The 42,770-nt window shown below is 64.9% G+C and carries 39 protein-coding genes and 1 tRNA gene; 16 read left to right on the forward strand and 24 right to left on the reverse strand.

Annotated features, from left to right (window positions below; genetic code table 11):
• Nucleotides 1–168: 168 nt before the first annotated feature.
• Nucleotides 169–774, reverse strand: coding sequence for a TetR/AcrR family transcriptional regulator (locus tag FM113_RS09155; protein WP_087013895.1), 606 nt, complete (start codon nt 772–774; stop codon nt 169–171).
• Nucleotides 775–908: 134 nt separating this feature from the next.
• On the opposite strand from FM113_RS09155, the gene FM113_RS09160 reads away from it, so the two are divergent.
• Nucleotides 909–2,621 (forward strand): amidohydrolase, encoded by a 1,713-nt coding sequence (locus FM113_RS09160; RefSeq protein ID WP_087013898.1) that lies wholly within the window; start codon nt 909–911, stop codon nt 2,619–2,621.
• A 33-nt stretch (nt 2,622–2,654) separates the two neighbouring features.
• Entirely contained in the window at nt 2,655–4,112 is a 1,458-nt protein-coding gene (locus tag FM113_RS09165) for an APC family permease (protein ID WP_087013901.1), read from the forward strand.
• Between the two features lie 3 nt (nt 4,113–4,115).
• Here FM113_RS09165 and FM113_RS09170 read toward each other — a convergent pair whose 3' ends face one another.
• From FM113_RS09170 to FM113_RS09195, 6 genes are read right to left on the reverse strand one after another with little or no spacing between them, the layout of a single operon-like run.
• The gene (locus tag FM113_RS09170) at nt 4,116–5,657 is read right to left on the reverse strand and encodes an aminotransferase class I/II-fold pyridoxal phosphate-dependent enzyme (RefSeq protein ID WP_087013904.1); all 1,542 of its coding nucleotides are present in this window, start codon (nt 5,655–5,657) and stop codon (nt 4,116–4,118) included.
• Nucleotides 5,654–6,931 (reverse strand): FAD-binding oxidoreductase, encoded by a 1,278-nt coding sequence (locus FM113_RS09175; protein ID WP_087013908.1) that lies wholly within the window; start codon nt 6,929–6,931, stop codon nt 5,654–5,656. The genes FM113_RS09170 and FM113_RS09175 overlap by 4 nt, the downstream gene beginning before the upstream one ends.
• Before the next feature lie 49 nt (nt 6,932–6,980).
• Entirely contained in the window at nt 6,981–8,132 is a 1,152-nt protein-coding gene (locus tag FM113_RS09180) for an ABC transporter ATP-binding protein (RefSeq protein WP_087013909.1), read from the reverse strand.
• 53 nt (nt 8,133–8,185) lie between these two features.
• Nucleotides 8,186–8,977 carry an ABC transporter permease gene (locus FM113_RS09185; protein WP_087013911.1) on the reverse strand — a complete coding sequence of 264 codons (792 nt, stop codon included), beginning with the start codon at nt 8,975–8,977 and terminating at the stop codon, nt 8,186–8,188.
• Nucleotides 8,974–9,837 (reverse strand): ABC transporter permease, encoded by an 864-nt coding sequence (locus FM113_RS09190; protein WP_087013914.1) that lies wholly within the window; start codon nt 9,835–9,837, stop codon nt 8,974–8,976. The genes FM113_RS09185 and FM113_RS09190 overlap by 4 nt, the downstream gene beginning before the upstream one ends.
• Before the next feature lie 27 nt (nt 9,838–9,864).
• Nucleotides 9,865–10,968 carry an extracellular solute-binding protein gene (locus FM113_RS09195; protein WP_087013917.1) on the reverse strand — a complete coding sequence of 368 codons (1,104 nt, stop codon included), beginning with the start codon at nt 10,966–10,968 and terminating at the stop codon, nt 9,865–9,867.
• 323 nt (nt 10,969–11,291) lie between these two features.
• Between FM113_RS09195 and FM113_RS09200 the strand changes: the two genes are divergently transcribed.
• Both FM113_RS09200 and FM113_RS09205 read left to right on the forward strand, forming a co-directional pair.
• Nucleotides 11,292–11,921 carry a helix-turn-helix domain-containing protein gene (locus FM113_RS09200; protein ID WP_087013919.1) on the forward strand — a complete coding sequence of 210 codons (630 nt, stop codon included), beginning with the start codon at nt 11,292–11,294 and terminating at the stop codon, nt 11,919–11,921.
• A 134-nt stretch (nt 11,922–12,055) separates the two neighbouring features.
• Complete coding sequence (locus FM113_RS09205) at nt 12,056–13,420, forward strand: aldehyde dehydrogenase family protein (protein WP_087013921.1); 1,365 nt, start codon at nt 12,056–12,058, stop codon at nt 13,418–13,420.
• Nucleotides 13,421–13,494: 74 nt separating this feature from the next.
• Here FM113_RS09205 and greA read toward each other — a convergent pair whose 3' ends face one another.
• The gene (gene greA, locus FM113_RS09210; protein ID WP_087013923.1) at nt 13,495–13,980 is read right to left on the reverse strand and encodes a transcription elongation factor GreA; all 486 of its coding nucleotides are present in this window, start codon (nt 13,978–13,980) and stop codon (nt 13,495–13,497) included.
• A gap of 135 nt (nt 13,981–14,115) precedes the next feature.
• On the reverse strand, nt 14,116–14,553 hold the full coding sequence (locus FM113_RS09215; RefSeq protein ID WP_254908942.1) for a DUF4307 domain-containing protein: 438 nt from the start codon (nt 14,551–14,553) through the stop codon (nt 14,116–14,118).
• A gap of 85 nt (nt 14,554–14,638) precedes the next feature.
• Here FM113_RS09215 and mca point away from each other — a divergent pair, with 85 nt between their 5' ends.
• From mca to recQ, 3 genes are read left to right on the forward strand one after another with little or no spacing between them, the layout of a single operon-like run.
• Nucleotides 14,639–15,508, forward strand: a complete 870-nt coding sequence (gene mca / locus FM113_RS09220) for a mycothiol conjugate amidase Mca (RefSeq protein ID WP_087013927.1) — start codon at nt 14,639–14,641, stop codon at nt 15,506–15,508.
• Entirely contained in the window at nt 15,505–15,741 is a 237-nt protein-coding gene (locus FM113_RS09225; RefSeq protein ID WP_087013929.1) for a hypothetical protein, read from the forward strand. The genes mca and FM113_RS09225 overlap by 4 nt, the downstream gene beginning before the upstream one ends.
• Nucleotides 15,741–17,762 carry a DNA helicase RecQ gene (gene recQ / locus FM113_RS09230; protein ID WP_087013931.1) on the forward strand — a complete coding sequence of 674 codons (2,022 nt, stop codon included), beginning with the start codon at nt 15,741–15,743 and terminating at the stop codon, nt 17,760–17,762. Before FM113_RS09225 ends, recQ begins: the two co-directional genes overlap by 1 nt.
• 27 nt (nt 17,763–17,789) lie before the next feature.
• Here recQ and FM113_RS09235 read toward each other — a convergent pair whose 3' ends face one another.
• Nucleotides 17,790–18,614 carry a hemolysin III family protein gene (locus tag FM113_RS09235; RefSeq protein ID WP_254908943.1) on the reverse strand — a complete coding sequence of 275 codons (825 nt, stop codon included), beginning with the start codon at nt 18,612–18,614 and terminating at the stop codon, nt 17,790–17,792.
• Between the two features lie 248 nt (nt 18,615–18,862).
• On the opposite strand from FM113_RS09235, the gene FM113_RS09240 reads away from it, so the two are divergent.
• On the forward strand, nt 18,863–19,648 hold the full coding sequence (locus tag FM113_RS09240; RefSeq protein WP_254908944.1) for an isoprenyl transferase: 786 nt from the start codon (nt 18,863–18,865) through the stop codon (nt 19,646–19,648).
• Between the two features lie 90 nt (nt 19,649–19,738).
• Complete coding sequence (locus tag FM113_RS09245) at nt 19,739–21,070, forward strand: amidohydrolase (protein WP_087013935.1); 1,332 nt, start codon at nt 19,739–19,741, stop codon at nt 21,068–21,070.
• On the opposite strand, the gene FM113_RS09250 is transcribed toward FM113_RS09245, so the two are convergent.
• The gene (locus FM113_RS09250; protein WP_087013937.1) at nt 21,056–21,547 is read right to left on the reverse strand and encodes an S-ribosylhomocysteine lyase; all 492 of its coding nucleotides are present in this window, start codon (nt 21,545–21,547) and stop codon (nt 21,056–21,058) included. The two genes, FM113_RS09245 and FM113_RS09250, sit on opposite strands and share 15 nt — an antisense overlap.
• A 182-nt stretch (nt 21,548–21,729) precedes the next feature.
• A complete protein-coding gene (locus tag FM113_RS09255; RefSeq protein ID WP_087013939.1) occupies nt 21,730–22,029 on the reverse strand; it encodes a hypothetical protein in 300 nt (99 codons plus the stop codon).
• 348 nt (nt 22,030–22,377) lie between these two features.
• Between FM113_RS09255 and FM113_RS09265 the strand changes: the two genes are divergently transcribed.
• The gene (locus FM113_RS09265) at nt 22,378–22,935 is read left to right on the forward strand and encodes a purine-nucleoside phosphorylase (RefSeq protein ID WP_087013943.1); all 558 of its coding nucleotides are present in this window, start codon (nt 22,378–22,380) and stop codon (nt 22,933–22,935) included.
• A gap of 153 nt (nt 22,936–23,088) precedes the next feature.
• Here FM113_RS09265 and FM113_RS09270 read toward each other — a convergent pair whose 3' ends face one another.
• The 9 genes from FM113_RS09270 to FM113_RS09305 all read right to left on the reverse strand — a co-directional run bounded on the left by FM113_RS09270 (nt 23,089) and on the right by FM113_RS09305 (nt 30,881).
• Entirely contained in the window at nt 23,089–24,909 is a 1,821-nt protein-coding gene (locus tag FM113_RS09270; RefSeq protein ID WP_176387142.1) for an Ig domain-containing protein, read from the reverse strand.
• 383 nt (nt 24,910–25,292) lie between these two features.
• Nucleotides 25,293–25,859, reverse strand: a complete 567-nt coding sequence (locus FM113_RS09275) for a hypothetical protein (protein WP_087013947.1) — start codon at nt 25,857–25,859, stop codon at nt 25,293–25,295.
• Nucleotides 25,860–26,099: 240 nt separating this feature from the next.
• A complete protein-coding gene (locus FM113_RS09280; RefSeq protein WP_087013950.1) occupies nt 26,100–26,540 on the reverse strand; it encodes a hypothetical protein in 441 nt (146 codons plus the stop codon).
• Between the two features lie 208 nt (nt 26,541–26,748).
• Nucleotides 26,749–27,312: an HK97 family phage prohead protease gene (locus FM113_RS09285; protein WP_087013953.1), complete on the reverse strand. Its 564-nt coding sequence runs from the start codon at nt 27,310–27,312 to the stop codon at nt 26,749–26,751.
• Between the two features lie 2 nt (nt 27,313–27,314).
• Nucleotides 27,315–28,526 (reverse strand): phage major capsid protein, encoded by a 1,212-nt coding sequence (locus FM113_RS09290; RefSeq protein WP_176387143.1) that lies wholly within the window; start codon nt 28,524–28,526, stop codon nt 27,315–27,317.
• Nucleotides 28,527–28,536: 10 nt separating this feature from the next.
• The gene (locus FM113_RS18135) at nt 28,537–28,851 is read right to left on the reverse strand and encodes a hypothetical protein (protein WP_176387144.1); all 315 of its coding nucleotides are present in this window, start codon (nt 28,849–28,851) and stop codon (nt 28,537–28,539) included.
• Nucleotides 28,852–29,186: 335 nt separating this feature from the next.
• Nucleotides 29,187–29,444, reverse strand: coding sequence for a hypothetical protein (locus tag FM113_RS09295; protein ID WP_087013957.1), 258 nt, complete (start codon nt 29,442–29,444; stop codon nt 29,187–29,189).
• A gap of 337 nt (nt 29,445–29,781) precedes the next feature.
• The gene (locus FM113_RS09300) at nt 29,782–30,306 is read right to left on the reverse strand and encodes a hypothetical protein (protein ID WP_140393328.1); all 525 of its coding nucleotides are present in this window, start codon (nt 30,304–30,306) and stop codon (nt 29,782–29,784) included.
• Between the two features lie 188 nt (nt 30,307–30,494).
• Entirely contained in the window at nt 30,495–30,881 is a 387-nt protein-coding gene (locus tag FM113_RS09305; RefSeq protein WP_087013961.1) for a hypothetical protein, read from the reverse strand.
• Nucleotides 30,882–31,254: 373 nt separating this feature from the next.
• Here FM113_RS09305 and FM113_RS09315 point away from each other — a divergent pair, with 373 nt between their 5' ends.
• Both FM113_RS09315 and FM113_RS09320 read left to right on the forward strand, forming a co-directional pair.
• A complete protein-coding gene (locus FM113_RS09315) occupies nt 31,255–31,779 on the forward strand; it encodes a hypothetical protein (RefSeq protein WP_087013965.1) in 525 nt (174 codons plus the stop codon).
• Nucleotides 31,772–32,899, forward strand: coding sequence for a site-specific integrase (locus FM113_RS09320; protein WP_087013967.1), 1,128 nt, complete (start codon nt 31,772–31,774; stop codon nt 32,897–32,899). Before FM113_RS09315 ends, FM113_RS09320 begins: the two co-directional genes overlap by 8 nt.
• Nucleotides 32,900–32,949: 50 nt before the next feature.
• Here FM113_RS09320 and FM113_RS09325 read toward each other — a convergent pair.
• A tRNA-Ser gene (locus tag FM113_RS09325) sits at nt 32,950–33,040 on the reverse strand.
• A 230-nt stretch (nt 33,041–33,270) separates the two neighbouring features.
• Here FM113_RS09325 and FM113_RS09330 point away from each other — a divergent pair.
• Nucleotides 33,271–34,620: an MFS transporter gene (locus FM113_RS09330; RefSeq protein ID WP_087013970.1), complete on the forward strand. Its 1,350-nt coding sequence runs from the start codon at nt 33,271–33,273 to the stop codon at nt 34,618–34,620.
• A gap of 108 nt (nt 34,621–34,728) precedes the next feature.
• Here FM113_RS09330 and FM113_RS09335 read toward each other — a convergent pair whose 3' ends face one another.
• Both FM113_RS09335 and FM113_RS09340 read right to left on the reverse strand, forming a co-directional pair.
• Nucleotides 34,729–35,664, reverse strand: coding sequence for a LysR substrate-binding domain-containing protein (locus FM113_RS09335; RefSeq protein WP_087013972.1), 936 nt, complete (start codon nt 35,662–35,664; stop codon nt 34,729–34,731).
• Nucleotides 35,664–36,188 (reverse strand): HtaA domain-containing protein, encoded by a 525-nt coding sequence (locus FM113_RS09340; RefSeq protein WP_176387145.1) that lies wholly within the window; start codon nt 36,186–36,188, stop codon nt 35,664–35,666. Before FM113_RS09340 ends, FM113_RS09335 begins: the two co-directional genes overlap by 1 nt.
• Before the next feature lie 125 nt (nt 36,189–36,313).
• Here FM113_RS09340 and FM113_RS09345 point away from each other — a divergent pair, with 125 nt between their 5' ends.
• From FM113_RS09345 to mqo, 3 genes are all read left to right on the forward strand, one after another.
• On the forward strand, nt 36,314–39,394 hold the full coding sequence (locus FM113_RS09345; protein ID WP_087013976.1) for a cytochrome P450: 3,081 nt from the start codon (nt 36,314–36,316) through the stop codon (nt 39,392–39,394).
• Nucleotides 39,395–39,488: 94 nt separating this feature from the next.
• Nucleotides 39,489–40,811, forward strand: a complete 1,323-nt coding sequence (gene radA, locus FM113_RS09350; RefSeq protein ID WP_087013980.1) for a DNA repair protein RadA — start codon at nt 39,489–39,491, stop codon at nt 40,809–40,811.
• A gap of 30 nt (nt 40,812–40,841) precedes the next feature.
• Complete coding sequence (gene mqo, locus FM113_RS09355) at nt 40,842–42,371, forward strand: malate dehydrogenase (quinone) (RefSeq protein ID WP_087013982.1); 1,530 nt, start codon at nt 40,842–40,844, stop codon at nt 42,369–42,371.
• The last annotated feature ends 399 nt before the right edge of the window (nt 42,372–42,770 follow it).

Below are 42,770 nucleotides of genomic sequence, written 5' to 3' on the forward strand. Positions count from 1 at the left end.
TCAGTGGTGAGGGCTTCCTGCTAGAGATAGGGCAGGTGTTGCACTCACCACCTGAGACCGCCCCCAAATTTGGCGAAATTTGGGTCGGTGTAGATAAATTCGCTCGTGTTGGGCGGCAGGGGTGGGGCCGATCGGGGTGGATTCGCTGGGCGCTCAGCCCGGCCCGGGTTACGCCGCGTCGGGGAGCGCGGCGCCGGCTTGCTGCGCGTACACGGTGATCGCGCGCCGGGCCTCGGCGACAGTGATGCTGCCACCCGCCACGATGTGGAGCCCGTAGGCGTCTTCAAGCGCAACGAAGTTCTTCGCGGTGTCCTCGAGCGGCCCGGTGAGTGAGAAATCCCCGGTCAGCACTCCCTCCGCGAGGATCTCAGTGTAGAGATCTAGCTGCTCTCGGTAGAGGCGCTGCACAAGTTCGTCGTGGAGCGGCGACTTGCCGGCGAGCACGTCAAACTCGTAGAGCAATCGCATGAGCGCATCGTCGGGCCCGTCGGGGAGGCCCGCATCGATTGCGGCCGCCAACTTGGCGGCTGGACTTGTGTGCCGGGCGACGAGAGCGGCGCGCTCCGTGCCGACTCGGGCCATGCCGGCGGCGTGCGCCTCGACAAGGATCGCGTCGAGGTCGTCATAGTAATAGAGCAGCGCACCACGGGTGACGCCTGCCTGGTTCGCGACGTCCGTGAGGGACAGATTGCGGAGCCCATGCTCGGCGGCCGCGGCAAGCGCCGCGTCGACGACCTCGATGCGGCGCTGCTTCTGGGTACTCGGGCGGGCCATGTCCTCAAGTATGCCAGCAAACGCGCGCGTGAAGTCCGGCTCAGCGCCGGTTATTTGACAATTGAGTAAATTAATTTACTCTGGAGTTAAATAACTCGTTCGCGATCCCGTGGACCCGACCTGCAGGAGCAGACATGGCCGTTGACACCCTGTACACCGGAGGGCGTATCCGCACCTTCGATCCCGCCCAGCCCTGGGTGGAAGCCCTCGGCGTGACGGGCGACCGGATCAGCTACGCCGGATCCGCCGCGGACGCGCCTGCCGCGCGCCACACGGTGCAGCTTGAAGGTCGCCTGGTCACCCCCGGCATCGCAGACACGCACAACCACCTGCTGCTCGGCTTCGACGACCTCGCGGTGAGCCTCGACCAGGTGCAGAGCCTCGACATTGTGCGTGCCCGCATCGGTGAGTTCGCCGAGGCTCACCCCGAGCTCGACTGGATCTGCGCGGAAAACGCACTGTACTCGGTGGTCGAGGGCCGCCGCCCCAACGCGGACGACCTCGTCGGCGTCACCGATCGTCCGGTGTTCATCACAACCTACGACCAGCACTCGGTATGGCTCAACCGGCCCGCACTCGCGAAGCTCGGCATCCTGAACGGGGCCGATATCGCCTGGGGCAACCCGGAGAAGGACCCCACCACAGGGGAGCCGACAGGCTGGATCACCGACTTCTACACGAGCGCGATGACGATTGCCGGCCTCGCGGAGCTCCAGCGGGACATCCCCATGTACTCGCCGGATCGGCGCTACCGCAAGATCACGAACAGCCTGGAGATGGCCGCGAAGGTGGGCATCACCGCGGTCGTGGAACCACAGGTGCCGCTCGCTGAGCTGGACCTCTTTGCCCGCGCCGAGCGCGAGGGCAAGCTCACCTCCCGCACAATCGCCGCGATCTACCACGCAGTGGGGGCCGACGGAGACTTCCGCGCCCGCATCACCGAGGCGATCCGAGACACCCCGCAGCACGACCGGTTCTCGCTCGGGCCGGTGAAGCTGTACGCCGATGACGTCATCGAGCCGCACACCGCAGCAATGCTTGAGGACTACGCGAACCGCCCCGGCCATCGCGGTCACACAAGCCTTGAACCCACCGAGTTCACGAAGCTCTACGTGGAGCTGGACCGCCTGGGGTACCAGGTGCACACCCACGCGATCGGCGACTGGGGCGTCCGTCTCACACTCGACTCGCTCGAAGAAGCGATTCGTGTCAACGGTGCCCGCGACGCGCGCCACGGTATCGTGCACGCCGAGGTGCTTGCGGCGAGCGATCTGCCCCGCTTCCACGAACTCGGGATGGTCGCAGCGATGCAGCCTCGGCACGCCTCGCCGGATCTGGTAGCGGGCACCTGGATGGAAAACGTGGGAGAGGACCGCTGGGATCGCGCCTGGCGCTTCAAGTCCATGATCGACTCTGGCGCGCGCGTGACGTTCTCGAGTGACTGGCAGGTGGGCGAGATGGACCCCCTGATCGGACTCTACAGCGCCATGACCCGAGCGCGCCTGGATGGTCAGGACGCCTGGACCCCGGACGAGCGGTTGGACCTAGACCGCGCTCTGCGCGCCTACACCCTTGGCGGAGCTGAGGCCTTCCACCGGGAGGATCGTGTGGGCATGCTGCGCCCGGGCATGCTGGCGGATCTCGTTGTCTGGTCCGGCGATCTCTACGCGATGGAACCGGCGGAGCTGCTCGCGCAGCGCGCAGACCTCACCGTTGTGGGTGGCACGCCGATCCACGACGACCGAGGCGAGCTTGGCGGCCTCGCAGCGGCCGGCCTGATGGCCGATCCGGGCGGTGCCGGCCAGAGCTGCGGGGAGCCGAACAGCGACCACGAGCACACACACTAGACACCCGCACCACCCACAGAAAGCAGCATCACGATGTCATCGTCGCCATCACCCACCACATCGCGGGCGGCACGCCCTGAGCCGGGAAGCTCTCCTGAGTCCCCGGCCCAGGGGGCTGCCCTCGCGCAGGGGCAGGATCCCGCGGCCGCGCCGGCCACACTCCGACGCACGCTGAAGCTCCGGCACCTTGTGTTCATCGGGCTGGCGTACATGGCGCCCCTCGCTGTGTTCGACATGTTTGGGATCGTCGCCGCGGAGACCGGCGGGCATGTCCCGCTCGCCTACCTCGTGGTGATCGTTGCGGTGCTATTCACCGCGTTCAGTTACTCGCGCATGGTGCGGCTGTTCCCGATTGCGGGATCCGCCTACACCTACGCGAAAGAAGCGATCAACGCCCACGTGGGATTCCTGGTGGGCTGGGCTGCGACCCTCGACTACCTTCTGCTCCCCATGATCAACGCGATCCTCTCAGCGATCTACATGGGCGCGGTCTTCCCCGACGTGCCGTTCTGGGTGTGGGTGGTGTTGACTGTAGCGATCTGCACGGTGATGAACCTTGTGGGCGTGAAGCTTGCGGCGAGCATGAATATGCTGCTCGTCGGGATCCAGCTCGTTGTCGCCGTGGTGTTTGTGACGTTGACGATCATCAACATCTCGAACGGTGCCAACGGTGCGGAGTTCACGATCCGGCCCTTTATTTCGAGCGATGTGCAGCTCGCCGCGATTAGCGCGGGTGCCGCGATCCTCGCCCTGTCGTTCCTCGGATTTGATGCGGTCTCAACGCTTGCGGAGGAGGCCGAGAAGCCGGAGCGCGATATTCCGCGGGCCATCTTCATCATCATCGCGGTCGCCGGAGCCTTTTTCATTACGGTGACCTATGTGATGCAGGTGCTGTTCCCGGACGTCACGCTGCTCGGCGACATCGTGGGCGCATCACCGGAGATTGCGAAGTACATCGGCGGGGCCGCATTCCAAGCGATCTTTGTGGGCGGCTACATGATGGCCGTGCTGGGCTGCGGGATCACCCAGCAGATGAGCGCCGCACGCCTGCTCTACGCCATGGGCCGTGACGGGGCGCTCCCGAAGCGCCTCTTTGGTCGAATCAACCCGAGCACGGGCGTCCCGGTGGTGAACGTGCTGATCGTGGCAGCGATCGCGCTGACCGCGCTGTTTGTCGACCTCGATCAGGCAGCCTCGATGATTAACTTCGGCGCATTCATCGCATTCACCTTCGTAAACCTGTCCGTGATCTTCGTGTTCTTCCGCTTCCTGAAACGGCGTGGACCCGGTGCCTGGCTCACCTTCGTCCTGATCCCAGCTGTCGGCGTCGTCATCAATGTCTGGCTGTGGCTCAGCCTGGATGCGATCTCGATGATCATCGGCGGGATCTGGTTGGTGCTCGGTGCGGTGTATCTCGTGGTCAAGACCCGGGGCTTCCGCGCGGCGGCCCCGGATCTCACCGGTCCGATCAACATCGGCATGTACGAGTAAACGCTACTCCAGGAGCACTCGAATGTGCGTCACCTCAGGATCTTCCGCACCGCGGATATAGCTTCCTGGGAGCGCCGCAGTCTCCCGCAAGTAGGTGATGAGTTCGGCGGTGAGGCGTTCGCCTGGGACCGCGTTGGGGATCCCCGGGGGATACGCCGCAAGCATCGCCGCGCTCACGCGACCCTCTGCTGCGGTGGCGGGGACGGATTCACTCCTCGCGAGGTATGCCTCGCGAGGAGTGAGGACGCGCTCGCCGGGAGCCGGTGCTGTGGGGAGCCGAGACAGGTCATCTGTGTCGGGGGTCGCGAACGAAAGCTCGTCCGCTCGGGTGTCCCTCGGCTGGGGCGGCGCACAGGCATCAATCGCGGCCATGAGGCCTGTGACGTTGGGGCTGCTGCGTGGGCCGATGAGGGCAACAATAGTGGTGGGTGACGCGATCTCCACGAACACCGGAGGCTCGGCGCTTGCCAGTCGACTTTTGAGTTCAGGGCCGGAGACGTCGCGTCCTCGCACATCGATGGACACGTGGAGCGGATCGATCGACGTGCTGCCCGGATGGGCGAGGAAGTCCGGCTCTGCAAGGCGGAGCCCCGGACTCGCCGCAACGAGTTCTCGGAGTTCAGCAGCGCTGGCGAGCGCCGCACCCATTGCCTCGGAACCGGTGGCGAGCTCTGCGCGAGCGATATCGAGTGAGGCGAGCAGCAGTGAGTTGAGGCTTGTCGACTCGGTAAGTCGATATGCCGCGTCAAGGGCGGGCTCCAGTTGCGCTCCCACAGGCGTATCGCACAGGTGGAGGAATGCGGTCTGTGTCAGGCTTCCCCCCAGCTTATGGACACTGGTGAGCACCACGTCGGCACCCTGCCGGGTCGGGGACTCGGGCAGGTTCGGGTGGAACCCAAAGTGGGCACCCCAGGAACCGTCGACGATCAGGGCGGCACCGTAGTTGTGGCACGATGTGGCGATCGCCGCGATGTCAGACACCACACCGAAATAGCTCGGGGACACGAGCACAAGTGCGGCGAACGGCTGCCCTTCGGCGGCAGCTTCTGACAGCGCGCGCTCCGCCGTTTCCGGAGTGATTCCGTGCGCAATCCCGTGGTGAGGGTCAAACTCGGGGAAGATGTATTCGGGCCGCGCTCCCGACATGACTAGACCGTCGTACACGCTCGAGTGACAGCTGCGTTGAACGAGCACTCGGTCCCCGAGCGCGGCAATCGCCTGCAACGCCATCCTGTTTCCCTGCGAAGCCCCGTTTGTTAGGAACCAGCTTGTCCGCGCTCCCCAGGCGGACGCAGCGAGCCTCCGCGCCTGATCAAAGGCGTTGTTGGCCCCGAGATCGATTCCCTCTACGAGTTGCGGAATATCGAGTTCGAGCGCCCGCGCACCAAGAAAATCACGGAGGCGGTCCGAACCGCCCGCACCGCCGGCTGCGTGTCCGGGGATCATGAACCTGAGGCCGCTGCGTGCGCGATGGGCTTCAAGGGCGTCCGCGTAGGGGGCGAGGTGCTGGGCGTCCTGCGATGGCGGCGCTTGCTGCGGGCTCACCGTGAGAACCGATCGAGTGCGGCATAATAGATTCCCGCGACGGGAACGAACCAGGGCCAGCCAACGTGGCCGGGGATCGGCGGATTGGAGAGGTCAGACCACGGGTTGTCTGCCTCTCCACTGACGTTCCCCGCGAGAATCTTGCCCATGTACGTCGCCATTTGTACGCCGTGCCCGGTGTAGCCCTGGGCAAACCAGTACCCGTCGTGTGTGCCGGAGTGGACCATCCGATCCAGACTGATATCGACGAGTCCTCCCCACGCGTATTCCACTGCGACGCCGCGCAACTGCGGGAAGAGCTCGACCATTTCACGCTGCAGGATCTCACCGCTCTTCGGATCCGACGCGACGTCGCGACTCAAGAACCGGGCACGACCCCCGAAAGCGAGCCGGTTGTCCTCGGTGAGCCGGAAATAGTTGAGGAGTTCTTTGCTATCGGAGCACACGCGGCGATTGGGGAGGATCGACTGAGCGAGTTCCGGGCTGAGTGGCTCGGTGACGATCACAAAGCTCCCCACCGGGGCGAAGCGGCGTTGCAGCCAGCCAAAGGGCCGCTTCGAATAGGCGCCCGTCGCAACCACCAATTGCGGTGCCTCGAAATCTCCCCGTGCGGTATGTACGCGGTGCCCACCGCGCTGGGTGCGTGAAACGCCAGTCACCGGGGTGTGCTCGTGTATCAGTGCGCCGCGCGAAACGGCCCCCTGCACCATCGCACCCAGAAGCTTCGTTGGGTGAACGCTCGCACCTGCAGGATCGATCATGCCGCCGAAGTAGGTGTCGGTTCCAATTTCTTGACGTACTTCAGCGCGGTCAAGAAATTGCGCGGGGTGTCCCGTGAGTTCTGTGATCAGTGCGGCCTCGCGCTCGTAGTGAGCGACGTGGCCTTCGCGAGCCGCCAGGTTCATCAGACCGGCTCGTCGGAACTCGGTGTCGACGGCCTCATCGGTGGAGATTTGCTCAATGAGGTCGATCGCGTCGTTGTATCGTTGGCGCATCGAAACCGCACGCTCAACGCCGTAGCGTGACACTGCCCGGGACAGCGACACCGAGAGTCCGGTGGTCGCCATCCCACCGTTTCTCCCGGAAGCACCCCAGCCGACTGTGTGCGATTCAAGAACACGGACGCGGGCACCGCGCTTCGCCAGGTGGTAGGCACAGGACATTCCTGTCAGCCCAGCTCCAACGACGATGACATCGGCGTCGTTCCCGGAATCAGCAGGTGGAATCGGAACCGTCGGTGCGGCGGTGTCGAGCCAGTAGGCGGTGTCTTTCATGAGTTCCTCAAGTCAGGTGGGGTGAGTGGTGGGTCGCGATGCCCAGCGGCTATGTCAGGAACTCGCCGGCGCCGCCGTCGTCTGCAAGGACTACGGCGTTGGCGGGGTCCCATACCGCGGTCAGTGCGCTGCCGGGCACCGCCCCGGGGGCCTCGGAGTCTGTCTTTGCCATGCCGGTCGAGCCGTCAGGCAGGCGAAGCTCGTATCGCCAGGCATTGCCGAGGTAAGTTGCAGTTCGAATTGTCACTGGGATGCCGCAGTGTCCTGTGGGCAGCGCAGAACCCACCGACTGTAGCGCGAGTTTTTCGGGGCGGATCAGCACGGCGGCAGTGCTGTCAGGTGTTGTTCCACGGCCCGCAACGCGGTGGCCGGCTGCGTTCCCGGTACTGTGCCCGGCCACACTCGTAAATCCGGTGCCCCGAACGAGAGTCGAGTCACCCACAAAGGTCCCCACAAAGAGCGTGCTGGGGGATTCGTAGAGCTCCTGCGGAGTACCCAGCTGTTCGATGCGACCGTTGTTGAAGACCGCGATCCGATCTGACAGCGAGAGCGCCTCTTCCTGGTCGTGCGTCACGTAGAGGAACGTTGACCGTACTTCCAGATGGATTCGTTTGATTTCACTTTGAAGCCAGTCCCGCAGCTTCTTGTCGAGCGCTCCCAGAGGCTCATCCATCAAGAGCACGGCCGGGTTGTATACAAGTGCACGCGCGAGTGCGACGCGCTGTTGCTGGCCACCACTGAGCTCACTGGGAGTGCGCTCGGCATAGTCGGTCATGTGCACCATTGCGAGTGCGTCTCCCACCATCTTCGCGCGTTCGGCTTTCCCGATCCGGCGTCGTTCAAGCGGGAATGCGACGTTTCCGGCAACGGTGCGGTGCGGAAACAGCGCATAGTTTTGGAACACCATGCCGATGTCACGTTTGTGTGGCGGGACGGCGGCCACGGACCGGTCATGGATCTGGATCCCACCCTCGGAGACCTGGGTGAAACCCGCGATCATGCTGAGCGTGGTGGTCTTGCCGGAGCCGCTGGGGCCGAGGAACGTCACAAACTCACCGCGACGAATGTCGATGCTGATATCGTCAACGACTGGTTTGCCACCGTATCGTTTGGTGACATTGGTGAGTCGGACCCCGATGCGGCTGGCCTGATCTGGCTGTTCCTCCGACGGACCGTGTGCTGAATGGGCTGAGTGTGACATTGCGGGCTCTCCTCTGAGCAGGGCGGGAACGGACGTCGGGTCGGGGGTGGGTGTCATCGTGACACCGCTGCCCCACGTGACCGACGGCCGGAGAACTGGGCGATCAGCATGACAGTGACGGACACAAGCATCACCATGACTGAGACCGCTGCGACAGTGGGATCGGTGTCCTTGGTCACGGACCTGAAGATCTTCACTGGAAGCGTCTGCAAATAGGGAGTCTGGATAAAGAGCGACAGAATCACCTCGTCGAATGAAGTCACGAACGCCAGCAGAGCGCCGGAGAGCACGCCTGGAGCGATGAGCGGCAGCGTGACCAGACGGAAGGTGTCCCACCGGTTCGCTCCGAGTGTCGCCGCGGCGTCACCGAGTCGAGTGTCGACGCCTCGCAAGCTCGCGAGGACATTGGTGAGGACGAGGGGCAACGATACGACAGTGTGTGCAAGCACAAACCCCCACAGCGTTCCGAGTAAGCCCGTGGTTAAGAAGATCGAGTACAACCCAATCGCAATCACGATGCCGGGGACAAGGAGCGGCAACATGAAGTACTGCTGGAGCCAAGCAGCCCAGCGCGGCTTCATTTTGACGAGGGCCAGCGCCGCGCACACGCCCGCCACCGTCGCGACGAGTGCGGTGAGTACGGCGACGCGGGCCGACGCCCAGAACGCCTTCAACCAACCGACATCAGTGAAGAAGTTCTCATACCAACGCGTTGACCAGCCCTTGGGAGGGAAGTTGAAAGAAGCCTGATCAGTGAATGAGATCGGGATGATGATAAGCGTGGGCGCCACGAGCCAGATCACGACGATGACCGCGAATATGGAGAGCACAATCTTGAGTTTCACTGTTCACTCCCTGTGGAACGGCGTCGAGTGCGTCCAGCGAGCAGCGCAAGGCCGCCGAGGAGCCCCGCGGTGAGGAGGAGAAGGGCGACACCCATTGCAGATCCGTGGCCCCAGTCAAGGAATGCGGAGAACTGCTGGTAAATGAGCGCCGAGAGCATCGTGGTTTGTGGGGAACCGAGCAGCGCCGGCACGATGTAGAAGCCCAACCCAAGTATGAACACGGTCGTGGCGCCGGCTGCAACACCTGGCAGGGAGAGCGGCAGGTACACGCGCAAGAAGGCCGTGACGGGATTCGCGCCCAAGCTCCGAGCGGCGGGGACAAGCCGCGTATCGATACTCAGCATTGCCGAGTACAGGGGGAGCACCATGAACGGGAGGAGTACCTGGAGCATGCCGAGCCCGACACCAAACGTTGTGCGAATGAGAGGCTGGCGGCCGATACCGACGAGCTCGAGGATGTCGTTGATGGGTCCCGAATCTTGCAGCAACACCATCCATGCAAGCGTCCGGACGAGGATGCTTGTCCACAGTGGCATGAGCACAAACAGGAGGAGAAGCTTCTGCATCGTTGGACCGACGATTGTCATGAGATAGGCGTATGGGTACGCGATGAGTACACACACCGCAGTGACGACAGTGGAAACGATGAAGGTGCGCAGGAGTACCTGCAGGAACACTTCGTTCTGCGCGAGCCACTCGTAGTTCTGGAGGCCAGGCTCAGGGTCAGTAAAGCTTCGCCAGGTCACGACCACGATCGGCACGATGAAGAAACACGTGACGATGAGGATACCGGGGATGAGTAACAGGGGCGTGGCCCGGCGAATCGCCGGGCCACGCGTGATGGTGATGGGCTGTGTCATGTCAGTTCCGAGTTGGAGGACGACTCGTTAGGAGCCCGAAGCCCACTTGGTCCATGCGCTTTCCAAATCCGCGTAGTTGTCGGTCCAGAACTGCATGTCGATAGTGGTGCCGGTGTCGAGGTGGTCATTGATGAACCAGGTCTCAGCGGTTTCGGAGAGCTCCGGGCGTGAGTCAACGTTCACCGGTGCAAAGGAGGTCAGCTCGGCGGCCTTGGTCTGCTGCTGCTCGCCGAGGAAGTAGTTCAGGCCTGCGAACGAGGCCTCCGGATCCTTGACGCCCTTCGGGACGGTGAGCGCGTCGACGCCGAGGATCCAGTCGCCCCACATCGGCGCAACCGGAGCTCCAGCATCGGTGGCTCCGAAGCCACGTGAACTCCAGACGAGACTCATTGCGACTTCGCCACTTTCCAGCTGCTGCTGAGACTCAGCTCCTGTGGTCCAAGTGATGAGATCGTCGCCGAGCGACTTGTACTTCGCGATCGCGGTATCGATGTCTGCCACTGTGCGTTCGCTGTCACCCTTGCCATCCGCGAGGAGCGCGAACTCGAGGACCTGCGGCTCAACGTAGGTGCTGAGTCCAATGGCTCGCTTGCCCGGGAACTTTGCCGTGTCGAAGAAATCGGCCGCACTCTGGGGCGGGTTGTCGCCGAATACCTCGGTGTTGTAGGCGACGATGAAACCGTAACTGATGGTGGGAACCATGCAGTCGTTCGTAATTGTGCCCTCGGGGACCTTTGAGATGTCGATCATTGAATAGTCGAGCTTCTCGTACAGTTCGCCACAGTACTGACCAGCGTCAAGGACGGTGGTGTTCGCAATGTCCCAGGTCACGTTGTCGGACTCGACCATTGCTTTCAATTTTGCGGCCTCGAATGAGTCCTGGACCACTTCGGCGCCTGACTCTTCCATGAAGGGCTCCCACACCGCTTCGGTGCGACCCTCCTGGGAAATTCCACCCGAGTCGGCGATTGCGAGTGTCGACCCACTGAGCACTCCCGGGGTCACCACCCCGGCGGTTGCTGTGCCGAAGTCACGATCCTTCGGTGCTTCGGCGCCTGTCCCGCCACCGCTGCATGCCGTGAGAACCACAGCGAGCGATGCGACGACTGCGCCCTGTGCAATGCGTTTCACCTGTAACTCCTTCGTTCAGAACCCCCTCCTACGCTGGCTGAGGATAGGGATAAAACTATACTGAACAAAAAATTCAGTCAAGATAAAGTTTTTGTGATTGTGCGCGCACGTGTTTTGTGGCACCTTGGGTGCATTGGGAGTGCGGATAACCGCATATTTCCCTGAAATCATGCGCACTCGCTGTACGATTCCCGAGCGCATCCCGATGATCGTTGTACAGTGAAGCTCAATCGCTCGACCGCGAGTTCACTGAACAAGGGTGATCGTGTTGCGTGGGCAGGCGCTGCAGATGTGACGTGCGAGAAACACTGAGGAGGGACCCTATGGAATCCGGGCATGAAGTTGGGGCGCGCATCGCGAAGGCGCGAAAGCTGCGCGGCGCGACGCTCCGTGACATCGCAACAGCGGCGGGCGTGAGTCCCAGTTTTTTGAGCCAGCTCGAGCGGGGTCTCACAAACGCCAGTGTGGCGTCACTTCGCAAAATCGCGAGCGCGCTGGGGGTTCCCGTGGCCGATCTGCTCGAGACACACCCACGGCACACTCACGGCGTCTTGCGCGCAGAGCATCGGCCGTCGACGCCGCTCTCATCCGGGTCCGAAAAGTTCGTGGTGGCGCAGCCGCCAGTGCAACACGTGGAGATCTACGTCGGTCGGTTCCAGGTTGGCGGGGCGACCGGGCAGGACCCCTATATTCACGGAACCTCTCAAGAGTTCCTCATCGTGCTGACGGGGAAGGTGCTGCTCGAACTCGGCGAACACACCTATGTGATGGGACCCCACGACAGCATCGAGTACTTGAGCTCCGTGCCGCACCGCGTGCAGAACATTGGCACCACGGTCGCAGAAGTGATGTGGGTGACAAGCCCGCCAACGACAAGCTCGACTCCGGTTCCTTCTGCGGTTGACTCGCAACCGGTCGAGACGAACCCCCACGAATCAGAGGACCTCGCGTAGCGCGTCCTGTTGTGTGACGCACCGCCCCACTGCGCGTCACACCCCCAGACCCCGGACGCGCAACGCGTGCGGACACCGGGCGCATCGGTGCGCCCGAAAACTCGAAATTCATACCCGAACAGGAGCTCTCCACGATGCCGCAGTACCAAATTACGGATCCGTCCACTGGGGAAACCCTCGCGAATTATGCGTCGGCAACGGACGCCGAGGTTGCGAATGCCATCGCAGCCACCGCCGCCGCATACCAGGGCACTGTCGCCGCCGAGCGAGCGTCGCGTGCTCAGAAGATCGCTCGTGTCGCAGAGCTGCACCTTGAGCGTGCGGACGAGCTCGCGGCGATCATCGCCCAGGAGATGGGCAAGCCGATCGATCAGTCACGCGGCGAGGTCGAGTTCAGCGCGTCGATCTACACGTACTACGCGGAGGAGGCCGTTGCCCACCTCGCTGACGAGGAGATCCCGAACGAGGGCGGTGGCCGTGCGTTTGTGCGCCGCGTCGGTCTCGGTGTGATCCTCGGCATCATGCCCTGGAACTTCCCCTACTACCAGGTTGCCCGTTTTGCCGCGCCGAACCTGATTCTGGGCAACACGATCCTGCTCAAGCACGCCGAACAGTGCCCCCGCTCAGCCGAAGCCATCGCACAGATCTACCGTGATGCGGGGTTTGGCGACTCCCTGGTCAACCTGCGTGCCACGCACGAACAAATCGAAGACGTGATTGCCGATCCCCGAGTACAGGGCGTTTCGCTGACGGGTTCCGAGCGTGCCGGCGCCGCGGTTGCGGAGATCGCGGGGCGTCACCTGAAGAAGGTTGTGCTCGAGCTCGGCGGCTCCGACGTGTTCCTGGTGCTCGACACTTCCGACCTGGACGCGACCGTCGCAATGGCTGTCGAGGCACGCATCGAAAACAGCGGGCAGGCGTGCAACGGGTCAAAGCGAATCGTGGTGCTTGATCGCTACTACGACGAGTTTGCCGAGAAGTTTGTGGCGGCGATGCGCGCGGTGACGTCAGGGCCGGCAACGGAGACGGGGATCAACATCGGGCCGCTGTCTTCCACCCGGGCTGCGGAACTGCTCGGTGCACAGGTCGCCCGCGCAGTCGAGCAGGGAGCCGTGCTCGAGCTCGGGACCGCGGAGCCGAACGGTGCGTTCTTCGCGCCCACCGTGCTCTCCGGCGTCACGTCCGACATGGACGCCTACACCCAGGAGCTCTTCGGCCCCGCCGCAGTGCTGTACCGGGTCGCCGATGACGCGGCGGCAATTCAGCTCGCCAACAGTTCTCCCTACGGGCTCGGCTCCGTCGTGATCTGCGAGGATCTTGACCGGGCCGTCGCCATTGGTGACCAGCTTGAGGTCGGCATGGTGTTCATGAACGGTGTCGGGCTTGACGGGCCCCACCTCCCCTTTGGCGGCGTGAAGCGGAGCGGATTCGGGCGTGAGCTGGGCCGGTATGCGCTCGAGGAGTTTGCGAACAAGAAGCTGTTTGTGTTCGCCGAATAGGGCGAGCCGCAGAAACGCCAGGGGCGGTGCCGGATCTGTGATCCGACACCGCCCCTGGCGTGTGTGATGAGTGGTTAGGACACGTAGGTGTCGACCGCGAGGATCTTCACCGGGATCTCGTTCCCGTTGGGTGCCGCATAGCTGACCTCTTCGCCGACCTTGCGGCCCAGGATCGCCGTGCCCAGTGGGCTCTCCGCGCTGAACACGTCGAGATCGGAACCATCCGCGAGTTCACGGTTCCCAAGCAGGAACCGCTCCTCATCGCCGAAGATGTCCGCGGTGATGACCGTGCCGATCTCGACGACGCCGCTGGCCTGCGGAACTTCGCCGACGACGGCGTGCTTCAGCAGAGATTCGAGGTCGCGGATCCGGGCTTCCATCTTGCCCTGCTCATCCTTCGCCGCGTGGTAGCCACCGTTCTCCTTCAGGTCGCCCTCTTCGCGGGCAGCCTCGATACGGGCAGCGATGTCTTTGCGGCCGGGGCCGGTCAGTTCAGCCAGCTCGCCAGTGAGCCGGTTGTAAGCATCTTGAGTCAGCCAGGTCTGCGTGGGCTCGGCCATGGGTGATCCTCGTTTCAACATGAGAGCGCTACTGCGCTGTGGGACGCGCAACGCCCTGACAGGGCAGGGCGTTTCCGGCCAGCGTATCAGTGCGAGCCGTTGAAACCCCAGAAGTGGTGCGGTGATCCGCGGCGGCTAGGAGCCCTCAACAACCCAGCATTCGCGGGTCGTCGTTGCCGTCGCCGGGTTCGTCGTGACGAGGCGTGTGGTGACAGTGTGCGTGCGCGCGTCGGTGACCGGGAGTTCCACGATCTTCCACCCGACGGTGGCCTTCGCTGTGTTCAGCGCTTCGACAGCGCACGCCACCGGAGTGTTCGGCGGGGCGGAGACTTCAAACTTCACATCGAGTACAAGCTCACTCTGCTTGGTGTGTCCGATGTCCTGGACCTCGACCTGGCTCCCGTTTTGCCACCCGGAAAAGAGCAGGAACAAGAGGCCCGCGAGGAGCAGCGCGATCGCGACGATCCACGCAAACCGGCGATCCAGACGACGGCGACGGCCCGTGCCGTAGCGATCCTCAAGACGCTGCGTCGACGGAGATTCCGCGTCGACGGCGGCGACCGCATGTGGCACGGGAACCTCCGATCCAGACTGGGTAAACTGTGTGCTTGGTGCCAGAGTACCGGGAAGCTCCCGAGAAGCACGTGAGAGGAAGCGCATGACGCTCAGGCTCATCGCGGTGCACGCGCATCCCGACGACGAATCCAGCAAGGGTGCTGCCACCTACGCACACTACCTGGATCAGGGCGTCGAGGTGCTCATCGTGAGTTGCACGGGAGGCGAACGCGGGGACGTGCTCAATGAGCTCGTTGCGCGGGATCCGAAGAGCCGGCGGGACCTCGCGGGGCTCCGCCGGGACGAGATGGCGCGCGCTCGCGACATCATCGGCTTCGAACACCGTTGGCTTGGCTACCAGGACTCTGGGCTCCCCGACGAGGGTGACCCCATTCCCGAGGGCTCGTTCGCGCACATTCCCGCCGAGGTATCCGCGGAAGTGCTCGTCAAGACTGTGCGCGAGTTCAAGCCGCACGTCATGATCACCTATAACGAGCAGGGCGGGTATCCGCACCCCGATCACATCCGGTGCCACGAGATCAGTAAGATCGCGTGGGATCTCGCCGGCGACCCGGAGGCCTACCCCGAGGCGGGCCAGCCCTGGGAAGTCAAGAAGCTGTACTACGAAGAGATCTTCAACGGGGAGCGCATCAGCACGGTGTACCAGTGGCTGCTGGATCACGAGCCCACGTCGCCGCTCGTTGCCCAGTTCGCGGAGATCCACGAGCGCATGGGCAAGCGCGGCAACCGGAGCACTGCCCGCATCGAGGTGGGCAAGTTCTTTGAGCAGCGCGACGAGGCGTTGCGTGCCCACGCCAGTCAGGTGCCGCCGGATAGCCCGTTCTTCTTCTGGCCCAACGAACTGCAGCGCCAGGCGTGGCCGTTCGAAGACTACCGACTCGCGGCCTCGCGGGTCGACACAACCGAGTTCGAGGGTGACCTGTTCCAGGGCATCAAGGAGGAAAACGCATGAGTGTGATGGGTGTCGTGCAGCGACTGGCTGAGGATTCGACGGAGTTCGATCCGAACCAGGTCACGCCCGGCGTGGAGGGCTTCCTGTTCACCGGCCTGATGGCCGCCGGCATTATTGCGCTCGGGTTCCTGCTTGTTACGCGTTTGCGTCGCAACATGTACCGCCACGAGGTGCGCGAAGAGATCGCGGCCGAGCTGGGCGAAGCCGAAGCGGATTCCGAGCCGCGGAGCTAGTGCGCGTGGGCGGCGATCCGACGGACCCCTGGGGGTTTCCGGACGACTCCGGCGACGCTGAGCGTTGGCCGGGGGAAGCTTGGGGAGCGCCGCCCCCAGATTCCGGGGTTTCCGCGGGGAGTGCTGCCGGATCGGGCAGCGCCGGATCCGGCACCGCGCCCGCTGCTGCGACCGTGCGGCACGAGGGGGAGGACCCGCTCCACGTTCTGTCGACTGTGTTTGGCTACGACGCGTTCCGTGGCGAGCAGGAAGCGATCATCAGGCAGGTTGTCGGAGGCGGCGACGCCGTGGTCCTCATGCCCACCGGTGGCGGCAAGTCGATCTGTTACCAGATCCCCTCGCTGGTCCGTGAGGGCACGGGAATCGTGCTCTCGCCACTCGTCGCGCTGATGCACGATCAGGTGGCCGCGCTGCAGCTTGCCGGTGTGCGTGCCGCAGCGCTGAACTCCACGATGAGCCTAGAGCAGCGCCGCGACGTCGAACAGGCGTACCGTGCGGGCGAGCTCGACGTGCTCTACCTCGCCCCAGAACGCCTTGCCGCGGCGGGGACCGTCGAGTTTCTGCGGCAGGGCCGCATCGCCCTGTTCGCGATCGACGAGGCCCACTGCGTGTCGCAGTGGGGTCACGATTTCCGCCCCGACTACCTCCGCCTCGGCGCACTCGCCGAGCACTGGCCCGACGTGCCCCGGATCGCGCTCACCGCGACCGCGACTCCCGAGACGCACCGGGAGATCACCGAGCGGCTCCATCTGGGCAACGCGGAACACTTCGTGTCGAGCTTCGACCGGCCCAACATCCGCTATCGGGTCGAGGCGAAGCAGTCGGGCCGCGCACAGCTCATCTCCTTCGTGCGCGGCGAGCACGGCGGCGAGGCCGGTATCGTCTACGCGCTGAGCCGTAAGCGCGTCGAGCAGACTGCCACGGCCCTCCGCGACGCCGGCGTCGACGCGGTCGCCTACCACGCGGGCCTGCCCGCCGACGTGCGGCTCGATGCCCAGACGAGATTCCTCCGCGAAGATGGGGTTGTCGTTGTGGCGACCGTGGCCTTTGGCATGGGAATTGACAAACCCGACGTGCGCTTCGTTGCGCACATCGATCTGCCGAAGTCGATTGAGGGCTACTACCAGGAAACGGGCCGGGCCGGTCGGGACGGCCTGCCGTCCGAGGCGTGGCTCGCCTACGGCCTGGCCGACGTGGTGCAGCAGCGCCAGATGATCGAGTCGGGGGACGGCGACGCGGCAACCCGCGCTAACCAGACCCGACACCTGAACCAGATGCTCGCTTTATGCGAGGGGGCAAGCTGCCGACGCCAGTTCCTGCTGAACTATTTCGGCGAGCCCGGCAGCCCCGCCTGTGGCAACTGCGATGTCTGCCTGAACCCGCCGAAGCTCTGGGATGCCACGATCCCGGCTCAGATGCTGCTCTCCACCGTGATCCGCACCCAGCGCGAGCGCGGCCGCACCTTCGCCGCCGGGCAGCACATCGACGTGCTCCGCGGCACCGGGTCTGAACGTGTCACGCAGCTGCGGCTCGACGAGCTGACGACCTGGGGGATTGGGGCCGAGTGGACAGTGGCCCAGTGGCGGGGCGTGGTGCGCCACCTGCTGGCAACCGGTCTGGTTGAGGCCCGAGGCGAGTGGGGCGTGCTTGCTCCCGCCGAGGCCGCAAAACTAGTGCTCCGGGGCGAGGCTGAGGTGATGATGCGCGAGGAGGTCGTCACCCGCGCTGCGCGTTCGGGCCGCGGCACCCGGGTGGCGTCCAGTGGGGGGACAAAACGGTCCGCCGCCGCTGCCGATCTCTCCCCTGAACAGGACGAGATCTTTGAGCGGCTCCGGGCCTGGCGGGCGGAAGAAGCCAAACGCCAGGGGGTGCCCGGCTACGTTGTGTTCGGAGACGCGACCCTCGCCGCGCTCGCGGTGCACCGGCCCGGCACGGACGACGAGCTGCTCGCGATCTCCGGGATCGGCGAGGTCAAACTCGAGCGCTACGGCGCGGCCGTGCTGGGTGTCCTCGCGGCGTAGATCGCGAGGTTCCCCCACGCGCTCTCCCTACCGCAGATACACGGGATCCAGCGCCACCAGCAGCGCCGCGGTCCAGTGGCACAGGAATGCGACTGTGGTGAGCGCGTGGAAGATCTCGTGGAAGCCGAACACCCCGGGCACGGGGTTCGGGCGCTTCATCCCGTACACGACCGAGCCGAGGGTGTAGAGCAGCCCGCCAACGACCACGAGCACCATTGAGGCAAGGTTCGCGTGTGCAATGTCGACGATGTACATGATTGCCGCCCACCCGAGCAGCACGTACAGCGGCACGTAGAGCCAGCGCGGTGCACCGATCCAGAACACTCGGAATCCGATTCCGAGCAGCGCCCCGCTCCACACGAGGATCAGGAGCAGGATGCCCTTGTCATGCGGCAGGGCGAGCAAGGCCAGCGGGGTGTACGTGCCCGCGATGAGTAAGAAGATGTTCGCGTGATCGAGCCTGCGGAACAACTGCTTGGTGCGGGGGCTCCAGTTAATGCGGTGGTACAGCGCGGAGATACCAAAGAGCAGCATGCTCGTCAGCATGAAGACTGCCGACGCCCACTTCGCGACCGGGCCGTGGGCGAGGCTCATCAGGACGATTCCTGCCGCCACAGCGACGGGAAAGGTGCCCGCGTGGATCCAGCCCCGCCAGAGCGGTTTCGCCTCGGCGACCGGTGCCTGGCCAGCCGGATCCACCGCCGCGCCGGAATCCAGGGCCGCATCGGAGTCCGCGGCCGCCAGGAGCGGCAGCGAGAGACGGTCGGGTTCGGGGAGCGGGCGACGCGGGTGGCCCTGCGGCGGGGCCGAGCCCTCGTGTGCGGGGAAATCGCGTCCGTCGGGCCTACTCATACCCCGAGTGTATGTTCCCAACAGATCTGCGGGGGCATATGTGTGGAATCCCGCAGGAAGCGGGCCGCCCGCCCCGCCTGAACGCATGCCCCGATACCCCCACCCGCTCACCGCCGCAATCGATGGGTGAGTTTCCGGGGCTTGACGAACACGAAGCCCCGGAAACTCACCCATGGATGCGCGTGGGCGTGGTGTGGGCGCGTCGTGCGCACGGGCTGCGCCCCAGCTCCGGGCGCTACACTCTGAGGGTGAGTGACCAACCGTCGACGCCGCGCACCGGGTTCCTGTACCGGCTCTATCAGCGTCGCCTGCGCCGGGAGATCGACCCCGCCCGCGTACCGCAGCACATCGCGATGATCGTGGACGGCAACCGGCGGTGGGCCAAGCAGCGGCTGCAAGAACGCGCCGCATACGGGCACCGCGCAGGCGCGCAGAAAATCCACGAGCTCCTGGGGTGGTGCGAGGAAGCCGGGATTCATACGGTCACGCTGTACCTGCTCTCGGCGGACAACCTGAAGGCGCGCGATCGGCAGGAGCTCGACGACCTCACCGGGATCATCGCCGAGCTCGCCACGCAGCTCGCCGAGAACCCGCGCTGGCGTGTGAAACATGTGGGCTCGTGCGAGGGGCTGCCTGAAGCGCTCAGCTCGGCGCTCGCCGCGGCGGAGGCCGCGACGGCGGATCACACAGGCCTGCACGTGAACCTCGCCGTGGGCTACGGCGGCCGCAGCGAGATTACGGCGGCGGTGCGCAGTGTGATTGCGGAACACCAGGCCGCGGGCGGCACGATCGACACCCTCGACGAGCACCTCACCCCCGAGACGATCGGGGAGCACCTGTGGACTCGCGGGCAGGCTGATCCGGATCTGGTGATCCGCACCTCAGGCGAGCAGCGGCTCTCGGACTTCATGATCTGGCAGTCGGCGCACTCGGAGTTCTACTTCGTCGAGGCGCTCTACCCGGACCTGCGCGAGGTCGACTTCTTGCGCGCGCTGCGCGACTACTCCACGCGGCAGCGCCGCCTCGGCGGATAGCGGGCACCTGCCCGGTACAGTGGGCGGCATGAGAACGCCCGGGCTGTACTGCGATCGGCGCGGGATCCTCACCGATCAGGAGGAGACGCGATGCGCGAGAGCGTGACAATCCTGCGGGCGGCCGCAATGCTCACCCCGGCAGGGGTGATCGCGCCAGCGGAGCTCGGGATCGATGCCGCGGGCCGGATCGATTACGCCGGGGAGCCACGGGCTCGGGAGGCGAAAGCCACGACGATCCTCGATCTCCCCGGCCAGATTCTGATGCCTGGGCTCGTGAACGGGCACACCCACTCCGCGATGACGGTGCTGCGGGGCGTCTCGGACGACGAGGGCTTCATGCCCTGGCTCGCGGCGGTCCAGGGGCTCGAACAGCACCTCACCCGCGACGATGTGGTGGCCGGACTTCAGCTTGCGCTCGTCGAGATGATCGAGACGGGCACCACCGCTTTTGCTGACATGTACACCTGGGACGCCGGGTTGATCGAGCTTGTGCGCGCCGCAGGGATGCGCGCGCTTGTTGCCCCGGCTTCCTTCGCCGCGGACTCGGTGGGCTTCCCCGGCGTCTCCGATGCGGACGGTGCGACGGTGACGCAGCTGACCGAGGAGCTCGCGGCGCAGTTTGCGGGGGATCCGCAGATCAGGATCGCCTTTGGGCCGCACGCGCCGTACACCTCGCCGCCGGAGTTTTTGCGGGACATCGCCCGGCGCGCGGTGGCGGGTGGCATCCCGATCCACACGCACGTGTCTGAATCGGCAGCCGAGGTCGCGGACATCACCGCGCGCTACGGCACCACCCCGGGGGATCACCTGGACCGGTTGGGCCTGTGCGAGGCGGAGCTGCTCGCCGCGCACTGTGTGCACCTGACTCCCTCGGAGATCGAGCGCTTCGCTGCGGCCGGGGTTGCGGTGAGTCACAACCCGGTCTCGAACCTCAAGCTGGGCACCGGGGTCGCTGCGCTGCCCGAGCTGATCGCCGCGGGGATCCGGCTCACGCTCGGCACGGATTCGGTGGCGAGCAACAACACGCTTGACCTGTTCGAGGAGATCAAGCTCGCGACGATCCTGCATCGCGGCGTGCGCGAGGACGCGGCGGCTGTGCGTGCGGCGGACGTGCTCGACATCGCCACACGGCGCGGGGCCGAAGCGATCGGGTTTCCCGACGCCGGGGCGCTCGAAAAGGGCAGGCTCGCCGACGTGATCACGCTCGACGTGACGGGCTCAGCGGCGACCCCGTTCGATCCGGCATCGCTCGTATCTCACCTCGGCTTCGCGGCCCGCGGCGGCGATGTGCGACACGTGTTCGTGGGTGGGCGTCACCTGTACGCGGACGGCACTCACCTCACCCTGGACGCCGCGGCGATCCGGTCCCGTGCCGCTGCGGCCCGCGCCAGGCTCCGGGCCGCGGCGCTACGCGAGCCGTGATCGGTCGAAGGGGTCAAGGCTGATGCCGCGTTCGAGCACGACCTTGGCCCATTCCTGCGCCGAGTGCAGGCTGTGGTCGCGGTAGTTGCCGCAGCTCACCGCCTCGGTGCCCGGGACGTCGTCCCACGTGACCCGCCAGGCGAGATCTTCGAGTGACGACTTGATTGCGGCGGCGACAGTCTCTGGGGAGGGTTCGCCCCAGGCAATGAGGTGGAACCCCGTGCGGCAGCCAAACGGGGAGATGTCGATCAGCCCGTCGAAACGGGTGCGCAGCAGCGCGGCGAGCGTGTGCTCGATTGTGTGCAGGCCAGCGGTAGGGATTTCCTGTTCGTTCGGCTGCACGAGGCGAATATCGAAGTTTGAGATCGCGTCGCCCTTCGGCCCGTGCTCGACGCCGATCAGGCGCACGTACGGGGCCAGTACCTTCGTGTGATCCAGGGAGAAGCTCTCAACCTCGGCAAGTTCGACGTCGCTCATGGAGCCAGTGTAGTTGGGGCTTCCGGCACCGGACAGGGTGCATGTCACAGGGGGTCATGCGCGCCGCGCGACTCGCGTACAACCGGGCCTTGGACACAGCTGAGGCCCGCTCCCCGGGTGGGGTGCGGGCCTCAGGATAGGGTTCGCGTCCTGCCGGCTGTGCCGGACGAGAGGCGCGCTGGTTACGCGGCCTGCGCGAGATCGCGCCGGGTCAGCGCGATCCGGCTCAGCTTGCCGGCGGGCGCACGGTCAACGCGCACATCCCAGCCCGAACGGTCGAGCCGCTCGAGGTCGTTGTGTGCCTCGCCCAGGCTGTCCGTCTCGACAAGGTAGAGCGTGCGGCCAGACGTGCGGTACACCGAGCGGTGCTGTGCCCACTCGGGCACTCGCATCTCGGCGGCATCGCCCAGCGCGTGGTACGGGGTACGCAGCGCGTCAGGGCGCAGCGTGGCATCGGAAGCGATGCGAAGTGTGTGAGTCATGATGATTCCTTTCGACCCGCACCGTCGTGGTGCGGAACCCGCCAAGTCTGTCTCGCGGGTGCGGGGCTCGGGATCGAGCCTGGGTGCCGGGCCGGAGCTGGATGCGCGTGTGAGCGGATCCGCGTGCCGGCGGGGCGATGGTGCGGATCGAGTGGAAGCACTCGTCTGTACCGAGGAGCTGCGTGGAATGGACGACACGTGTGAGTGAACCCGCCAGCCTCCGGCGGAGAACACGCTCGTTTCGCGAACTCAATACATCATCTTAGAACAAGTCTTCGAAAAACGCTAGTGTTGATCCGGAAATGTTTGCTGGCGTGCCGTGTCGCGCCGTGCGCGAGGGAGAACACCATGTCCGAATTCACCACGCTTTTGGTGTTCGCACACCGTGATGAGGCGTCCGCGTTTGCCGACGTTCCGCACCTGATTACTGGGGTGGGCAAGGTGAACGCCGCGGTCTCCGTCGGTGCCGCGCTCGCCGCCGGCGGGGTCGATCGGGTGGTTGTGCTCGGCACCGCCGGCGTTGTGGGTGACGGCCCCGACCGTCCGAGCCTCGACGAGATCTACCAGATCACAGCAGCAGTCCAGCACGATTTCTCACTCCCCTCGCCTGAGTTGCGCCCCGCCGGCGAGGTGCTCCTGGCGGATCGCACGGCCACAATCGCCACGGGCGATGTGTTTGTGCAGGACGACGCCCAGCGCGCCCACATCGCCGAGCTGGGTGCCGAGCTCTGCGATATGGAGAGCTACGCGTTTGCGGCGGTGTGCGCCACGTTCGACGTTCCGCTGCAGCTGTTCAAAGTGCCCTCGGACTTCGCCGACAGCTCCACCACGGCCGAGGAATGGGACACCATTGTGTTCCGCAAGAGCGAGCAGCTGCGGGCTTTCTGGGACGCGCAGCTGGGCTAAGTCATGCTCGTTGGCTTCGGAGCCTGAGTCAACGAAAGCGTCGGAGATTTTCGATCCCGCACCCAGATGTGGGGGAAAATCTCCGACGCTTTCGTGAAGCTCCGTCGCTTTCGTGAATCTCCGCGGTACGCGTGAAACTGGGGTGGGCCCTGGTTACTGCTCCCGGGAGGACCGGCGGCGCAGCAGCGTGAGCCCGCCCGCGCCGAGGAGCGCGGCGCCCGCCGCCGACCACCAGGCGAGGTCAGCCCCACCGGTCTGCGCGAGCGTGCCACCCGTGCCGGGCTTCACGGGCGGCTTCGGGTCAACCGGCGGCTTGGGATCGACGGGCGGCTTGGGGTCGACCGGCGGCTTGGGGTCGACTGGTGGCTTCGGGACCGGTGCGACGTCGACGGCGGTGGCGGCCGCGGTCGCCGTGATTCGGCAGTCCGCGGTGCCCGTAATCTGCACGGTGACCTGGGTCTCCGCATCGGCCTTCGTGAGCGTGTACTGGGCTTTGGTCGCTCCAGCGATCGGCTCGCCATCGCGCAACCACTGGACACCGAACTCCGCGGCGGGATCCCAACTGGGCAGCCCGGCAGTCAGTGTCTTCCCAGGGGTTGCGTCACCGGAGAGCGTGGGCGCGGGGGTCTGCGTGAACGCGACCGGAACGGTTTCGGCAGCGAAGGTCAGTTCCGCGGTGTCGGGTGCCGAGCCGTCGCCCCGGGTGACACCGTTCTGTGCCTGGAGTGTCACCGTGCCCTCGGCAGTCGGCGTACCCGTAATCGCGCCTGTCGTTTCGTCGAGCGTGAGTCCCGCGGGGAGCGTGCCGGCGGTGGTGCCGACCCAGCTCGGATCAGGGGTGCCCACGAGTTCCGGGGTCAGCGTGAGCGCGGACGGTGAGCACGTGTTTGTGGTGATCGTGCTGCTCGGGTACGTGATCTCCGAGGACTTCAGGGTCGTGAGCGTGACCGGCAGGAGTCCCCAGGGCGGCGTGAATCCGGAGATGTAGAGACGTCCGTCCGTGCCCCAGCGCGACTGGTACATGTTGAAGTAGTCAACGTCGGCAAAGTCGATGTCGAAGTTGTCGAGGAACTCGGTCGCGGTGCCTGTCGCAACGTCGAGCTCATAGATCGCCCAGTTCCCGGAGTAGTACACCTTGCCTTCGGAATACCGAGTCATGTCGAGCCCGTGAATTGTATTCGAACCCGTCGAGACCTCGGTGATGGCCGGGGAAGCGGGGTCCGCGATGAAGCCGAGCTTGTACATGTCCAGGCTGAAGCCGATTGCCCCGGTGACCGGGTCGATCTGCAGCCAGGGAGTCTGCTCCGGGTTCATTGACTGCGGAATGCCGGTGATGACCTGAGTGACGGCACCGCTGGTCAAGTCCACGGACCAGATGCCGTTGAGCTGCGTCGGGGCGGACCAGTCGGAGCGGACATACGCGTGGGTACCGTCTTTGGTCACCGCCATGCTCGTGGCCTGGCCCGAGGTGATCCCAGGAATCTGGACGCTCACGCTCCCAATGAACGTGCCGTCCGGCGCCCAGGTGGCGATCGTTGCCGGGGCGGGGAGCCAGGAGCGCGCGTGCAGCGAGTGCACGTTGCCCGCGGTGTCGGTGGAAATCGAAACGACGCGACCGGTGATTCCCGCGGTTGCGTTGGTGTCCCACGAGGTCGGCGTGGAGCCGTCCTCGAAGTACCGGTAAATGTATGTGTCCTTGGCGTTGGATCCGGTCCAGCGGGCTGAGTACATGGAGCCGTCGATCCCCAGTTCGAGCTGGCCCTGAGGGCCCGAATCAGCCGGGACCATGACCGGGTCACCGACAGCGAGACGCTGGCCGTCGATTCCGATGTTGGCTGGCGGCGTGCCGGGAGCCGCGGGGGCGGCGAGTGCCGGGGCAGCCGCGAGCCCGGTGAAGGCCACGCAGGCGGCGATGCCAACTACGGCCGTTCGAGTCCCGCGTCCGCGGTCGGTCAATCGTGAAGTGCGCGTCATTGCTGATCCCCATCCCCGCAACGCGCACGGCGCTGCGGACCCCATCCCAAGTCCTACCTGTGACAGTAATCCCAAAGGGAACCGTAGGGCAACTGTAGAGTCCAGCGCAGCCGTGTGTCGCTCGGCTCAGCGAAACGATGCGGAACACAGCGGTCGTACCCGTGCGACACGCAAACAAAAACCCCCGCGATCTGCTGATTTCTCAACGATCTGCGGGGGTTTTCAGTGGCGGTGACGGTGGGATTTGAACTCGCCCGGAAACGAATTGTGCTGGTCGTCAAATGCTAGAACGCCATCATTTCAACGATTCTCAGTCACTGAAACCATTCCAATGCACCAGCGTTTTCAGCAAATGTTGCCATCGTGTTGTCACCGCGCACCCGCTAATCCCAGAGTGATTCAACGGATTCTTTGTCAAAAGCCGCGTTCGCTTCTTTGAGTTCCGCTTTCGCGTTGCCGAGGCTGTTTAGGGCAACAGCCAAGCTTTCGAAGCTTGCTTGGCGGTAGAGCGCTTGTGGAACGATTGCTCCCGCTAATTCGGCTCCGGATTCGGCCAAAAGCCCTCGCTTATGCAATACAGAAATCAGATCGTTCATGCGCCCATAGAATGTCTTGAAAATGGCACTATGAATATCTGAAGTTCTAACGAGATGGTATTTGTTCGTTGGTTCTGGCCATGAGATTTTGTCGGACGCGGTCGCAAATCGTTCAGCGAGCGCAAGGGCCTCGCGTCCGAGTTCATTTCGCATTTCCGAAACACCTTCCTTGCCGAGCGCGCGGATTGCTTCTGGATTCTTGAGCGCGTATCCCTTCGCAAGTTCGTCCACGCGGGCTGGTATGCCATCTGCGATAGTCCGCAATGTTTCGATCTTCAAGCGATCGGCTTCTCCTTGAGCGTTTGCTACTTCCTGCTCGGCTTGTTGTACTGCGAGTTCTGCTTCTGTGGCCATACCTTGAATACCTCCATTGAGGCTCCTCGCCGGTTGCTTGGAGCACTTCAAGCATGGGGGATGCTCCGGACAATCTGTTAGAAACTGGTCATTGAGTATCTGGATGGCTGTTGCCGAGCAACACCCACCTGCTCTGCAAGTGCTCTATCGTTTGCTAGTGAGCCGTGCCCTAAGCCTGCCTGAGGGCATAACTCAGAGTTAGACCCTTCGCCTTGAACGGTGTGCGTCTGACGGATACCGTCACCGCCGGCGCGGTTTCGGTCGTTTCGATGCGATCGGGGTGACGTTCGGCGCCGCGGCCACCGCCGCCGACTCCGCTCCCTGCTCGACGCGGCGTGCACGGAGTTCGAGCTGCATCCTCACCTTCGGCGTGCCGCCGACCTCTGCGAGCAGACGCGACAGAAGCGAGTGCGCACGCAGCGCGAGCGACGTGTCTCCGGTCGCGGTCGCCTGGTCAGCCATGTCAGCGAGCGCGCGCACCTGCGCCACGGCCGCCGCATCCGACGCCGCGATCCATCTCATGCCCGCGATCGAGCCCTCGACGCTCTGACGCATCACCCCGACAGGTGCGTCAGACGCTGCACGCGCCCGCTCAGCGGCCTGAGCTCGCTTCCGGGCCCGATACTCGCGGGAATACCTCGCGTTCCGCTCCTGGCGCGTCTCCTGAGTCCTGGTGGTCATCTGACGGCCTTTCTGTGCGTGTGCTGGCCCGGTGGGGGAAATCACTGCCGGCACAGTCTTTCGTGCCGTGTCTTTGGTGGGATTGGACCGCCCCTACCCCCGTCGGGAGAGTGTGGTGAGGCGGCGAAGCCTGTGGGTAGGGCTTCGCCGCCTCGAGGCTGCAAGCTCTATCTTGCTCCGTGGCAGAGTGTGCAGCTGGGTGGACCGCTTACATACGTAGTTGCGCGATGTGGATGAGTGCGCGAGCTCGAGAGCCTGGGACGAGGCGTGTAGCGTTCTTGATCGCGACTACTGAGGTGTCTCGGTTCGCACCAACGGGGACGAAGCTGAACTCGAACACGTCAAGGTCTCGCAGCTCGTTCGCTCGGCGTCCGCCGCCGAGGTCTACCTTGCCTTCGCTGCGTGCCTCGAACGCGAAGGACAACTCTCGCAGGAGTCCACTCTTTACGAGGTTGTACACCTGTGGCCCCTTGGGAGAGGTGAGGTCGAATACGCCTCGTACCCACCAGCCGTGGTCGTCTTCGCCTTCCTCGAGGGCGCGTGCGACATAGAAGTCCGGGTCGTCCATGCGGTGCCCGAACAAGCCGGGGAGCTGGATACCGTGCTTTCTGCGATGCTCGATGCCCTTCGCGAACGCTCCCTTCGCGATGACGTCACCGTAACTATCAGGCTCCCGGGTGAACGTGGACGGGTACACCAGGAACTCGCCTTCGGACAAGCCGGCCGCAGGGCCCGCTTTCACTCGGGAGGCCAGCGCCTTCTTAGTTCGCATGGCTACTCGCCGCCGGTGATCGTTGCTTTGACGATTCCTGCGGGCTGGAACACGGAGAGTCCGAACCGACCCTCGACGCGGGCGCGTACCTGGTTCTTATCGAACCCGCTGGACTGGTCCCATTTCGTTTCGATCGAGCCGTCTGTGTCCACGCCGGCCGCGGAACGATCCAGAGCCAGGGCGGTGCCAGCGGCGATACGCGTTGACGTGACAACCTGCGTGCCCCACAATTTCTGTGTTGCGCGGTCGATCGGGCCTCCGAGATCGAACGAACCTGAGGTGACGCGCTGGGTCTCGATCGCGGCCCAGTCAGATGAGTTCACGATGAACAGGTCTGCGACCTGTCCCACGTTTTCCAGCTTGAGCGCGGCGAGCCGCAGCGTTGTGACAGGGTCCGCGGCGAAGGGCTGCATCTGTACGCCAGATGTGTTCAGGATGCCACGCAGATGGCCGGAGGTTCCAGCCCCATTGAGGATCTCGTCCTCGACGGCCTCGCGCAGCATGTAGAACAGCTGCGTTGTAAGAAACGATGCGAGAACGTCCGCATCCTTGAGGAGGTACTCGTCAACGTACTCCGAGATGTGAGCGAAGACCTGCAGCCGGCCCTCGATCGGTTCGACCGTGACAAGCGAGGTCGGCTTCTTGTCGCCAGCTGCGACAATTGCTGCGTTGTTCTCTCGAACCGTCTGGCGCAGATACCGGTAGACCGGGTGCGGTCGGGTCACACTCGAAAGCGCTTCGAGAACGCTCGTGGGCACAACACCCTTCGCGATCGGGTCCGGCGACATTGGCACGCTCGAAGTCGTGGTGCCAGTGGCTACAAGCGACTTTCCTCCGCGAGCGGCGAGGCTACGGGCGAGCATGTCAGCGCTCTTACGCCCGCTGGGGCCGGTGAATGTCACGTGACTCTTTGCTCGGCTCCCCCAGGCCCCGGGCAGAAACCCTCGTGCGAGGCCCTCGGAGGTGGGCTCGATCTCGTCGTCGGACTTCGCGCCGAGCTCTGCGAGCGCGTTTCTGATTGCGTCACCCTCCGCCTGCGCCTTGATCCGCTCCTTGAGGCGCTCAGCCTCTTGTGCGAGTTCCTCGACCCGGGCGGACTCCGCCGTTGTCAGATCGCGGCGCTTCTCGCCGCCGCTGGAATCCGGCTCGCTCGCACGGTCAATGATGGCCTGCATTTCAGCGAGGACGTCTTCAAGTTTTGCTTTTTCGTTCATTGTGTCTTTCCTACTCTTGGTTGAGCAGTCCGAGCCGAACGGCCGCCGCGGTATGTTCAGCGTCGAGCAAGCCGAGCTCGTGGGCGTGCTGCACGACTGTGACTTCATGCTGCGCCATCAGAGAGGCATACCTCGCCCGAAGCCTTCGCTCGTCGCGGTTGAGGTGATCCCACCCCTTGCGGGCGATGAGTTCCTCGAAGCCCTTTTCCGCAGCGAGATACTCCGCATTCTGAACGGGCCACGTCTGTGCCGCGTGTAGTTCGTGGGCGGCGCGCATAGCTACTGCTTGCCGGTCGTAAACATCACGAGAAACATCCTCAAGCATGCGACACCTCCGGGTTACGGACTGCAGCGATCCGGGATGCTGTGGAGATACTCGACACGGCGGGATCGCAATTGACAGTGGCCGGATAACCAGGCCGGGGGTGCCGGGGGATGACCGCCCGGACACCATCAGAGTACACGAACAACATCATTCCCAACTCTCTTTCCAGTTCTTGTTATCCCAATCGGCGGACGCATCTGGTGTCGTCCATACCTGTTCGGTCACGTTCCCTCTCCGGTCCCGGCGAGTCGTGACGAGAATCTTCCCTTCGCCGGGCTCGCCCCTGACAAACGTGTCATCCACACCTTCGGGACGCATCGCCCACCAAGGCCGCCTCACTGTTCTTCCCCGGCGGTGCCACCAAGGTGAGTGTCGATCTGAGTGGCGAGGATCGCGAAGTTCATCTGGTCACGCCACTCGGGCCCACGCGCAAGCTCTGCGAGCGCAGCACAGGCTGCTGCAAGCTCGACGATCACGGCTATCGCGTTCTCGTGTCCCATCGCAATTTCTTTGAGCAGCGAGTGGATCTTCCCGGGGTCCTGGTCTGCGACTGCGAGGATTAGCTCCCCGCTAACTGAACGTGATGTGCTCATAGATTCCGCTCTCTTCACTAGTTCATTAACGCTGGAACGGGACTCGGCTCAGCAGAGCGGGCTGGCACCTCGCACGACGGGCAAGTCGTCCGCCCCTCCGCCTCGACGGTCGGGTGAAGCGGAAACTCACACGCCTCACACACCGCCCACGAATCGGGATCCGCACCATACTGATCCCGACGCCACTCAGACAGGCAGGAATAGCAGACACCGCGCGCATCCGTCCGCCCACGATGCGTGCTGCACCAGGACGACGGCCGACCATTGTTCAGATCGACCAGCTTCCGATAGGGACGCCCCGGCTCAGAAACAGACGGCCACTCCAAGACCTCGCCCATCACGCCACCCGCCTCTGTCGACGCTGACCCGTGATCGGATCTACAAAGTCTTCGAAGACCGGCAGCCTCGGTTCATCAGGACGATCAAACTCACTGTTTTGATACTCACTGCTATAAACAGCCTGTCCTCGTCCTGTCCTGTCCTCGTCCTGTCCTACGTTCCCCGCTTCGTTATCGGCCTCGTTACCGGTAACGTCACCGGTAGGCAGCGAGACTTGGTCTTTCTTCTTTCGGTCCCGATATGCCTGCTGCGTCCGTTTCCGTCGATCGCGCTGCTCCCTAACGCGGATGGCGGTTTCCTGACCAAGCCCTCCGCTTCGGGTGTCCACGTTCCACCCCTGCAGCTGGTATCCGTCCTGCACTCGTACCCAGAGATTCATTGCCTCGAGTTCGTCGTGAGCGGGCTGGCAGGGGCCTTCTGGGTGGAGCAGCAGCAAGTAGCGCATGGGCACTTTGCCATCGGTGCCGCGCTCATTGGACCAGGTGATCGCCTTCGTGAAGACGCACCAGGCATCGACGCTCATTTCATCGAATCGAGGGTCCCCGATCCAATGTCCCGCTATGCGCCCGTCCGTCATCGTTGTTCACCCCTCGGTGGTGCGCATCGAAGAAGCGCCACATGATCGCTTTGCGGAGCCCGCACCCCTGGGGCGTGAGGCGGCCCAGAGCTGCGCTGCGCCATCCTGTGCGTGCGTTTGCGCGGTGACCAGGCTCACAACCCACCCCCAATCCCGTCGGTCTCTGGTGCCGTTGCAAGACTGGTGCGGCGACGCAGCTGGCGCGGCCGCTCATCCTGGAACAGTGCAACGGTCTGCAGAGCGGCGGCGAGCGCTCGAGCTTCGTGCGGGTGCATCACGCGCACGTCGCCCTCGTCGCCGAAGTCAAGCTCGACGATCTGGGATCCATCAGAAAGCGTCCACGGCCGCACTGTGGCTTTCTGGTGCGATCCGAGGTGCAGTGTGAACGCGCTGGCGGTCCGTGATTCGACGGGTGCTGCGGCCGGTGCGAGAATGGGTGTGGTTCGTGGACTATCAAGGTTTTCAGCGGACTTCTGGCCCTCAGCGTGTTCCCGCACGTTGGGGGCTTTCTGTGCGCTCACTGGGCGACCTCCGCTGTCGTAGTGCGCTCCGACGCTTCGAGCCACTCGATGATGTCCGTGGCCCTATAGACCACTTTGCGGGGAGTCGGTTTTAGAAAACGAGGCCCATTCCCGCGTTCTGCCGCGCCGGTGAACCTGAGCTGAGCGAGTGAGCTGACTGTTAGAAATGGCCAGCGCTCACTCACCTCTAGTGGAGTGAGGTAGTCAGCTTGACCTCTTGGCTGAACTTGGTCTGATCTGTTATCCATTTGGCGATCCTTTCTCATTTTGACCACGCAATGTCGCGCCTTGGTCAGAGTTAACGTAGCACATTTGAGCTCGCTCGGACAAGACCAGGTCACGACACGCTTGGTTTATCTGGCAGAATGGGCACATGGTGACCTTTGTTTACGTGGGCAGTGAGACTATTCCGCTATCTCAACGGGGTGGCCTTGAGGTTATTTCCAGTGCGGTCGTGACCGTTGATCACGGGCTAGAAGGTGGATCTTACGAGCTGACGATCGAATACGATTCGATACTGCGGCGTCTAGTTGCGACCAGAGTTGCTGTGGAGCGGGCGTCGGAAGGCACGGAGGTAACGTCGCGTCTGGTGCGTGAGGTTACGATCCAGGAAGTCGTAAATGAGGTCGCGCTCACGGAGCTCATTCGCTACAGGTCTTGGGATGACGACGGGCCATCGGGTCAGTGGACAGGTAAGCAACTCCTTGAAGCAATCCGGCCAGCTAGGGGGCGACCTCGCGTCGAGGTCTTGGAGGATGCTCGTCTGATCATGCAGGTGGCCCATCTGGCCAACTTGCCGCATCTGGTCACGATCGCGAAGTGTCTCGACGTGAGTCACAGTACGGCGAAGCGGCTAATTGGTGAGGGGTCTGAAGCTCGCGAGGCGCAGAATGGGTAGCGTTTACTCGTACGCCACAAAGGCAGGCGAGCGCCGCTACCGGATCCTCTATCGACGCCCCGACAATACGCAAACCAGCGAGCGCGGATTCACTCGCAAGCGCGACGCCGAGCAGCGCCTCGCGGAAGTTGAAGTGTCCAAGGGTCGCGGTGAGTACATCGACCCCGCAGACTCAAAAGCAACGATCGCGGCGCTCGGCACGGCATGGCTAGCTGACCACGAACATGTCATGAAACCTTCCGCGTACCGGCCACTCGAGTCCGCCTGGCGCGTTCATGTGGAGCCCAAATGGGGAGCCCGCAACGTGGGCGGCATTCGCCATAGCGAAGTGCAGACCTGGGTTTCGACGCTCTCCAAAGAGCGCAGCGCAACCACCGTGCTGCGCGTCTATGGAGTCCTCGCGGGCATCCTCGACCAGGCAGTGCAAGACCGCCGCCTCGCTCGCAACGTCGCCAGGGCGGTGAAGCTACCCCGCAAGGCGAAAGCTCTCGGCCGCGTCTACCTCACACACGAGCAGGTTGACCAGCTCGCCGCAGCATCTGCCCACCCGGCGCTCGTTCTCACACTCGCCTACACCGGCCTCCGATGGGGAGAAGCCACCGCGCTACGGGTCCGCAATGCCGACAGGGAACGTCGCCGGCTCTTTATTGAGGAGAACGCCGTGCTCGCTGGCGCAGTTCTCCACGTCGGTACACCGAAGACGCACGAGAAGCGCACGGTGCCTTATCCGGCGTTTCTCGATCTCGCGATCGGCGAGCTTAGTGATGGCAAGCGCGGCGACGCGCTCCTGTTTGGCGACGGTGCCGTGCACATGCGGCTCCCCAACTCCCTGAAGGGGTGGTTTAGCGGTGCCGTGAAGCGGTGCCAATCGGCGGACAGTGAGTTTCCCCGGGTCACGCCGCACGACCTCCGCCACACGGCTGCGTCGCTCGCGATCAGCTCCGGAGCCAATGTCAAGGCAGTGCAGAGAATGCTTGGACATGCCTCCGCGGCGATGACCCTCGACACCTATGCCGACCTCTTCGACGATGACCTAGACGGTGTTGCTGCCGCGCTCGATCAGGCCCGCCATTCTGCGATCGTTGCCAGAATGTTGCCACCGGCTCAATCTGTTGAATAAGAAAACCCCCGCGATCCCAGTCGTTGACTAGGTTCTGCGGGGGTTTTCGGTGGCGGTGACGGTGGGATTTGAACCCACGGTAGGGGGTTACCCTACACAACATTTCGAGTGTTGCACCTTCGGCCGCTCGGACACGTCACCGCGAAAAAGACTACGGGATTCGAGATCTGAGCGCGAATCGAGGTCGCTGCATCAGCGTGTTGGGCGTGTCGTGAGGGTGCCGCGGAGGTGAACACGCGGCAATGCAAACCACGATGGAGTCGATGATGAACTGCAAGGAAATCCGTTTGACGCGTAGAAGTGCCGCAGCTGATGATGTGTCAAGCCCCGCGCAATCGCGACGGGAACTGGGAGACGAAGGAGTCTTGGATATGTCTGTGACGACGGGAGTGCGCCCGCGCCGCGAGGGGCGACGCGTGGCAATCGCGACAATGGTCGGCACCACGATCGAGTGGTACGACTTCTTTATCTACGCCAATACGGCGGCGCTCGTGTTTGCGCAGCTGTTCTTTGAACCGCTCGGCGCACAGGCCGCGCTGCTTGTGTCCTTTGCGACAGTAGGGATTAGTTTCCTGTTCCGTCCACTCGGCGCGATCGTCGCCGGGCACCTGGGCGATCGCGTGGGCCGTAAGTCAATGCTTGTCGCGACGCTTGTGTTGATGGGTGCTGCGACGACGCTCATCGGCCTGCTCCCCACCTACGAACAAGCCGGCATTCTTGCGCCAATCCTGCTCGTGTTGCTTCGGATCCTGCAGGGCTTCTCTGCGGGCGGCGAGTGGGGCGGTGCCGCGCTGATGGCGGTGGAGCACGCGCCGGATGGGAAGCGCGGGCTCTACGGTTCCGCGCCGCAGCTCGGGGTCCCGATCGGGATGCTGCTCGCCTCGGGTGTGCTCGCGGTGACCACGGCGGCTTTCGGGGTCGAGGGCTTCCTTGAGGTCGGCTGGCGGATCCCGTTCCTCATTGGCGTGGTGCTGCTCGTTGTCGGCTTCATTATTCGACGCTCGGTGGAGGAAAGCCCCGTGTTCCTGGAGCTGCGCGAGACCAAGGCGCGTTCGAAGATGCCGGTGCTCGAACTGCTGAAGAAGCACTGGTGGCTGGTGCTGCTCGCGGCGCTGACCTTTGCGGGCAACAACGCGGCGGGCTACATGTCCACGGGTGGCTACGTGCTGTCCTACGCGACGACTGTGCACGAGATGGATCGCACGGCGGTGCTCTGGTGTGTGACGGCCGCGTCCGCGGTGTGGGCGGCGACGACGCTGCTCGGCGGCTGGCTGTCGGATCGCTGGAAGAGCCGGCGCAACGTCTACCTGGTGGGGTACGGTTTGCAGATCCTCTGGGCCTTCCCGCTGTTCCTCCTTGTGGACACCCAGATCGTCGTCATGGTGCTTGTGTCGCTGTGCGCCTGGATGGTCTCAACGGGCCTCACCTATGGCCCGCAGGCCGCCTACTTCGCGGAGATTTTCCCGTCGCACCTGCGCTACTCCGGGGTATCGCTCTCCTACGCGCTGGGCGCGATCCTGGGCGGTGCCTTTGCCCCGACAATCGCGACGTGGCTGCAGCAGAGCACAGGCTGGATCGGATCCGTGTCGATCTACCTGGCGGTGATGGCGGTGATCTCGATCGTGGCGCTGCTGATCATTAAGGATCGCTGGGGCCGACCGCTGATTGAGCGGGAGGAATCGGCATCGTCTGAGAGCGCTGAGGCAATCTCAGCGCGGTAGGACAGCACCGAGCCGACACCGCCATCGAGCGGACACTGTGCGGGATCGGCCGCTCCGAGATATCGGGACGGCCGATCCCGCACGGCTGTGTGAGTATCGAGGTTCGGATTACAGTTCCGTGGTGGGCCAGGCGATGCCCTGCGCAAACTCGATGAGCGCGCTCGTTCGTGCTGGCAGTGGGCGGTCCGGGGACCAGATCATGTCGATCGCCACGGGCCGCACCGCGGGCATGATGCGCTTTGTCACGAGCGGTTTCCCCTCGTTGCTGTGGGGGTTCGCGACCCGGGTGACGAGGATCCCGTAGCCCAGCCCGCGTGCCACGAGCGTGCGGACAACCTCATAGCTCGTGGTGCGGTGCCGGATCCGCGGCTGGAGCCCCTGGGCCGTGAACAGCGACAGCGTGTGCTCGCTTGACGGAGGCGCGTCAAGGAGAACCAGGTCGTCGTCGATGAGCTGTTCGAGGCGCACCTGGGGTGCTCCGGCCAGCGGGTGATCTGCGGCGAGGAGCGCGTGTGCGCTGAGCTCGTAGAGCCGCGCGCGATGGGTGTGAGTGGGCACGAGCATGTCGTACACAACCGCCACGTCGATCCGGCCCGATGCGAGGTCATCGACGAGTTGATCCTGGGTTGCCTCCCGGATCGAGAGCTCGATTTCGGGGTGAAGCTCTCCAAAATCCTGCAGCAGCGGAGGCAGGATCGTGGGCGCAAGAGTGGGGTAGCACCCCACGACGATTGGGCCTGAGAGTCGACCCGCGCCCCCGACCACCCGACCGAGTTCCTCTGCCTCCGCGAGGATCCGCCGTGCGTGGATGAGCAACTGTGCACCCGAGGGGGTGAGCGTGAGTCCGTGCGCGCGTCGCCGGATGCAGAGGCGCTCGCCCATCACGGACTCGAGCTCGGTGATCGCGTCAGACATCGCCGACGGCGAGATCCGGAGCGCTGCGGCGGCACCCGCGATTGTCCCGTCGTCCGCGGCGGCCGCGAGGTAGGCGAGCTGACGGAGCGTAAACGCGGGGAGCGGGCGTGGTTCGTGATCCGGTGCCACTATGCGCGCCTGTCCGCGGGGGCAACCACCGGGTTGTGGAGGAGGGTGCCGCGCGAATAAGGGCCCGCGAAGAACAGGTCCGCGCCGTCCGCGGCGAGCCGGGTACCGACGCAGTTTAGCGTGCCGTCAGGTCCCTCCTCGACGCGGTCGATCTCCGCGAAGACAAGCCGCTCGCCGGGTTCGAACGGGTCGTGGATCGTGAGTTGCCAGGGCGCTGCGGCCTCGGCGTCGCCGGTCCCATCTGGCGCTACGGCAGGGGCCACGAGCCAGGGATCGGCGATCTCGATGCGTAGCATGCCACCGTGCCCCTGGAGGGTCACCGTGCCGGCAAAACGCAGCGTGTGCGGTGCGTCCGTGGGAGCCTGCACCGCCGTGGGATCCGGCGCGAACCGAAAGCCTGTCGGAGTCTGAGCGGCGGGCGGCGCGAGGCGCACGGACCCGTCAGACATGCCGAGCACGTAGGCGATGAGGGAGTCCTTGATGCCCCACGAGAGGGGGCCGAGAGCGGCTTCGGTGCGGCACATGCGCCCATTCTCACATGAAATCGAATTGATTGAGCAAATAATTCCGCTTTTCCCTTTCAATGGGGACGCGCATACTCGATGGAAGGCGTGCGGACCCCCGCACTCGAGCATCACAAGGAAGTGACATGACTGGCACGAACGCTCCCGTCGCCGACTGGGTGACGATCCCCGAGCTGTACCGCGATCCGTTCCCCATCTACGAGCGCCTCCGCGCCGAGGGCGGCGTGCACTGGGTGCCCGCAGTCAGTCGCTACCTCGTCACCAGCTATGACGCGGTGCATCAGACCGAGCTCGATCAGGAGGTGTTCTCGGCAAACGAGGAGGGCTCCCTGCAGATCCGGGCGATGGGCCACTCCATGCTGCGCCGCGACGACCCGGAGCACTACATCGAGCGCAAAGCCTGGCAGCCGGCGCTGCGTCCCGGCGTCGTGAAGCGTGTCTGGACAGACGTATTTCGGAACAACGCGACCCGGTACCTCGATGAGTTCATTGCGAAGGGGCCGGGCGCTGACCTCGTCTGGGACTTCGCCGCGCCCTACGCCGCCGAGAACTTGCGCCAGCTTGTTGGACTCTACAACTCCTCGCAGGAAGACCTGCAGCGCTGGTCGCAGACAATGATTGATGCGACCGGCAATTACGCTGACGACCCGGAGGTCTGGCGGCTCGGCGAGCAATCGTACACAGAGGTCGACGAGGCCCTTGATGACATGCTCCAGTGGCATGCCGTGAACCCGGATCACTCGCTCATCTCGCAGTTGCTGCGCATCCCAGACTATGAGATGCCACTCGAACGCATCCGCGCCAACCTGAAGATGACAATTGGCGGTGGCCTGAACGAGCCGCGCGATGCGCTCGGCGTCACAGCATGGGCGTTGCTGCAGGATCCCGAGCAGCTGGCCGCGGTGCGCGCTGATCCCGCGCTCTGGCATGCAGCCTTTGACGAATCGATTCGCTGGATCGCGCCGATCGGCATGTACTCCCGGCAGACCACCCGCGAGGTGGAACTCGCCGGGGTCACCCTCCCTGCCGGAGCACGCCTGGGCATCTGCATCCTGTCCGCGAACCGAGACACCTCCGTCTGGGACGCCCCCGAGCGTTTCGATCTGCAGCGCGAGGTCAAACCGCACCTCGCCTTCGGGAAGGGCGTGCACGTATGCCTGGGCGCGTGGGTAGCGCGTGCAGAGGTTGCGGATGTGGCGCTGCCCGCACTGTTTGCCCGGCTCGACGGACTGCGGCTCAGCGCGTCTCGCCCCGCCGAAGTCGGCGGCTGGGTGTTCCGCGGGATGACGCACATGCCGGTGGAGTGGGACCGTGCGACGACGGCTGGCGCGGGATCCGGCGCTGCGGGATCCGGAGCTGCGGGATCCGGCACTGCGGGATCCGGCGCTGACGGATCGAGCGCCGCTGAAGCGATCGCGCAACCGCGTATCGCGATCGTGGGGTCCGGGCCCGCTGGCTGCTTCACCGCCCAGGCCGCACGTCGCGCGTTCCCCGGGGCCCCGGTCGACGTGTTCGATGAGCTTCCCACCCCGTACGGCCTCGTGCGCTACGGCGTCGCCGCGGACCACCCGGGCACGAAGGCTGTGGCCCGCCAGTTTGATCGACTGTTTGCGGAACCGGGGGTCGCGTTCCGAGGCAACCTGCGGCTGGGGCGTGACGTGACACTCGCGGGCCTGCGCGCGGAGTATGACGCGGTGGTGCTCGCGACCGGGATGCGTGAGGACGCGCAGCTCGGCATCCCCGGAGCAGAACTGGCGCGGGGTGCCGGATCGGTCACGCGCCACCTGAACGCTCACCCGGACGAGGCCGCGCCAGAGCCCCTGGGCGCCACCGTTGCGGTGATCGGCCACGGCAACGTGGCGCTCGATATCGCCAGGCTCCTGTCCCGGAACGCCGCGGGACTCGAAGGCTCGGACATCGATGACGCCGCGCACCGGCGATTCGCGGGAGAGGTCCGCACGGTGCATCTGATCGGGCGGAGCGATCCAGGTGCCGCCAAATTCGACCCCGTCATGGTGCGCGAACTTGCCACGCTGCCCGGGGTTGCGCACGTCATACACGGAGCGGGTCCTCTGCCGGACGATGGGCGCGACGCGCGCATCGATGCGGTGCGCTCGCTTGCGGATGCGTCGCTGCCCGGTGAGGGGCCGCGCGTGCGGATCGAGTGGTGGTTCGGTGCGGTGCCACAACGGATCGTGGCAGCGGGGGAGGCGAGCGCGGGCAATGGGGGTCCCGGTGCCGTCGAGGCGCTCGACATTTCAGTGGACGGTGCGACCGTGCGCTTGGGCGTAGACGATGTGATCTCGGCGATCGGATTCGCTCCGAACACGGACACACCGCTGGTTCCGAGCACACACGACGACGGCCGCGCGGAGGCCGGCCTGTATGTCGCCGGGTGGCTCCGGCGCGGACCGCGAGGCACGATCCCGGACCAACGCGCCGACGCCCGTGGGCTCGTGCAGCTGCTCGCAGAAGACCTGCGCTCCGGAGCCGTCGAGGTGCGCCGTGCTGGGCTCGCACCCATCCCCGGGGAAATCGGGTTCGACGGCTGGCGACGGATCGACGTGCGCGAACGCCTTGAGGCGGCACCGGGCCGCACCCGTGCCAAACTGTCCACCCGGGAGGCGATGTGTGCGACGGCCGCCGACCCCAACTTCGACCCACTTGCCGACGTTCCGGCGGAGCAAGCACCCACTGGTGCGGAGACTGTCGCGGGGGCGGGACTTCCCGTGACGATCCTGTTTGCCACCGAATCCGGCGGTGCTGAGCTCGTTGCCGAGGAACTCTCACAGGTGCTCCCCGACGCGGAAGTCCGCGACCTCGCAGATACGCACCCCGCGCAACTCGATCCCGGTCGTCTCACGCTCCTCATCTGTGCCACCTACGGTGACGGTGAAGTGCCGACGTCCGCGCGCCCGTTCCACGCCGCGCTCGCCGCAGGGGAGACCCGGCTCGACGACCTCCGATACGCGGTGTTTGGCATGGGCGACCGCAGTTATGAGCGCACATACTCGCGCGGCAGTGAGCTCGTGGACGAGGCGCTTGCGGCCTGCGGGGCGGTGCGCGTCGGGGAGTTCGGACGGTATGACGCGGCGGGGCCGATTCCCGCCACCGAGGTCGCAGAAGAATGGGCACAGGGAGTGCTCGCGGAGGCCGCCGAAATCGTCGCTGCCGCGGGAGCTGCCGCGGGAGCTGCCGGGGCCTGACACACGGCGGCGGGATCCGGGGTGCGAGGCACCCCGGATCCCGCTTGTGGATGGCCGCACCGGTTTGTCTGCGGTCATCGGTAGTCTCACTCACATGGCAAAAACGACGAGCGCGTACACCTGCACCGAGTGCGGCTGGCAGACCTCGAAATGGGTGGGCCGGTGCGGCGAGTGTCAGCAGTGGGGTACTGTGCTCGAGCGTGCCCGCGAGGGGGCTTCGCTCGCGCGCACCACGCGCGCGGTGCAGCCCGGCGCAGGGCGTGAGGCGAGGCCAATTACGGAGCTGTCCGGTGACACTGTCGCCCACCAGCCGACGGGCATCGGTGAACTTGACCGGGTGCTGGGCGGCGGCATCGTTCCGGGTGCCGCGATCCTGTTCTCCGGCGAACCCGGCGTGGGAAAATCCACGCTGCTCCTTGACACTGCCGCCCGCACCGCCGCCACGGGTGCGCGCATCCTGTACGCGAGCGGCGAGGAATCGACGGGCCAGATCCGGATGCGAGCGGAACGCACGGGGGCGATGCACGACACGCTGTATCTGGCGAGCGAAACCGATCTCGCCACTGTGCTCGGGCATATCGAATCGGTGGATCCGGCGCTCGTGATCATCGACTCGGTGCAGACAATGGCAAGCGACCAGATCGAGGGCAGCCCCGGTGGCCCGTCCCAGGTGCGCGAGGTCGCGGCTGCACTGATTCGGGTGGCAAAGGGGCGCGGCACGCCGGTGATTCTGGTGGGGCACGTCACGAAGGACGGCTCGGTTGCCGGACCGCGCTTGCTTGAACACCTTGTCGATGTCGTGTGCCATTTCGAGGGCGATCGACAGACCTCGCTGCGGTTTTTGCGTACCCTGAAGAACCGCTTCGGTCCCACCGATGAGGTCGGGTGTTTCGAGATGACGGGCGACGGCATTCAGGAGGTGCCGGATCCCAGCGGCCTGTTCCTGAGCCGGGCCGCGGCGCCGGTCAGCGGTACATGCGCCACCGTTGCGCTCGAGGGCCGCCGGGCGCTACCCGTCGAGGTGCAGGCGCTTGTTGCCAAGAGTGCGACCCCGAACCCCCGACGAGTGACGAGCGGGGTTGATCCGGCGCGAGTGGCGATGATTTTGGCGGTGCTGGAACGCCGCGTGGGGGTACGTCTCCACGATCAAGACGTGTACGTATCTACAGTGGGCGGGGTCAAGCTCGGGGAGCCGGCGGCGGATCTCGCGATCGCGCTGGCCGTGATTTCTGCAGCGTCGGACCGCCCGCTCCCGCACGATCTTGCGGCGTTTGGGGAGATTAGCCTCGCCGGGGAGGTGCGCCCCGTGACCGGCGGGCCGCAGCGCGCCCAGGAGGCACGCCGCTTGGGATACACCCGGATCATCGATGCCGCCGCGGAGACGCTGGACCGGGCCAGAAAGGGTGCCGGTCTCTAGTTCAGCGGAAGCGGAGTAGACTTGCACCTCGTGAGTAAGAACACGGTAGACGTCGTCCTCGTTGGTGGGGGCATCATGAGCGCCACGCTCGGTACCCTGATCAAACAGGTGCAGCCGGACTGGTCGATCGAGATCTTCGAATCTCAGTCGGAAGTGGCCACGGAGAGTACAAACGCGTGGAACAACGCGGGTACCGGTCACGCCGCACTGTGCGAGCTGAACTACATGCCTGAGGCGGCCGACGGGAGCCTGTCGCCCGAAAAGGCGATCGACATCAACGAGCAGTTCCAGCTGTCGCGCGAGTGGTGGTCTCACCTCGTGCAGCAGGGCATCCTCGGCACCCCGTCCTCGTTTATCAACGCGACCCCGCACATGACCTTTGTGCGCGGCGAAGAGAACGTTGACTACCTCCGCCGCCGCTACGAGATCCTCAAGCAGGAGCCGCTGTTCTCCGACATGGAGTTCAGCGACGATCCCGCGCAGATCGCCGAGTGGGCACCGGTCCTCGTCGATCGCCGCGGCAAGGACGAGGTGTTCGCCGCGACCCGTTCCGAGAGCGGCACCGACGTCGACTTCGGCGCGGTCAGCCACCAGCTCTTTGATCACCTCGTGGCGAACGGTGCCAAGCTGCACCTCGGCCACCGCATCCGCAAGGTGAAGCGTGTCAAGGACGGCACCTGGAACGTGCACGTGCGCAACCGTGCGGGCCACGGCCCCAGCGTGGTGAACGCGAAGTTCGTGTTCGTCGGCGCGGGCGGCGGTGCCCTGCAGCTGCTCCAGTCCTCCAAGATTCCCGAGATCCGTGGCTTCGGCGGCTTCCCGATCAGCGGCAAATTCCTGAAGACGGACAACCCGGACATCGTGGCGCACCACCGCGCCAAGGTCTACGGCAAGGCCGCCGTGGGGGCGCCCCCGATGTCGGTGCCGCACCTCGACACCCGCATCGTTGATGGCAAGGAAAGCCTGCTGTTCGGCCCGTACGCCGGCTTCAGCCCGAACTTCCTGAAGAAGGGTTCGTGGTGGGACCTGCCCGGCTCGATCCGGCTCCACAACCTGGGCCCCATGGTCAAGGTTGGCTTGACCCAGTGGGGGCTTGAGAAGTACCTCCTCGGTGAACTCATGGCAAGCCGTGAGAAGCAGATGGACACGCTTCGCGAGTACATGCCCGCCGCGCGCACTGAAGACTGGGAAATGATCACCGCCGGTCAGCGCGTGCAGGTCATGAAAAAGGACCCCCAGAAGGGTGGGATCCTGCAGTTCGGCACCGAGGTCATCACCGGTGGCGAGGGCTCGATCGCGGGCCTGCTGGGCGCTTCGCCCGGCGCTTCGACCGCGGTGCACGCCATGCTCGGCGTGCTGCGCTCCTGCTTCCCCGAGCAGTACGCGAACGAGTGGGAGCAGGTCTTTAACGCCCAGATCCCCGCGCTCGTCTCGGGCGGCCTGAACACCGACGCGGATGCCGCTGCGGCGTCCCTCGCGGAGACCGGGCGCGTGCTCGGGCTTATCCCGGAGGCTGCGCCGGCAGCCGTCGCTGCGGAGCCCGCGCAGGCCGACGCCTAGTTCTTCCTCACACCGCCGCTGGGCGGGATCCCGTTCTCGGGGTCCCGCCCAGCGGCGTTTCTGCGCCCGGGGTCAGGGTGCGCGCCCGGGCCTGGGCCCGGGCCTGGGCCCGGGCCTGCCCGCCCGCCCGCGCCAGCTTGTACCTGTGCCAGCCTGTGCCCGTGCCCGTGCCCGTGCCCGTGCCGGTGCCAGCTTGTGCCAGCCTGTGCCAGCCCTTGCCCTTGCCCGTGCCAGCCCGCTTGCCCTGCCCAAGTGCGCGAATCTACGCCGAGGCACCACTTTCGCACCTGCGGCCACCCACGAACGTGCGAAATTGCGTACTCGGCGGGTGAGGCAGGGGTGCGGGGCAGGGCCCTGTCTCTTATTCACTTCTGACGCTGCCGACGATACTCCTTGTGT

The sequence above is a fragment of the Leucobacter sp. 7(1) genome (assembly GCF_900163635.1).
Taxonomy (GTDB): domain Bacteria; phylum Actinomycetota; class Actinomycetes; order Actinomycetales; family Microbacteriaceae; genus Leucobacter.

Excerpts from the sequence above, each read along its gene's own strand:
- FM113_RS09255 (WP_087013939.1), bottom strand. The coding sequence starts at position 22,029 with ATGACTCACACACTTCGCATCGCTTCCGATGCCACGCTGCGCCCTGAC.
- FM113_RS09190 (WP_087013914.1), bottom strand. The coding sequence starts at position 9,837 with ATGACACAGCCCATCACCATCACGCGTGGCCCGGCGATTCGCCGGGCC.
- FM113_RS09280 (WP_087013950.1), bottom strand. The coding sequence starts at position 26,540 with ATGACCACCAGGACTCAGGAGACGCGCCAGGAGCGGAACGCGAGGTAT.
- FM113_RS09300 (WP_140393328.1), bottom strand. The coding sequence starts at position 30,306 with ATGAGCGTCGATGCCTGGTGCGTCTTCACGAAGGCGATCACCTGGTCC.
- FM113_RS09235 (WP_254908943.1), bottom strand. The coding sequence starts at position 18,614 with ATGAGTAGGCCCGACGGACGCGATTTCCCCGCACACGAGGGCTCGGCC.
- FM113_RS09175 (WP_087013908.1), bottom strand. The coding sequence starts at position 6,931 with ATGAAAGACACCGCCTACTGGCTCGACACCGCCGCACCGACGGTTCCG.
- FM113_RS09345 (WP_087013976.1), top strand. The coding sequence starts at position 36,314 with ATGACTGGCACGAACGCTCCCGTCGCCGACTGGGTGACGATCCCCGAG.
- FM113_RS09320 (WP_087013967.1), top strand. The coding sequence starts at position 31,772 with ATGGGTAGCGTTTACTCGTACGCCACAAAGGCAGGCGAGCGCCGCTAC.
- FM113_RS09290 (WP_176387143.1), bottom strand. The coding sequence starts at position 28,526 with ATGAACGAAAAAGCAAAACTTGAAGACGTCCTCGCTGAAATGCAGGCC.
- FM113_RS09245 (WP_087013935.1), top strand. The coding sequence starts at position 19,739 with ATGCGCGAGAGCGTGACAATCCTGCGGGCGGCCGCAATGCTCACCCCG.
- FM113_RS09250 (WP_087013937.1), bottom strand. The coding sequence starts at position 21,547 with ATGAGCGACGTCGAACTTGCCGAGGTTGAGAGCTTCTCCCTGGATCAC.
- FM113_RS09200 (WP_087013919.1), top strand. The coding sequence starts at position 11,292 with ATGGAATCCGGGCATGAAGTTGGGGCGCGCATCGCGAAGGCGCGAAAG.
- FM113_RS09315 (WP_087013965.1), top strand. The coding sequence starts at position 31,255 with ATGGTGACCTTTGTTTACGTGGGCAGTGAGACTATTCCGCTATCTCAA.
- FM113_RS18135 (WP_176387144.1), bottom strand. The coding sequence starts at position 28,851 with ATGCTTGAGGATGTTTCTCGTGATGTTTACGACCGGCAAGCAGTAGCT.
- FM113_RS09270 (WP_176387142.1), bottom strand. The coding sequence starts at position 24,909 with ATGACGCGCACTTCACGATTGACCGACCGCGGACGCGGGACTCGAACG.
- greA (WP_087013923.1), bottom strand. The coding sequence starts at position 13,980 with ATGGCCGAGCCCACGCAGACCTGGCTGACTCAAGATGCTTACAACCGG.
- FM113_RS09160 (WP_087013898.1), top strand. The coding sequence starts at position 909 with ATGGCCGTTGACACCCTGTACACCGGAGGGCGTATCCGCACCTTCGAT.
- FM113_RS09205 (WP_087013921.1), top strand. The coding sequence starts at position 12,056 with ATGCCGCAGTACCAAATTACGGATCCGTCCACTGGGGAAACCCTCGCG.
- mca (WP_087013927.1), top strand. The coding sequence starts at position 14,639 with ATGACGCTCAGGCTCATCGCGGTGCACGCGCATCCCGACGACGAATCC.
- FM113_RS09180 (WP_087013909.1), bottom strand. The coding sequence starts at position 8,132 with ATGTCACACTCAGCCCATTCAGCACACGGTCCGTCGGAGGAACAGCCA.
- FM113_RS09265 (WP_087013943.1), top strand. The coding sequence starts at position 22,378 with ATGTCCGAATTCACCACGCTTTTGGTGTTCGCACACCGTGATGAGGCG.
- FM113_RS09165 (WP_087013901.1), top strand. The coding sequence starts at position 2,655 with ATGTCATCGTCGCCATCACCCACCACATCGCGGGCGGCACGCCCTGAG.
- radA (WP_087013980.1), top strand. The coding sequence starts at position 39,489 with ATGGCAAAAACGACGAGCGCGTACACCTGCACCGAGTGCGGCTGGCAG.
- FM113_RS09295 (WP_087013957.1), bottom strand. The coding sequence starts at position 29,444 with ATGAGCACATCACGTTCAGTTAGCGGGGAGCTAATCCTCGCAGTCGCA.
- FM113_RS09155 (WP_087013895.1), bottom strand. The coding sequence starts at position 774 with ATGGCCCGCCCGAGTACCCAGAAGCAGCGCCGCATCGAGGTCGTCGAC.
- FM113_RS09285 (WP_087013953.1), bottom strand. The coding sequence starts at position 27,312 with ATGCGAACTAAGAAGGCGCTGGCCTCCCGAGTGAAAGCGGGCCCTGCG.
- FM113_RS09275 (WP_087013947.1), bottom strand. The coding sequence starts at position 25,859 with ATGGCCACAGAAGCAGAACTCGCAGTACAACAAGCCGAGCAGGAAGTA.
- FM113_RS09330 (WP_087013970.1), top strand. The coding sequence starts at position 33,271 with ATGTCTGTGACGACGGGAGTGCGCCCGCGCCGCGAGGGGCGACGCGTG.
- FM113_RS09225 (WP_087013929.1), top strand. The coding sequence starts at position 15,505 with ATGAGTGTGATGGGTGTCGTGCAGCGACTGGCTGAGGATTCGACGGAG.
- FM113_RS09340 (WP_176387145.1), bottom strand. The coding sequence starts at position 36,188 with ATGTGCCGCACCGAAGCCGCTCTCGGCCCCCTCTCGTGGGGCATCAAG.